The sequence below is a fragment of the Halonotius terrestris genome (genome assembly GCF_006861665.1).
GTDB lineage: Archaea > Halobacteriota > Halobacteria > Halobacteriales > Haloferacaceae > Halonotius > Halonotius terrestris.
The window spans coordinates 336,989-391,651 of record NZ_RKLU01000003.1; the positions used below are offsets into that span (position 1 = coordinate 336,989).

General features: G+C 63.8%; 67 protein-coding genes and 2 pseudogenes (2 of these 69 only partly in view). 41 read left to right on the top strand and 28 right to left on the bottom strand.

The genetic code is table 11. The annotated features are described in order from the left end of the window. The 13 genes from EGH24_RS08480 to EGH24_RS08540 form a co-directional block, all read left to right on the top strand. A protein-coding gene (locus tag EGH24_RS08480; RefSeq protein WP_142979719.1) for a 30S ribosomal protein S8 crosses the window boundary here: on the top strand, positions 1-318 show its 3' portion. The gene continues 75 nt to the left of window position 1, outside the view; only the last 318 of its 393 coding nucleotides appear in the window; its start codon lies beyond the left edge, outside the window; it ends in the stop codon at positions 316-318. A gap of 2 nt (positions 319-320) precedes the next feature. Further along, positions 321-860 (top strand): 50S ribosomal protein L6, encoded by a 540-nt coding sequence (locus EGH24_RS08485; RefSeq protein WP_142979720.1) that lies wholly within the window; start codon positions 321-323, stop codon positions 858-860. A 1-nt stretch (position 861) separates the two neighbouring features. Further along, complete coding sequence (locus tag EGH24_RS08490; RefSeq protein ID WP_142979721.1) at positions 862-1,581, top strand: 50S ribosomal protein L32e; 720 nt, start codon at positions 862-864, stop codon at positions 1,579-1,581. Beyond that, positions 1,574-2,032, top strand: coding sequence for a 50S ribosomal protein L19e (locus EGH24_RS08495; RefSeq protein ID WP_142979722.1), 459 nt, complete (start codon positions 1,574-1,576; stop codon positions 2,030-2,032). Before EGH24_RS08490 ends, EGH24_RS08495 begins: the two co-directional genes overlap by 8 nt. Continuing rightward, complete coding sequence (locus EGH24_RS08500) at positions 2,032-2,586, top strand: 50S ribosomal protein L18 (RefSeq protein ID WP_142979723.1); 555 nt, start codon at positions 2,032-2,034, stop codon at positions 2,584-2,586. The genes EGH24_RS08495 and EGH24_RS08500 overlap by 1 nt, the downstream gene beginning before the upstream one ends. Continuing rightward, on the top strand, positions 2,583-3,230 hold the full coding sequence (locus EGH24_RS08505) for a 30S ribosomal protein S5 (protein ID WP_142979724.1): 648 nt from the start codon (positions 2,583-2,585) through the stop codon (positions 3,228-3,230). The genes EGH24_RS08500 and EGH24_RS08505 overlap by 4 nt, the downstream gene beginning before the upstream one ends. Continuing rightward, entirely contained in the window at positions 3,230-3,694 is a 465-nt protein-coding gene (gene rpmD / locus EGH24_RS08510) for a 50S ribosomal protein L30 (RefSeq protein WP_142979725.1), read from the top strand. Before EGH24_RS08505 ends, rpmD begins: the two co-directional genes overlap by 1 nt. Further along, positions 3,694-4,191: an uL15m family ribosomal protein gene (locus EGH24_RS08515; RefSeq protein ID WP_142979726.1), complete on the top strand. Its 498-nt coding sequence runs from the start codon at positions 3,694-3,696 to the stop codon at positions 4,189-4,191. Before rpmD ends, EGH24_RS08515 begins: the two co-directional genes overlap by 1 nt. 3 nt (positions 4,192-4,194) lie before the next feature. Further along, entirely contained in the window at positions 4,195-5,673 is a 1,479-nt protein-coding gene (secY, locus tag EGH24_RS08520; protein ID WP_142979727.1) for a preprotein translocase subunit SecY, read from the top strand. A gap of 202 nt (positions 5,674-5,875) precedes the next feature. After that, complete coding sequence (locus tag EGH24_RS08525; RefSeq protein WP_142979728.1) at positions 5,876-6,166, top strand: AbrB/MazE/SpoVT family DNA-binding domain-containing protein; 291 nt, start codon at positions 5,876-5,878, stop codon at positions 6,164-6,166. Continuing rightward, positions 6,163-6,591, top strand: a complete 429-nt coding sequence (locus tag EGH24_RS08530; protein ID WP_142979729.1) for a PIN domain-containing protein — start codon at positions 6,163-6,165, stop codon at positions 6,589-6,591. Before EGH24_RS08525 ends, EGH24_RS08530 begins: the two co-directional genes overlap by 4 nt. A gap of 92 nt (positions 6,592-6,683) precedes the next feature. Then, positions 6,684-7,592 carry a pyridoxal 5'-phosphate synthase lyase subunit PdxS gene (pdxS, locus tag EGH24_RS08535; protein ID WP_142979730.1) on the top strand — a complete coding sequence of 303 codons (909 nt, stop codon included), beginning with the start codon at positions 6,684-6,686 and terminating at the stop codon, positions 7,590-7,592. Positions 7,593-7,733: 141 nt separating this feature from the next. Then, positions 7,734-8,324 (top strand): hypothetical protein, encoded by a 591-nt coding sequence (locus tag EGH24_RS08540; protein WP_142979731.1) that lies wholly within the window; start codon positions 7,734-7,736, stop codon positions 8,322-8,324. A gap of 18 nt (positions 8,325-8,342) precedes the next feature. On the opposite strand, the gene EGH24_RS08545 is transcribed toward EGH24_RS08540, so the two are convergent. From EGH24_RS08545 to EGH24_RS08560, 4 genes are all read right to left on the bottom strand, one after another. Then, positions 8,343-9,218, bottom strand: coding sequence for a homoserine kinase (locus EGH24_RS08545; RefSeq protein ID WP_142979732.1), 876 nt, complete (start codon positions 9,216-9,218; stop codon positions 8,343-8,345). An 86-nt stretch (positions 9,219-9,304) separates the two neighbouring features. Further along, complete coding sequence (locus EGH24_RS08550) at positions 9,305-9,556, bottom strand: hypothetical protein (RefSeq protein WP_142979733.1); 252 nt, start codon at positions 9,554-9,556, stop codon at positions 9,305-9,307. A 79-nt stretch (positions 9,557-9,635) separates the two neighbouring features. Then, the gene (locus tag EGH24_RS08555; protein WP_142979734.1) at positions 9,636-9,857 is read right to left on the bottom strand and encodes a hypothetical protein; all 222 of its coding nucleotides are present in this window, start codon (positions 9,855-9,857) and stop codon (positions 9,636-9,638) included. A gap of 45 nt (positions 9,858-9,902) precedes the next feature. Then, positions 9,903-10,295 carry a DUF5778 family protein gene (locus EGH24_RS08560; protein ID WP_142979735.1) on the bottom strand — a complete coding sequence of 131 codons (393 nt, stop codon included), beginning with the start codon at positions 10,293-10,295 and terminating at the stop codon, positions 9,903-9,905. 113 nt (positions 10,296-10,408) lie between these two features. On the opposite strand from EGH24_RS08560, the gene EGH24_RS08565 reads away from it, so the two are divergent. Continuing rightward, positions 10,409-11,098 carry a hypothetical protein gene (locus EGH24_RS08565; protein WP_142979736.1) on the top strand — a complete coding sequence of 230 codons (690 nt, stop codon included), beginning with the start codon at positions 10,409-10,411 and terminating at the stop codon, positions 11,096-11,098. Between the two features lie 97 nt (positions 11,099-11,195). On the opposite strand, the gene carA is transcribed toward EGH24_RS08565, so the two are convergent. Beyond that, the gene (gene carA / locus EGH24_RS08570) at positions 11,196-12,257 is read right to left on the bottom strand and encodes a glutamine-hydrolyzing carbamoyl-phosphate synthase small subunit (protein WP_142979737.1); all 1,062 of its coding nucleotides are present in this window, start codon (positions 12,255-12,257) and stop codon (positions 11,196-11,198) included. Positions 12,258-12,353: 96 nt separating this feature from the next. Here carA and EGH24_RS08575 point away from each other — a divergent pair, with 96 nt between their 5' ends. Continuing rightward, positions 12,354-12,767 (top strand): Lrp/AsnC family transcriptional regulator, encoded by a 414-nt coding sequence (locus EGH24_RS08575; protein ID WP_142979738.1) that lies wholly within the window; start codon positions 12,354-12,356, stop codon positions 12,765-12,767. A 219-nt stretch (positions 12,768-12,986) separates the two neighbouring features. Then, positions 12,987-13,550 carry an NUDIX hydrolase gene (locus EGH24_RS08580; RefSeq protein ID WP_142979739.1) on the top strand — a complete coding sequence of 188 codons (564 nt, stop codon included), beginning with the start codon at positions 12,987-12,989 and terminating at the stop codon, positions 13,548-13,550. A 33-nt stretch (positions 13,551-13,583) separates the two neighbouring features. On the opposite strand, the gene EGH24_RS08585 is transcribed toward EGH24_RS08580, so the two are convergent. Beyond that, positions 13,584-13,793, bottom strand: a complete 210-nt coding sequence (locus tag EGH24_RS08585) for a hypothetical protein (RefSeq protein ID WP_142979740.1) — start codon at positions 13,791-13,793, stop codon at positions 13,584-13,586. A 105-nt stretch (positions 13,794-13,898) separates the two neighbouring features. On the opposite strand from EGH24_RS08585, the gene EGH24_RS08590 reads away from it, so the two are divergent. Beyond that, entirely contained in the window at positions 13,899-14,333 is a 435-nt protein-coding gene (locus EGH24_RS08590; protein ID WP_142979741.1) for a GNAT family N-acetyltransferase, read from the top strand. A 30-nt stretch (positions 14,334-14,363) separates the two neighbouring features. Here EGH24_RS08590 and thpR read toward each other — a convergent pair whose 3' ends face one another. The 3 genes from thpR to radA form a co-directional block, all read right to left on the bottom strand. Further along, on the bottom strand, positions 14,364-14,918 hold the full coding sequence (thpR, locus tag EGH24_RS08595) for an RNA 2',3'-cyclic phosphodiesterase (protein ID WP_142979921.1): 555 nt from the start codon (positions 14,916-14,918) through the stop codon (positions 14,364-14,366). A 5-nt stretch (positions 14,919-14,923) separates the two neighbouring features. Continuing rightward, the gene (locus EGH24_RS08600; protein WP_142979742.1) at positions 14,924-16,795 is read right to left on the bottom strand and encodes a GAF domain-containing sensor histidine kinase; all 1,872 of its coding nucleotides are present in this window, start codon (positions 16,793-16,795) and stop codon (positions 14,924-14,926) included. Between the two features lie 100 nt (positions 16,796-16,895). Continuing rightward, positions 16,896-17,930, bottom strand: coding sequence for a DNA repair and recombination protein RadA (radA, locus tag EGH24_RS08605; RefSeq protein WP_142979743.1), 1,035 nt, complete (start codon positions 17,928-17,930; stop codon positions 16,896-16,898). Positions 17,931-18,019: 89 nt separating this feature from the next. On the opposite strand from radA, the gene uvsE reads away from it, so the two are divergent. The 5 genes and pseudogenes from uvsE to EGH24_RS08630 all read left to right on the top strand — a co-directional run bounded on the left by uvsE (position 18,020) and on the right by EGH24_RS08630 (position 22,049). After that, complete coding sequence (uvsE, locus tag EGH24_RS08610) at positions 18,020-18,907, top strand: UV DNA damage repair endonuclease UvsE (RefSeq protein ID WP_221886724.1); 888 nt, start codon at positions 18,020-18,022, stop codon at positions 18,905-18,907. A 186-nt stretch (positions 18,908-19,093) separates the two neighbouring features. Beyond that, entirely contained in the window at positions 19,094-19,513 is a 420-nt protein-coding gene (locus EGH24_RS08615; protein ID WP_142979744.1) for a universal stress protein, read from the top strand. A gap of 88 nt (positions 19,514-19,601) precedes the next feature. Beyond that, positions 19,602-20,339 (top strand): annotated as a pseudogene (locus EGH24_RS08620) (tetratricopeptide repeat protein); the annotation flags it as partial. A 6-nt stretch (positions 20,340-20,345) separates the two neighbouring features. Beyond that, positions 20,346-20,645: a DUF424 domain-containing protein gene (locus EGH24_RS08625; protein WP_142979746.1), complete on the top strand. Its 300-nt coding sequence runs from the start codon at positions 20,346-20,348 to the stop codon at positions 20,643-20,645. 126 nt (positions 20,646-20,771) lie between these two features. After that, a complete protein-coding gene (locus tag EGH24_RS08630) occupies positions 20,772-22,049 on the top strand; it encodes an aminotransferase class V-fold PLP-dependent enzyme (protein ID WP_142979747.1) in 1,278 nt (425 codons plus the stop codon). Positions 22,050-22,055: 6 nt separating this feature from the next. Here EGH24_RS08630 and lrp read toward each other — a convergent pair whose 3' ends face one another. Together lrp and EGH24_RS08640 are read right to left on the bottom strand one after the other, a co-directional pair. After that, positions 22,056-22,517, bottom strand: coding sequence for an HTH-type transcriptional regulator Lrp (lrp, locus tag EGH24_RS08635; protein ID WP_142979748.1), 462 nt, complete (start codon positions 22,515-22,517; stop codon positions 22,056-22,058). Positions 22,518-22,651: 134 nt separating this feature from the next. Then, positions 22,652-24,271, bottom strand: coding sequence for a sensor histidine kinase (locus tag EGH24_RS08640; protein WP_142979749.1), 1,620 nt, complete (start codon positions 24,269-24,271; stop codon positions 22,652-22,654). Between the two features lie 229 nt (positions 24,272-24,500). Between EGH24_RS08640 and sufU the strand changes: the two genes are divergently transcribed. Beyond that, a complete protein-coding gene (gene sufU / locus EGH24_RS08645) occupies positions 24,501-24,929 on the top strand; it encodes a Fe-S cluster assembly sulfur transfer protein SufU (RefSeq protein WP_142979750.1) in 429 nt (142 codons plus the stop codon). 72 nt (positions 24,930-25,001) lie between these two features. On the opposite strand, the gene EGH24_RS08650 is transcribed toward sufU, so the two are convergent. Next, positions 25,002-25,166: a DUF7576 family protein gene (locus EGH24_RS08650; protein WP_142979751.1), complete on the bottom strand. Its 165-nt coding sequence runs from the start codon at positions 25,164-25,166 to the stop codon at positions 25,002-25,004. Between the two features lie 191 nt (positions 25,167-25,357). On the opposite strand from EGH24_RS08650, the gene EGH24_RS15940 reads away from it, so the two are divergent. Then, the gene (locus EGH24_RS15940) at positions 25,358-25,534 is read left to right on the top strand and encodes a DUF7576 family protein (protein ID WP_449271759.1); all 177 of its coding nucleotides are present in this window, start codon (positions 25,358-25,360) and stop codon (positions 25,532-25,534) included. A gap of 51 nt (positions 25,535-25,585) precedes the next feature. On the opposite strand, the gene hemB is transcribed toward EGH24_RS15940, so the two are convergent. The 5 genes from hemB to EGH24_RS08670 form a co-directional block, all read right to left on the bottom strand. Beyond that, positions 25,586-26,572, bottom strand: coding sequence for a porphobilinogen synthase (gene hemB / locus EGH24_RS08655; RefSeq protein ID WP_142979752.1), 987 nt, complete (start codon positions 26,570-26,572; stop codon positions 25,586-25,588). A gap of 51 nt (positions 26,573-26,623) precedes the next feature. Continuing rightward, the gene (locus EGH24_RS15325; RefSeq protein WP_185903279.1) at positions 26,624-26,788 is read right to left on the bottom strand and encodes a DUF6757 family protein; all 165 of its coding nucleotides are present in this window, start codon (positions 26,786-26,788) and stop codon (positions 26,624-26,626) included. 25 nt (positions 26,789-26,813) lie between these two features. Continuing rightward, on the bottom strand, positions 26,814-27,605 hold the full coding sequence (locus tag EGH24_RS08660) for a PHP domain-containing protein (protein WP_142979753.1): 792 nt from the start codon (positions 27,603-27,605) through the stop codon (positions 26,814-26,816). Positions 27,606-27,645: 40 nt separating this feature from the next. Then, the gene (locus EGH24_RS08665) at positions 27,646-28,629 is read right to left on the bottom strand and encodes a succinylglutamate desuccinylase/aspartoacylase family protein (RefSeq protein ID WP_142979754.1); all 984 of its coding nucleotides are present in this window, start codon (positions 28,627-28,629) and stop codon (positions 27,646-27,648) included. A gap of 296 nt (positions 28,630-28,925) precedes the next feature. Continuing rightward, complete coding sequence (locus EGH24_RS08670) at positions 28,926-29,120, bottom strand: XapX domain-containing protein (protein ID WP_142979755.1); 195 nt, start codon at positions 29,118-29,120, stop codon at positions 28,926-28,928. Between the two features lie 102 nt (positions 29,121-29,222). Here EGH24_RS08670 and EGH24_RS08675 point away from each other — a divergent pair, with 102 nt between their 5' ends. The 4 genes from EGH24_RS08675 to EGH24_RS08690 all read left to right on the top strand — a co-directional run bounded on the left by EGH24_RS08675 (position 29,223) and on the right by EGH24_RS08690 (position 32,009). Beyond that, positions 29,223-29,741 (top strand): peptidylprolyl isomerase, encoded by a 519-nt coding sequence (locus EGH24_RS08675; RefSeq protein WP_142979756.1) that lies wholly within the window; start codon positions 29,223-29,225, stop codon positions 29,739-29,741. Positions 29,742-29,804: 63 nt separating this feature from the next. Next, positions 29,805-30,353 (top strand): hypothetical protein, encoded by a 549-nt coding sequence (locus tag EGH24_RS08680; RefSeq protein ID WP_142979757.1) that lies wholly within the window; start codon positions 29,805-29,807, stop codon positions 30,351-30,353. Positions 30,354-30,467: 114 nt separating this feature from the next. Then, the gene (locus EGH24_RS08685) at positions 30,468-30,812 is read left to right on the top strand and encodes a DUF5802 family protein (protein WP_142979922.1); all 345 of its coding nucleotides are present in this window, start codon (positions 30,468-30,470) and stop codon (positions 30,810-30,812) included. 285 nt (positions 30,813-31,097) lie between these two features. Continuing rightward, positions 31,098-32,009, top strand: a complete 912-nt coding sequence (locus EGH24_RS08690; protein ID WP_142979758.1) for a Vms1/Ankzf1 family peptidyl-tRNA hydrolase — start codon at positions 31,098-31,100, stop codon at positions 32,007-32,009. Positions 32,010-32,033: 24 nt separating this feature from the next. Here the strand turns inward: EGH24_RS08690 and EGH24_RS08695 are convergent, their stop codons facing one another. Together EGH24_RS08695 and EGH24_RS08700 are read right to left on the bottom strand one after the other, a co-directional pair. Then, positions 32,034-32,456 carry a universal stress protein gene (locus EGH24_RS08695; protein ID WP_142979759.1) on the bottom strand — a complete coding sequence of 141 codons (423 nt, stop codon included), beginning with the start codon at positions 32,454-32,456 and terminating at the stop codon, positions 32,034-32,036. 75 nt (positions 32,457-32,531) lie between these two features. Then, the gene (locus EGH24_RS08700) at positions 32,532-33,401 is read right to left on the bottom strand and encodes a PspA/IM30 family protein (protein WP_142979760.1); all 870 of its coding nucleotides are present in this window, start codon (positions 33,399-33,401) and stop codon (positions 32,532-32,534) included. 193 nt (positions 33,402-33,594) lie between these two features. Here EGH24_RS08700 and EGH24_RS08705 point away from each other — a divergent pair, with 193 nt between their 5' ends. The 9 genes from EGH24_RS08705 to EGH24_RS15330 all read left to right on the top strand — a co-directional run bounded on the left by EGH24_RS08705 (position 33,595) and on the right by EGH24_RS15330 (position 42,097). Then, the gene (locus tag EGH24_RS08705) at positions 33,595-34,332 is read left to right on the top strand and encodes an SIMPL domain-containing protein (RefSeq protein ID WP_185903280.1); all 738 of its coding nucleotides are present in this window, start codon (positions 33,595-33,597) and stop codon (positions 34,330-34,332) included. A gap of 79 nt (positions 34,333-34,411) precedes the next feature. Further along, positions 34,412-35,059, top strand: coding sequence for an ArsR/SmtB family transcription factor (locus tag EGH24_RS08710; RefSeq protein ID WP_142979762.1), 648 nt, complete (start codon positions 34,412-34,414; stop codon positions 35,057-35,059). A gap of 218 nt (positions 35,060-35,277) precedes the next feature. Continuing rightward, positions 35,278-36,765 (top strand): ATP-binding protein, encoded by a 1,488-nt coding sequence (locus tag EGH24_RS08715; RefSeq protein ID WP_185903281.1) that lies wholly within the window; start codon positions 35,278-35,280, stop codon positions 36,763-36,765. A gap of 67 nt (positions 36,766-36,832) precedes the next feature. After that, on the top strand, positions 36,833-37,591 hold the full coding sequence (locus EGH24_RS08720; RefSeq protein ID WP_142979764.1) for a DICT sensory domain-containing protein: 759 nt from the start codon (positions 36,833-36,835) through the stop codon (positions 37,589-37,591). A gap of 55 nt (positions 37,592-37,646) precedes the next feature. Continuing rightward, the gene (locus EGH24_RS08725) at positions 37,647-39,287 is read left to right on the top strand and encodes a bacterio-opsin activator domain-containing protein (protein ID WP_142979765.1); all 1,641 of its coding nucleotides are present in this window, start codon (positions 37,647-37,649) and stop codon (positions 39,285-39,287) included. 141 nt (positions 39,288-39,428) lie between these two features. Next, entirely contained in the window at positions 39,429-40,721 is a 1,293-nt protein-coding gene (locus EGH24_RS08730) for a methyl-accepting chemotaxis protein (protein ID WP_185903282.1), read from the top strand. Positions 40,722-40,730: 9 nt separating this feature from the next. Further along, the gene (locus tag EGH24_RS08735; protein ID WP_142979766.1) at positions 40,731-41,174 is read left to right on the top strand and encodes a chemotaxis protein CheW; all 444 of its coding nucleotides are present in this window, start codon (positions 40,731-40,733) and stop codon (positions 41,172-41,174) included. A gap of 64 nt (positions 41,175-41,238) precedes the next feature. Beyond that, complete coding sequence (locus tag EGH24_RS08740; protein WP_142979767.1) at positions 41,239-41,898, top strand: hypothetical protein; 660 nt, start codon at positions 41,239-41,241, stop codon at positions 41,896-41,898. A 61-nt stretch (positions 41,899-41,959) separates the two neighbouring features. After that, positions 41,960-42,097, top strand: a complete 138-nt coding sequence (locus tag EGH24_RS15330) for a hypothetical protein (RefSeq protein WP_185903283.1) — start codon at positions 41,960-41,962, stop codon at positions 42,095-42,097. Positions 42,098-42,223: 126 nt separating this feature from the next. Here EGH24_RS15330 and EGH24_RS08745 read toward each other — a convergent pair whose 3' ends face one another. The 8 genes from EGH24_RS08745 to EGH24_RS08780 all read right to left on the bottom strand — a co-directional run bounded on the left by EGH24_RS08745 (position 42,224) and on the right by EGH24_RS08780 (position 48,268). Beyond that, complete coding sequence (locus tag EGH24_RS08745) at positions 42,224-42,508, bottom strand: type II toxin-antitoxin system RelE family toxin (protein ID WP_142979768.1); 285 nt, start codon at positions 42,506-42,508, stop codon at positions 42,224-42,226. Beyond that, positions 42,498-42,794 carry a ribbon-helix-helix domain-containing protein gene (locus EGH24_RS08750; RefSeq protein ID WP_142979769.1) on the bottom strand — a complete coding sequence of 99 codons (297 nt, stop codon included), beginning with the start codon at positions 42,792-42,794 and terminating at the stop codon, positions 42,498-42,500. Before EGH24_RS08750 ends, EGH24_RS08745 begins: the two co-directional genes overlap by 11 nt. A 332-nt stretch (positions 42,795-43,126) precedes the next feature. After that, positions 43,127-43,351, bottom strand: a complete 225-nt coding sequence (locus EGH24_RS08755; RefSeq protein ID WP_142979770.1) for a hypothetical protein — start codon at positions 43,349-43,351, stop codon at positions 43,127-43,129. A 364-nt stretch (positions 43,352-43,715) separates the two neighbouring features. Then, positions 43,716-44,045: a transcription factor S gene (locus EGH24_RS08760; protein ID WP_142979771.1), complete on the bottom strand. Its 330-nt coding sequence runs from the start codon at positions 44,043-44,045 to the stop codon at positions 43,716-43,718. A 24-nt stretch (positions 44,046-44,069) separates the two neighbouring features. Then, positions 44,070-44,441, bottom strand: a complete 372-nt coding sequence (locus EGH24_RS08765; RefSeq protein ID WP_142979772.1) for a hypothetical protein — start codon at positions 44,439-44,441, stop codon at positions 44,070-44,072. 75 nt (positions 44,442-44,516) lie between these two features. Continuing rightward, positions 44,517-45,521, bottom strand: coding sequence for an RAD55 family ATPase (locus EGH24_RS08770; RefSeq protein WP_142979773.1), 1,005 nt, complete (start codon positions 45,519-45,521; stop codon positions 44,517-44,519). Between the two features lie 14 nt (positions 45,522-45,535). After that, a complete protein-coding gene (locus tag EGH24_RS08775) occupies positions 45,536-46,528 on the bottom strand; it encodes a beta-ribofuranosylaminobenzene 5'-phosphate synthase family protein (RefSeq protein WP_142979774.1) in 993 nt (330 codons plus the stop codon). Between the two features lie 84 nt (positions 46,529-46,612). Further along, positions 46,613-48,268, bottom strand: coding sequence for a potassium channel family protein (locus EGH24_RS08780; protein ID WP_142979775.1), 1,656 nt, complete (start codon positions 48,266-48,268; stop codon positions 46,613-46,615). A 118-nt stretch (positions 48,269-48,386) separates the two neighbouring features. Between EGH24_RS08780 and EGH24_RS08785 the strand changes: the two genes are divergently transcribed. From EGH24_RS08785 to EGH24_RS08800, 4 genes and pseudogenes are all read left to right on the top strand, one after another. Beyond that, the gene (locus tag EGH24_RS08785; RefSeq protein ID WP_142979776.1) at positions 48,387-50,072 is read left to right on the top strand and encodes a CTP synthase; all 1,686 of its coding nucleotides are present in this window, start codon (positions 48,387-48,389) and stop codon (positions 50,070-50,072) included. Then, a pseudogene (guaA, locus tag EGH24_RS08790) lies at positions 50,073-50,990 on the top strand (glutamine-hydrolyzing GMP synthase). Next, entirely contained in the window at positions 50,987-51,322 is a 336-nt protein-coding gene (locus EGH24_RS08795) for a DUF7126 family protein (RefSeq protein ID WP_142979777.1), read from the top strand. The pseudogene guaA and the gene EGH24_RS08795 overlap by 4 nt, the downstream one beginning before the upstream one ends. Before the next feature lie 134 nt (positions 51,323-51,456). Next, positions 51,457-52,452: a hypothetical protein gene (locus tag EGH24_RS08800; RefSeq protein ID WP_142979778.1), complete on the top strand. Its 996-nt coding sequence runs from the start codon at positions 51,457-51,459 to the stop codon at positions 52,450-52,452. Positions 52,453-52,777: 325 nt separating this feature from the next. Here the strand turns inward: EGH24_RS08800 and ppc are convergent, their stop codons facing one another. Next, a protein-coding gene (gene ppc, locus EGH24_RS08805; protein WP_142979779.1) for a phosphoenolpyruvate carboxylase crosses the window boundary here: on the bottom strand, positions 52,778-54,663 show its 3' portion. 808 nt of this gene lie beyond the right edge of the window; 1,886 of the gene's 2,694 nt are visible here — the last part of the coding sequence; its start codon lies beyond the right edge, outside the window — the gene reads right to left on this strand; its stop codon occupies positions 52,778-52,780.

A 54,663-nucleotide genomic window follows, 5' to 3' on the forward strand; every position in this document is an offset into this window, starting at 1 on the left:
ACGGTANNGCCCGCCTCGAACNNNATCGGCTCGATCCTCGAAGTCTTCTACGACCGAGGGTACATCGACGGCTTCGAGTTCGTCGAAAACGGCAAAGCCGGCGAGTTCGAGGTCGAACTGAAAGGNGCNATCAACGNNTGNGGCANNGTNAAGCCNCGNTACTCGGNNNNGGCNGACGNNTACGAGAAGTGGGAGAAGCGGTTCCTCCCCGCCCGCGACTACGGGGCGCTCGTCGTCACCACCAGCCACGGCGTGATGAGCCACTACGAGGCCCGNGAACAGGGCATCGGNGGNCANGTGATCGCATACGTCTACTAACAATGACCAGTACAACAATCGAACTTCCGGACGACGTCTCCGCGACGGTCGATCATCTCGACCTCACCGTCGAGGGCCCCGACGGCAGCGTTTCACGCCGCCTCTGGTACCCTGATATCGACGTGAGTGCCGAGGACGACGCAGTCGTCATTGCGACCGACGTTGAGGACGCCAAGACCACCGCGACGGTCGGCACTTTCGAGAGCCACGTTCGCAACATGGTCCACGGCGTCACTGACGGCTGGGAGTACAAGATGGAAGTCCACTACGCGCACTTCCCGATGCAGGTCGAGGTCGATGGCGACGAGGTCGTCATCGAGAACTTCCTCGGGGAACGCGCCGAGCGACGGACGCCGATCCGCGGCGACACCGAGGTACAGATCGACGGCGAGGAGATCACCCTGACCGGCTCCGACAAGGAGGCCGTCGGGCAGACCGCCGCCGACATCGAACAGCTGACGAAGGTCACTGACAAGGACAACCGCGTCTTCCAGGACGGGGTTTACATCGTCGAGAAGCCGGCGAAGGCAGGAGGTGCCTGAGATGGCTGACGACGCCCCCGAGGAACTCGAAGACATCAGCGGTGTCGGCCCCTCGAAGGCCGACGCGCTGCGGGAGGCCGGCTACGAGTCCATCGAGGACATCCAAGCCGCCAGTCAGGGCGAACTCAGCGAGGTCAACGGCGTTGGCAACGCGCTCGCCGCGCGGATCAAAGCCGGCGTCGGCGATCTCGAAGTCAGCGAGGAGACCGAGGCCGAAGTCGAAGACGACACCGAGGAGGAGGCCGACGAGGCCGAACCCGACGAGGATGTCGAAACCGAACTGCAGGCTCGCGGCCACGCTGACAAGACGCCCGACCTCGACGAGGAGACCGAATCGGCCCTACAGCAGAAACGACGCGAGGGCAAACCCGCCTTCAAGCGACAGGACTACCACATGAAAAAGCGCACGCCGGAGTCGTGGCGCGCGCCCCGTGGTGGGCTGTCGAAACAGCGACGCGGCTACAAGAGCCGCGGCCCGAAGGTCGCCCCCGGATTCAAGTCGCCGAAAGCCGCCCGCGGGCTCCACCCCAGCGGCTTCGAGGAAGTCCGTGTGCACAACACCGACGACCTCGACGACGTCGACGGCGATACCCAAGCAGTGCGGATCGCCAGCAAAGTCGGCGATCGGAAGCGCGAACGGATCGAAGAAGTCTGCGAAGACGAGGAGATCCGCGTGCTCAATCCGACCTACATCGAAGTGGAGGTAGACTCAGATGACTGATCTCGGTTCCCAGAAACGGCTGGCCGCTGACATCCTCGATGTCGGTGAAGGCCGCGTCTGGCTCGACCCCGGCGAACAGGAGGAGATCGCGGAAGCGATCACCCGCGAGGATATCCGTGATCTCGTCGATCAGGGAATCATCCAAGCGAAAGACGCCAAGACGAACTCCCGTGGCCGTGCCCGCGAGCGTGCGGAGAAACGCTCCTACGGCCACCAGAAGGGCCAAGGCTCCCGCAAAGGGAAATCCGGGGCCCGTGAGGCGCGCAAAGACGACTGGGTCGAACGGATTCGCGCCCAGCGATCCCGTCTCAAGGAGCTTCGTGACGACGGAACGATCGACCGAACGCAGTACCGCGAGCTGTACAACAAAGCCAGCGGTGGCGAGTTCGACAGCGTCGACCGGCTGGAAGCGTACATTCGAACCAACTACGACATCGAGGTGACCGCATAATGGCAACTGGACCACGACACAGTGTGCCGATGCGCCGCCGCCGCGAGGTCCGAACTGANTACCACCAGAGGTTGCGCCTGNTGAAATCCGGCAAGCCCCGTCTGGTTGCCCGGACGAGCAACAAACACGTCAGGGCGCAGCTGATCACCCTCGGACCCGACGGCGATATCACCCACGTTGCCGCAACGAGCGAGGAGCTCGACGACTACGGCTGGGAGGCCCCCACGGGCAACGTTCCCAGTGCGTATCTGACAGGCTTCCTCCTCGGCAGCCGCGCTGTTGCGGAGGGCCACAGCGAGGCCGTCCTCGACATCGGGCTGAACACGGCAACGCCCGGGAACAAGGTGTTTTCGGTGCAGGAAGGAGCTATCGACGCTGGCCTTGAGATCCCCCACAACGAGAGCGTGCTGGCCGACTGGTCGCGTAACCGCGGCGAACACATCGCCGAGTACGCCGAGCAGCTCGACGAGCCGCTCTACAGCGGGGAGTTCGACGCCACTGAACTACCGGAGCACTTCGACGACGTGCTCGAAACACTGCAGGAGGACGTATGAGCGAAAGTAACAACGACGGCTGGGAACCGCGCACGCGGCTCGGCCGCAAAGTACAGGACGGCGAAATCACGACGATGGACCAAGCACTCAACTCGGGACTCCCGCTGAAGGAGCCCGAACTCGTCGACCAGCTCCTGCCGGNNNTGGANGACGANGTGCTNGANATCAACATGGTCCAGCGGATGACCGACTCNGGNCGCCGNGTNAAGTTCCGNTGTGTCNNNGNCNTNGGNAACCNCGACGGCTNNNTCGGCTACGCCNAGGCCCGCGACGAGCAGGTCGGCGGCGCGATCGAGAAAGCCATCGACGTTGCCAAGCTCAACATCATCAAAGTCGACCGCGGCTCGGGCTCCTGGGAGGACAGTGCCGGCGGTGTCAACTCCCTCGTCCGAACCGCCGAAGGCAAGGCCGGCTCGGTAACCGTCACGATCGAACCCGCCCCGCAGGGGCTGGGCCTGGCGGCCGCCGAAACCGTCCGGAAGATCCTCGAACTCGCCGGCGTGCAGGACGCCTGGACGAAATCCCACGGCAACACCCGCACGACGGTCAACCTCGCCAAAGCGACGTTCAACGCACTGGAGAACGCCGCCCAGTCGCGGACGCCGCAGCGAGCGAAAGCCGTCCGGAAGGAGGCGAATCAATAATGCAGGCGATCGTCCAACTCCGCGGCAACGTCAACATGTCCCAGGACGTGCGTGACACCCTGGAGATGCTGAATCTCCACAACAGCAACCACGTCACGTTCGTCCCCGACACCGACGCCTACCGCGGCATGATCACGAAGGTCAACGACTACGTTGCCTTCGGCGAACCGAGCGCGGAGACGGTCGCAACGCTCATCGAGCGACGCGGCGAGCCCGCGGANGGCGACGCCGANNTCGACGACGANTGGGTCGCCGANNACACCGACTACGACGATATCGACGCGCTGGCGGNNGCNCTCGTCGNCGAGGAGACGACNCTCNNNGANNANGGCCTCGCNCCGGNNNTCCGACTGCACCCGCCACGCGGCGGACACGACGGCATCAAACACCCCGTCAAAGAGGGCGGCCAGCTGGGTCGCCACGAGACCGAGGATATCGATTCGCTCCTGGAGGCGATGCGATAATGGGATCGAAAAAACGGAGACAGCGCGGCTCCCGCACGCACAGCGGCGGCACCCACAAGAACCGGCGCGGCGCCGGCCACCGTGGCGGCCGCGGTGCCGCGGGCCGTGACAAACACGAGTTCCACAACTACGAACCGCTCGGCAAACACGGCTTCACGCGCGCCGACTCCCTGATCGACGAGGTCGAGGAAGTCAGCGTCCAGAAGCTCGACGAGGACATCGCGCTCTACGAAGCCGACGGCCTCGCGGAAACCGACGGCGACGCCTACGTCATCGACGCCCGCGATGTCGTCGATACCGGCCACGACGTTGACGTGGTGAAAGTGCTCGGCGACGGCCAAGTCCGCAACGAGTTGGTCATCACCGCCGACGCCTTCACCGCGAGCGCGGTCGGCCAGATCGAGGCGGCCGGCGGCGACGCCGTCCTCTCGGAGCGTGCCGAGGAAGCCGACGACGAGGAAGCGGAAGACGTAAACAACGAGTCCAACGAGGAATAATATATGGGTTGGAAGGAGGCCGCAGAACCGGTACTCACCCGAATGCCGACAGTCGCGCGACCGGAAGGTCACGTGCCGTTCAAACGGAAGCTCCTGTGGACCGCGAGCGTCCTCATGGTGTACTTCTTCCTGACGAACATCCAGCTGTTCGGCCTCGGGACGGGTGGCAGTGACATTTTCGGACAGTTCCGCTCGATCATTGCCGGCGGGCAGGGCTCGGTCCTGCAGGTCGGGATCGGCCCGATCGTCACCGCCTCGATCGTCCTCCAACTGCTCGGTGGAGCGAACCTGCTTGGGTTGGATACGGAAAACGACCCACGCGATCAGGTGCTCTATCAGGGCCTCCAGAAGTTCCTCGTCGTCGTTATGACGGCACTCACCGGCGCGCCGATGGTGTTCTCGGGGTCGTTCCTGCCCGCCAGTAGCGCGGTCGGCAACGCCCTCGGGATCGGCACGTTCGGCGTCCAGATGGTGATCTTTACACAGGTGTTCATCGGCGGGATCCTCATCCTGTTCATGGACGAGATCGTCAGCAAGTGGGGCGTCGGCTCCGGTGTCGGCCTCTTCATTATCGCCGGCGTGAGCCAGCGACTCGTCGGCGGGCTGTTCAGTTGGGAAACGCTCGGTACCTCCGGGTTTGTCGCCAGCTGGTACGGCATCCTCTTCGGTGAGGCCACGCTCGGTCCGACGTTCACCGGCGAGTGGGCGTTGAACATCCTGTTCGACCCCGGTAACATCCTGGCGTTGATTACGACCCTGCTCATCTTCGTGGTCGTCGTCTACGCCGAGTCCGTCCGNGTCGAAATCCCNCTNNNNCACNCCCGNGTNCNCGGNGCNCGNGGTCGNTTCCCCGTGAAGCTNATCTACGCGNNCGTCCTGCCGATGATCCTCGTTCGCGCNCTGCAGGCGAACATCCAGTTCGTCGGCCAGATCCTCTACAGCCAGATGGGCGACGGGCTGCCCGCGCTGCTCGGTACCTACAACGCCGACGCCCAGCCGATCAGCGGGCTGTTCTACTATTTGGCTCCGATCCAGTCGCGGGCTGATTGGATGTGGTTCCTCGGGCTGACGCCCGGCGGGATCGATCCGTGGCAGATCGCCATCCGCGTCGGCGTCGACCTGACGTTCATGATCGTCGGCGGCGCGATCTTCGCGGTCTTCTGGGTCGAAACCACCGGGATGGGCCCGGAGGCGACGGCCAAACAGATCCAAAACTCCGGGATGCAGATNCCNGGCTTCCGCCGGANCCCGNNNGTCNTCGAGAAGGTNNTNGANCGNTACATCCCGCANGTGACNGTCATCGGCGGCGCGCTCGTCGGNNNGCTCGCCGTGATGGCGAACCTGCTCGGCACCATCGGCCAGGTCTCCGGAACGGGGCTGCTGCTGACGGTCTCCATCACGTACAANCTGTACGAGGAGATCGCCGANGAGCAGNTNATGGAGATGCANCCGATGATGCGCCAGATGTTCGGCAACGAGTAGCCGACAGCCACCCAACACCGGTTTTCTGCGGTTCGGTCGTAAGACGGCCGAACTCCGTTCTTACAGAGATCGGTCCGTACTACGAGTCGATCTTGTTACGAGTCGATCCGCCAGCGTCGTCAGCGGGAGGTCGCTCCGTCCCGACGACAGTCGTTCGTAACGATAGTTTTAGTATAATGGACTGTCGTGGGTATGAGAACACATGTTGAGTACTACTGCTATGCCCGAAGTAGTACGGGTATCCCAGAAAGGCCAAGCGACGATCCCGAAGGCACTCCGCGAGAAGTTCGACATCGAGACGCCGGGGGAAGTGTTCATCTACGAGGCTGACGACCGCATCATCATCGAGCCGGTGCCGTCGGCCGACGACCTCCACGGAATGCACGCCGATGGCCGCGAGGAGGGCGAGGTACTGGAGAAGATGCACCAACTCAAAGACGACGAGGCCGCCGACGCCGGCTTCGAGCAGATCAACCCGGCTAAAGAGTCATGACCGAGTTCGTCTTCGATACCGAGGCGATCCTCGCGTATCTCTACAAAGAACCCGGCCACCAGGCCGTCGCCGACCGACTCACCGAGGTGTTCACCGACGACACCGCCGGCTGGCTGACCGAAACCAACGCCAGCGAGGTCTTCTATTTCGTGGCGCGGTTCGAAGGCGACAGCGACACGCCGACGCCCGACTCGCTGCGCGCGGCCGACCGCGATATCCGGACGCTATCCCGAAAGGGGATCCAGATCGAACAGGCAGACTGGCGACACGTCGCCGAAGTCAAAGCCGACAGCGAGCTGTCGTTGGCCGACGCCTACGCCGTCGCGCTGGCCCACGATCAGGAAGCGACGCTGGTCGCCGGTGAGGCCGCCGATGTCTCCGAACTCCCGGTCGATATCACCGTCGAACGGTTCTGCGAACGCTGAGCCGGATTTTTCAATCGTCGTGAGGCCTTGGCTGCAGCCGGGGAATTCCTGAAAAAAGCACGGGTTAAGTGCGTTCGTACCCAATAACGGGTATGTCTGACCCAACCGATCTCGGGGAGTTGCGACGGGGGACCTCACTGGTCAAACGCGGCTTCGCACAGATGCAGAANGGCGGCGTCATCATGGACGTCGTNACNCGNGAACAGGCCCGNNTCGCCGAGGACGCCGGCGCGGTCGCGGTGATGCATCTCGAATCCGTCCCCGCGGACATCCGCAAACGCGGCGGCGTCGCCCGCATGGCCGACCCCGGCGCGCTCGAAGAGGTCGCTGAGGAGGTCTCGATCCCGGTGATGGGGAAATGCCGGATCGGTCACACTGCCGAAGCCCAAATTCTCGAAGCCGCAGGCGCGGACATGATCGACGAAAGCGAGGTGCTCACGCAGGCTGACGATCGGTACCACATCGACAAAAACGAGTTCACCGCACCGTTCGTCTGCGGCGCGCGCAACCTCCCGGAAGCCCTCCGTCGGATCGACGAGGGTGCGGCGATGATCCGCACNAAGGGNGAGGCCGGNACNGGCGACGTGAACCANGCNGTCACCCACCAGCGCAACATCCAGCGNTCCATCNGNAAACTNANNGGGATGNCCTACGAGGAGCGCGACGAGTGGGCCCGCGANNACGNNGCNCCNCGNGANNTNNNCCACGAGACNGCCGANATGGGNCGGCTCCCNGTNGTCAACTTCGCNGCCGGNGGNATCGCNACNCCCGCNGACGCCGCNNTGATGATGCAGCTCGGCTGTGACGGCATCTTCGTCGGNTCCGGCATCTTCGGCGCNGAGAACCCGCNGGCGATGGGCGANNCNNTCGTCNNNGCNGTNANCAACTACGACGACCCCGAGACGCTCAAAGAGATCGCCAAAGACCCCGGCAAGGGCATGCGCGGGCAGGCGAACGTCGATCTCGACGACGACGAGAAACTGCAGGGTCGCGGCGTCTGATCGGAGCGTTCGTTTCGATGCTGGACGAGCACTACGCAGTCCGGTGATACTGTGACCAGTTGGCGTCCAAGCGGTACCGCTTCGATACAGCCGTTCGGCTTTTATGTGAAAAAACTGAATAGTTCCACTGGAGCACGCACGGTGAGTTACCAACTGCTCGATCGGTTCGTCGACATCTACGAACAGATTCCTTGGAATCGACTGCCACTGGCCGATCGGCGTGACGTGGCAGGGGGATACGCAATGGCAACGGCGACAGTACTCGCTGCCGTGATACTGGTCATTGGTGGACAGATCCCCCGTCTTGCTGCGGCGACCACTGTCGGCCCGTTTTGGTTCGGGTATGTTGGAATCCCCACAGGCGGGTATGCCGTGACCGTGAGTGCGACCGCGATCCTCGTCATCACCCCCTTGGCGTTCGGCTCCGGCGTCGTTGTGTGGCGCGTATTCCCCTCGAATCGCTCTCGGTTCGGAGCCATCGCTGGAGTACTTGCGACAGGGCTGGCGTACCTGTTCGGGGTGCTTGGCAGCGGTGTTGTGTTGATTGTGACAGGGCTACTCGAGGATCCATCTTCGCTACCGACAGTATCTGAGTTACTGTTCGGGATCGTCTATTTGGGCGTCTTCGTTTTCGGAATAACCTTCATTGCCCTGTTTTGTATATCGATTCCAGTTGGCGCGCTCGTTGGGCATATTCACGAACAAGCACAAACAGCACCGAAATCACCTTGAGACAGTCATCTCGACTCGCTACAGAATCGTCGCGCCGTCGCTGATCTGCGTCTGGTAGGCGCGGGCTTCGACATCGTGGGCCGCGAACGCATCTAACATCGCCGTCGCCACATCACGTCGATCCGGCCCGCGACAGACCGCCAGCATCGACGGGCCGGCACCGCTGACGGTGACGCCGGTCGCGCCGGCGTCGAGGGCGGCCTCTCGAACCGCGTCGTAGCCGGTGATGAGCTCGGCGCGGGCCGGCGTGACCAGCGGGTCGGCCATCCCGCGGCCGACGAGGTCGGGATCGGCCTGACACATCCCGACCGACAGCGTCGCCGCGTTGCCGACGGTCTCGACGAGGTCCTCCATGCTCGCCGTTTCGGGGACGACACGGCGGGCGTCCCGCGTCGAGACGGCGATTTCGGGCAGGCAGGCGACCAGCGGGATTTCGGTATCGACGCTTTCGACGCCGTCAGCAGTGGCGATCGTAAACCCGCCGAGAATGGAGGGGGCGACGTTGTCGGCGTGGGCCGTTCCCGAGACGACCGCTTCGCCTTCGGCGGCGATGGGGACGAGATCAGTTCGGGAGAGCCCGCGGTCGTAGAGTTCGTTGAGCGCGACGGCCGCGCCAGCGGCGGAGGCGGCCGAGGAGCCAAGCCCCGAGGCCGGTCGGACGCCTTTGTCGATCTCGATGCGGGCCGGCGCGTCGAGGGCGTCGACGACCGCGCCAACGGTGTTCTTCTCGGGATCGGTCGGGATGTACTGGCTGCCGACACCCGTGATCTCGATGGTCGTCCGCTCGGCGCGTTCGACCCGGATGATGTCGGCCGGCCGGTCGAGCGCGACGCCGAAGACGTCGAACCCGCTGCCGAGGTTCGCGCTGGTCGCCGGCGCCCGAACCGTAATCATGCGTCGGGGTTATGCGAGTTGCCTCAAAAAGGTAGCGAAGCCCGAACGGGAGCGGCTGCCGTGGTATCGACTCGATCCGTGTGGAACTATTCGCGGGCGGTAACGTAGACGATCGGGCCGATGACGACGAGCGTGAGCCCGAGGAAGAGATACGCCGACGGCATCAGCGACACCGGCGTCAGGAGGAAGATCACGCCGAAGAGGATGGTGTTCAGCCCGATCAGCTGCTGGGATTTCAGCGGCAGGGCGCCGACCGTGGTGAGGACGAACCCGAGCAGCAGGATCTGCCCGATGTTGTAGTTGATCAGGATCGAGTCGATGAGCTGTAACGGCAGCATGCGTACTAGTGGGTGACGCTGAAACGCGCATTAAAGTTCCGTTCTCCTGCCGGCGTCGGGGTCGACACCGCCAGTCGACTCAGTCCGGCCCAGTAATGTCCAGCGGCCGGATCCAGCCGTACCAGACGGTAAAGACCATGCCGGCGTACCCCAGCACGTAGATCAGATCGCCGAGCGTCGTGAGGCCGACTTGGCCGAGGCCCCAGCGGGCGACGCCCGAACCCACGATACCGACGAAGAGGACGACGACCAACAGCAGCGTATCCGAGCCGAGGGCCGCCCGGAGACTCATCTCGCTCATACCCGTCGTTGGATCGCCACGGGTGTCAATGGCTCGGTTCCGGAATCAGGGGACCGGCGTCACCGACAGCCCGTGGGCTTCGAGCGACTCGATGATTCCCTCGTGGTCCGCCGTCGCCTCGTAGTAGAAGACGAGGTGGAACGTCCCGTCCCGCAGCAGTTGCTGGCACTCCCAGACGAACTCGTCGTCATCGAGCGTCCGGCCGTGGAACTGATTCGAGGCGAAATCAGGGTCGTCGTTGCCGGCGTAGATGTAGGTCTCGCCCTTGTCGGTATGATCGGCGATGATCTCGTTGCAATCGACGGTCAACTCGTGCATTTCGAGATCCTCGTCGCTGCCGAACTCGGTGTGGATGATCAGCCCGACGAGTTCGATCTCACCGGGTTCGAGCAGTGCCTTCGTCCGCTCGTAGAGGTCGTCTTTGAGAACCTCGCTCATGTTACCCCTACTCAACGAGCAACAACTAAACGAATACCGGTTCGGCGACGACAAAACGAATACCGTTCGGAAACGACACACAAACTTATGCGCTTGCCGTGCCAACGATACACATGGGCACCCCGATCCGCCGGGTTCTCATTGGCGACGACACAGCCCTGACAGTGCGGATTCTCCGCATCGCCGCCCTGTTAAGCCTCGCGGCTGTCGGGCCCGTCGTCGGACCGGAACTCTGGGCGTGGGCCGATCTCGCTGGCGGCGAGACGGTCCGGTTCGTCGCCGCCGGCGGCTTCCTGTTGGCGGTGTTGGCCGCGAGCTACGCCCTCGCCGATGCGGGCGATCTCCAGCCGACGCTGCCGATCGCGGCGGTCGGCGTGGTGCTGGCCGGCTCGTGGGTGACCGGCCGCGTCACCGAGGCCGAACTCGTCTTTCTGCTGGGGCCGGCACTCATGCTCGGCGTCGTCGCCGCGCTGGCAGCCTACGCGAACAACGGCGCGATCCCCGCGCTGTCGCTGGTGTTCGTCCCGGTGTTCGCGTACGTCATCAACGCACCGGGCGGCCTGCCGGCTGGCCTCCCGTTCGGGACGCGCCTCCGGCTCTCGCTGCTGTTCGGCCTGCTGTTTACGTTTTCAATCGGGAGTGCCGGCTTCCTCGTCGGTTCGTGGGTCCGCTGGCTGCTCGCGTACGCGGAACTACAGGAGGAGGGCCTGCTCGACCCGATCGATGACCTCGGTGGACTGGTCGAGTCAGTCGATAGCATCGAGGACCTAGAAGATATTGACGACCTCGACGACATCAAGTGAGCGCGTCGGAAGCGACGCTGCCGATCCCAGTCGCTCGAACGTCGGCGCGAAATGCGAAACATAAAACGAAAAACAGACAGTCGCGTCGATCGGGGCGTTAGTCGGCGGTGACGGGCGACTGCTTGTCGACCATCGCCAACACGTCGTCGAAGAAGCCAAGCGAGTCATGCGGGCCGGGGTTGGCTTCGGGGTGGTACTGGCGGGTGATGATACCGAGCTCCTCGTCGGCCAGCCCCTCGGCGGTGTCGTCGTTGACGTTGCGCTGGGTGACGTCGAGGTCGCCCGGATCGGAGACGGTGTAGCCGTGGTTTTGGGTCGTCATGACAACCTGATTCGAGTCGAGATCGATCACGGGTTGGTTGACGCCGCGGTGGCCGAAGGCCATCTTCTCGGTGTCGCCGCCGAAGGCACGGGCGACGATCTGCTGGCCGAGACAGATGCCGGCGATCGGGAGTTCGCCGGCGAACTCCTCGACGAGCGACTGCGTATTTTGGAAGTTCGCGGGGTCGCCCGGCCCGTTCGAGATGAACAGCACGTCGGGATCGAGGTCGCGGATGTCCTCGGCCGACGTTTGACACGACAGGACGTGCACGTCCGCGCCGCGGTCGGTCAGCGAGCTAATGATCGAGCCTTTCGCGCCGCAGTCGATGAGGGCCACGTCGGCCTCGCCGCCGCCGCGGCGGACGGTCGTTTCGGGCGTGGTGACCTGCTGGCCGATCTCGGTGTGTTCGCTCATTTCCTTGCACTGTTCGAGTTCGGCCTTCGCGTCCTCGGGTGTCACGTCCTCGCCGGCAGCGATGCCGCATTTCATCGCGCCCTCCTCGCGGATGGAGGTGACGAGGTCGCGGGTTTCGATGTGGTCGATCGCGGGGACGCCTTCGGATTCGAGCCACGTCGCCACGTCGTCGGTGAACTCACGGGCGACGGCGGCACGCGGGTGGACCCGGCTGGACTCGAAGCGGTCCGCGCGGACCCCGTAGTTGCCGATCAGCGTGTAGGAGAAGGTCAGGACCTGCTCCTCGTAGGAGGGATCGGTGAGGCTTTCTTCGTAGCCTGTATAGGCGGTCGTGAACACGAGTTCGCCGCGGGTGCGGCCCGGCGCGCGACAACGCGCTTCGAGGACGCGACCGTCGGCCAACGCGATGTAGGCGTCTGACATTACGAGTTACGTATCGTTGTTTGCTAATAAGTGCGTCGTTCGAAGCCGAGTTACGAAATTCGTAATCCGTAAGAGGGTGGGCCCGTTCGGTTAGGTATGGACGACATCGACCGGCAGATCCTCTCGATCCTCCGCCGGGACGCCCGGACGCCCTACACCGAGATCGCCGACGAGATCGGCACCTCGGAGGGGACCGTCCGCAACCGGGTCGATCGGCTGACGGGCGAGGGCGTCATCGAACGCTTTACCGTGACGACGCGGACGGGCAACGTCAAAGCAATGATCGAGGTCTCGGTGGATATGAACGTCACCACCAGCGACGTCTCCGAACAGATGGCCGACTGGGAGGAAGTCGACTTCGTCTGGCAGGTCTCCGGCGAGGAAGACATCGTTCTCGTCGTCGACTGTGTCGACACGCAAGCCGTTAACGACCTCATCAGCCAAGCCCGCGAACTGGAGGAGGTCAAAGGGACGAAAACCCGGCTCATTCTGGACGAACGGCTCGGGTAGGGCCGTGGATCGAACGAACGCGAAAGCGTTTTGTCATGTTTCGCACTCGTGATCGTATGGCCGACGAGGAGGAGGAAGACACCGACGACGAGTCTCGTCCGTGGTATGTGTGGGTGCTCGATGGCATCGCCGAACTGGTGAGTCTGTACTGACCACGTGGCGACTCCCGAGCGACGCGGTATCGAACCCTTATTGACCCCACTGTGTGCATACCAACCTATGAGTGCTGACGACGCGGACGCGGACCGCCACGCGAACGCCGGACAGGACGTCATCGCCGTCGACGCCGACGACACCGAACAGGAGTTAGTCAACCGNCTCNACGCCCACACCGGCGACGGNNTCCGCCACCGGGCGTTNACCTGTCTCGTCTTNGANGGNGACGGGCGNATTCTGCTGGCCCAGCGTAGCCCCGAGAAACGCCTCTGGGATACCCACTGGGACGGGACGGTTGCCTCCCACCCAGTTGAGGGACAGAGCCAAGAAGACGCCACGATCCAGCGACTCGAAGAGGAACTCGGCGTCACCCCCGATCAGTACGACGACGTCGAACTCACCGACCGCTTCGAGTACAAACGCTACTACGAGAACGCCGGCGTCGAGTGGGAGGTCTGTGCCGTCCTGCAGGTCACTCTCGAAGACACGACGCTCGACCCCGACGAAGAGGAGATCGCCGGCCTGCTGTGGGCCGACTACGAACACCTCCATGAGAACCCACAGTGGTACCGCCAACTCCGGCTCTGTCCGTGGTTCGAGATCGCTATGCGCCGGGATTTCGAGTAGGCGTCGCTGCGGCGGCAGATGGTACTGCCGGTGCTAGGACCGCGTGATCTGTGTCCCGGCTCGTTTCCCTTTCACTTCGACGGCGAAGACACGCTCCCGCGGAATGTAGGCGTGGATTTCCCGGCCGTTACGTTCGTCAGTTTTGACCTTCCAGTGGTGTCTCGATCCATCGTAGGAGATCTCACTGGGTGGCACCTCGATTTCGGCGAGACCGTCGGGCGTTTCGTACGTGATGACAGCCATATCGGCGAAGGCCGCCGAACGGTCTTAGTTGTGGCTGCCGGCGTGAGCGGTCGCAGTCGGAGCGGAGCCTGAACCTATTACTATCGATGCACCATTGGGCGGGCTATGAGCGAGATCGAGATCCGGGAGCTGGAGACCCAATTCGAGTGGGCCGACGCGTTCTTCGTGATCGAACAACTCCGCCCGCGGGTGAACGCCGAGGAATACTTCGAGTACCTCGAACAAATGACAACCACGGGCTACCGACTGTTCGGGCTGTTCGTCGACGACGAACTCGCGGCCGTCGCCGGCGTGAACATCGGCGTGAACATGTACTACGGGCGGCATCTGTGGATCGACGAACTCGTCACCGACAGCAAACACCGCTCGGAAGGGTACGGTGCCCAACTCATGGCGTATCTCGAAGACTGGGCGTCCGAACGCGGCTGCAACAAGGTGGCGTTGTCATCCGGACTCCAGCGCGAGGAGGCCCACCGATTCTACGAGGAGAAAGTCGGGATGGAAAAGGCGAGCTACGTGTTTACGAAAGAACTGGGCTGAGATGGCCGAATTGACGCCGCTGGCCCCCGCTTACAACTCGATCTCCGAAACCGTCTCGTACGCTGGTCCATCGTCGGTGAGCGTACTTTCGGTCAGTCGGATCGCGTCGACGTGAAACGTGCCGACCGTCGGATCGGTGCCAGCGACGAGATCCTGCACCGTCGATTTGCCCCGTGTGTCATCCATCCGCGCCAGCGTGACATGCGGCGTGAACTCGTGGTCTTCGGACTCGAAACCGATGTCGGTCAGTTCGGCTTCGACGGCGTCGGCGACGGCGGTGAGTGCGGCGTCACCGTCGCGGACGCCGACCCAGACGACGCTGATGTACTCCAAGGAGGGAAAGACGCCCAATCCGCCGACCGTGCAGTCGAAGGGATCGATTCCAGCGTCAGCAACGGCGGTTTCGAGGGCGGCCTCGATCTCGGCGACGCGGTCGGGATCGGTGTCACCGAGAAATTTGAGCGTGAAATGTGCTTGCGTCGGGTGGGTCAGGCGGAGCCCCGCACAATCCGCAAGGGGAGCCTGCACGTCAGCAACCGCATCCGCGAGCGACGGCGGAAGGTCGACGCTGACGAAGAGCCGCACCCACCTCACACCCCCGTACACTCGAAGCGCGCGCCGCCGTCGGTGCCCTCGGTCACCGTCAACTCCCAGCCGTGGGCGTCGGCGACCTCGCTGACGATCGCCAATCCGAATCCGGTCCCGTCGGTCACCGTCGAGTAACCGCTCTCGAAGACNTCGTCGCGNTCNNCNTCGGGGATGCCGGGGCCGTCGTCCTCGACGTAGAANCCGNCNNNNAGNNNNCCGACNGTGACCGTNACGTCGTCGCCGCCGTGTTCGATCGCGTTNCGGAANAGGTTCTCGAAGAGNTGCTGGAGCCGAGTCGAGTCGGCCTCGACGACGCGGTCGGTTTCGACAGCGATGGTTGCCTCAGGCGTATCGACGGTTTCCCACGCCGTGGTTGCGACCGCGTCGATAGCGGCCGGTTCGCGGTCGTCGATCACGGCCCCGGCCCGTGCGAGCGTCAGGATGTCGTCGATGAGGGCGTACATCCGGTCGATCGCGTTGAAACAGCGGTCGAAGGCATCCGCATCGCCCGTCTCTTCGGCAGCCTCAAGCCAGCCGTCGAGGACTTCGAGTGGGTTTCGGAGGTCGTGAGAAACGATCTCGGCGAACCCCTCCAGTTGCTCGTTTTTCGCTTCCAGCTGTTCGGTCTTGGCCGCGAGCTGTTCGGTTTTCGCCTCCAACTGTTCGGTCACGCGCTGGCGTTGGAGTTCGTAGCTCACCCAGCGGCTCATGAGTTCGACGAGGGTTTGCTCCCAGCCGGAGAACTCCCCGTCCCGTGGCGTGGTGCCGTAGAAGCAGAACGTCCCGTAGACGTCGTCATCGACGAAGACGGGCGCGCCGATGTAGCAGGCGATCCCCCACTCGGTGAAGCCGGCGCGGTCGGTCTGTTCGGGCGCGTCGCGGGCGACATCGCCGAGGACGACCGCCTGCTCACTGCTGGCGACGAGTTCGCAGTTCGTCGCCGAGAGGTCACCGACATCGCCGGACTGTACGCCGTCGTCCTCGCCGGCGACGATCTCGAAGTGATATGCCTGGCCGTCGATCCGCGAGAGCGTGCCGTACTGTGTGTCGAGTTCGGTCCGGCCGAGTTCCAACAGGGCTTCGACCTGATCCTCGAAGGCCCGATCGCGGTCGGCGATGATCTCGTACATCTCCCGAAGAACGCGCTCGCGGCGTTCGGCCGCCTCCCGCTGGCGGTAGCGGTCGGTAATATCGTAGAAGTACACCGAGAGGCCGGTCTCGGAGGGGTAGGCCCGGACGTCGAGCCAGACATCCAGCGGTTCGTAATACTCCTCGAAGGTCACCGGCTCCTGCGAGTCGAGGGCCTCGTGGTACTTCTCGTAGAAGACGGTATCGACAGCCTCGGGGATCTCTTCCCAGAAGTGGAGTCCTTCGATCTCGTCGGGTGTCAGGTCCCGATCCATCGCGTTGGCGAGGATCTCGGTGCCGAACTCGTTGGCGTAGGTGATCCGCCAGTCGGTATCGACCGCGAAGACGCCGTCGGACATCCGGTCGAAGATCGCTTCGCGTTCCCGTTCGGCGCGTTTGCGCTCGGTGATGTCGCGGCCGATCGCCCCGTAGGCGGGATCGCCGTCGTCGTCGGTGAGCCGCCGGAGCGTGAACTCGTAGTGGCGTCGCTCGCCGCCAGCGGTCAGCACGACGGTCTCGACGGTGGTGCGCTCGGCGTCATCGAGGTCGTCGATGGCGGCCTGCATGGTCGCAGCCTCGTCGTCGGCGACGAGATCGGAAGGCGACATCGTCGTCAACGCCGCGGGGTCAGCGGCTGTCCGCTCGACGACCGTTTCGTTCCAGTCACAGAGGGTACCGGTCTCATCGAAAACGAGAAACAGCCCATCGCTCACAGCCAGCAAGGAGTCGACGGTGGGGTCACTCATCGGAGGGACGTTATCGTACTAACACATACCGCGAACTTAGGTGTGGTTATCGATGAAGTAGTACTTCCGGGTGCTACCACCACGTCGTTCGCGTGTTCGGCTATTCCGGCTTCAGGCCGCCACCTTCGACGCGCAGTACCGCCTCGCCATCGGCGAGGTTCGGCGCGTCGACCAGCCGGACGACGCGTTTGGTGCCTTTCGAGTTCTTGAGGTAGATCCGAACCGTCGAGGCGTGGCCGAGGATGTTGCCGCCGACGGGTTTGGTGGGATCGCCGAAGTAGGAGTCGGGGTTGCTCTGGACTTGGTTCATCACAAGGATCGCGGCGTTGTGCAGGCTCCCGAGCCGCAGCAGGTCGTGGATATGCCGATTGAGTTTCTGTTGCCGCGGGGCGAGTTCACCGCGACCGACGTACTCCGCCCGAAAGTGCGCCGTGAGCGAGTCGTAGATGACGAGTCGCACCGGGCGGTCGTCGTCCGCGTACTCGGTGGCGAGATCAGCGGCCGTTTGGGCCAACAGCATCTGGTGGTCGGAGTTGAACGCGCGGGCGACGTGGATATACTGGAGGAAATCGGCGACGAGGGCGTCCATCGCTGCCGCATCGTCGGGCGAGCCGTCGATCCCGCGGCGGTCGAGTTCGGCGGCGATGATCTCGCGGTCGAGGCCGCGGACCATGTCGTCGATGCGTTCGGGTCGGAACGCGTCCTCGGTGTCAACGAGGACGGCTCGCCCAGCGAGACCGCCGTGTTTCTGCTCCAACTGCACCAACACGGCCAACTGGTGGCTGAACTGGGATTTGCCGACGCCGAAGCCGCCGTAGATCTCGGTCATCGACTGCGTTTCGATTCCGCCGCCGAGCATGTCGTCGACCGCAGGGACGCCGGTCGAGAGCTTACCGATCTCGTTGCGGTGGTCGAGGATCGCCGACCCGCTCTCGAAGCCACCGACATCGGCGGCCTCCCGGGCGGCGGCGATGATGTCGCCGGCGGTGCCTTGGCCGACATCAGTCGCGTTGGCGAGTTCCCGCGGGCTTGCGACCGCCAGCCCGTTGTATGAATCGTAGCCCGCGTCAGTGAGTTTGTCGGCAGTTGCGGGGCCAACGCCGGCCAACCCCTCGATATCGGCTTCTGTGACCATTGCTCGGCCTACTCGTCGTGAGGAGATAAAGCATCGCTCGCGGGGCGAGCGGAACGGCTACACGGCTGGCTCCCCTAGTGAGGCTATCCGTGTCGCCCGACAGGACACCGAGAACGACTGACCGCCGCCCCGCGCCGCAGTTCGGCTACGCCGCGCTGAACCGCACCCTCCGCGAGGCGGACGTACGGACGAATCGCGGCATGCAGCAGGCAACCTTCGAGGACCGCGGCCTCCCGTATGCGGGCGAACTCGCCGAGGGGAACATCCGCGGCGTCCGGCGGATCATCGAGTGGAACATCGACCACGACATCTACTTCTACCGCATCACCTCCGATCTCATCCCGTGGTACAGCCAGTACGAACTCGACGAATTGCCGAACAGCGAAACGATCTTTGAGCTCCTCGGCGAAATCGGCGACCTCGCCGACACCCACGGCGTTCGACTGACGTTCCACCCCAGCCATTTTGTCAAACTCGCCAGTCCGACCGAGTCGGTCGTCGACAACGCGATCACCGACCTCGAATGTCACGGCTCGCTGATGGACGCGATCGGCCTGCCGCGGTCGCCGCACAGCTCGATCAACATCCACATCGGCGCGCACTACAGCGACAAAGAAGCGACGGCCGAACGGTTCTGCGACGCCGTCGACCGCCTGTCGCCGTCGGTTCGCTCCCGACTCACGGTCGAAAACGACGACAAGGAGTCGCTGTGGAGCGTGCCCGAACTCGTGGACTCCGTCCACGACGAAATCGGGATCCCCGTCGTCTACGACGCACTCCACCACCAGTTCACTGATCGCGGCTACACCGGCCAGGAGGCGATGGCGATGGCCGTCGAGACGTGGGACGACGCCCGCCCGATCATCCCTACAGCGAGTCCCGTCGGCTCCACGAGGGCGATTCCAGTATCGCGCCGCAGAACCATTCCGACTACGTTGACGGCCCGATCGACACCGACGGCCACGCGGTCGACGTGATGATCGAAGCCAAAATGAAGGAACAGGCCGTGTTGCGATATCGGGAGCGACACGCGGACTGACTACCGTGAGCGGCTGTCGAGGTGCTGTTTCGACGTGAGTGGCTAGTGAGGGTACTGTTTCGGGTGGAGATTGTGATTCGCTACCAACACACACGCTTATCCGCGGGTGGGCTGTCTAGTGACCATGGTTGCCCGTGTCCTCGTCCCGATGGACGACTCGGCGATGGCCGCCGCCGCGCTCGAATTCGCGCTTGAAACGTTCCCGGCGGCGGAGGTGACCGTCCTCCACGTCGCCGGCGCGCCGACCTCGTTCATGGGCGGAGCGATGAGCCTCGCCATGTCCGACGACATCGACAGCGCGGTCGCCGAGCGCGCCGAACCCGTCTTCGATCGCGCCCAAGAGATCGCCGACGACCACGGCGTCGAAATCGTCACCGATGTCGCCCTCGGCTCGCCCGCGAAGACCATCATCGACCACGCCGAGGGGTTTGATCTCATTGTCATCGGTAGCCACAGCAGCAGCCTCGCCTCGCGGCTGCTGCTGGGCAACGTCGCCGAAACCGTCACCCAGAACGCGCCGATTCCAGTGACGGTCGTTCGGTAGCGACGCCGACACAGGCGAAACGCAGGCCGGTGGGACGCCGAATCACGCTGACGCAACCCTTACCCGATTTGGCATCGAACCAGTAGGTATGACTGACGACTCCGAGGACAAACCGCACGCCTTCTCCGAAGGGCAGGGCGTCGACGACGATTACGAGGAGTTCACGCTCGACCCGACGGAGTTGGGTGTCGATCCCACACAGGTCGATCCGGTCGACTCCCGGGTGTTGACCGACATACTCGACGAACACAACGTCTCGGCCGACCAGGTCGATGTGGGGGAACTCATCGAGGTCGGACTCTCCTACATGGAGATCAACCGCTTCGAGGAGGCGACGGCGGCCTTCGAGCGCGCGGCCCGCTTCGCCGAGGAAGACTCGCTGGAGGCCCAGGAGGCATGGGTGAACAAGGGCGTCGCCCACGGCCAGCTGGAGGAGTACGACGAGGCCATCGGTGCCTACGAGGAAGCCCTCCGCATCGACGACGAGTCCGAACACGCCGCNNNCGCGGAGACGAACCTNGCGTACGCGCTGTGGGAGTNNGGCNNCACNGAGNAGGCNCTCGAACACGCCGAGNNNGCCGTCGAGATCGACNCGCGNNNCCCGCANGCNTGGTACAACCGNGGCTTCTTCCTCCGCGAACGCGGGCTGACCGAGGACGCGCTCAACGCCTTCGACAACGCGATCCGCCTCGGGATGCGGAACGCCGAAGTTTTAGAGGAGAAGGCTCGCGCGCTTGAAGAACTGGGTCGCAACGAGGAGGCCGAGGAAGTCATCGATCAAGCCGAGGAGTTGCGGGCCGACGCCGAAGAAGAGTTGACCGAGGAGTTCTGAATGCTGCTGCGCGAACGCGAGACCCCGGAGGGGTTGTTGGTCTCGATCTGCGATAGCGACTGTCTCGGCGAGACCTACGAGGACGGCGATATCAACCTCGAAGTCACGACGGAGTTCTACGGCGGCGAGGAAGCGACCGAAGCCGACGCTGATGCCGTCGTCGATGCCCTCCAGCGAGCGGATGTCGCCAACCTCGTCGGCAGCGAGTCGGTCGAGGTCGCTATCGAAGCCGGGCTGATCGACGGCGAGCGCGTGCTGGAGGTCGCCGAGACGAAACACGCGCAGTTGATGTGGCTATAAATTCGCTGTCTCGACGGCGAATGTAGCGCGAACCGGGTACGTTTCCCACGGGCTGAAATCGGATCTCGTTTCGTCACCGGTGACGGACCGAAGACGTGTTACCCCCGGGGCTCCTACGAAACCCCAATGAGTACGCAGGAACCGTATCCCATCGATGTCGAGGCGATCAGGGCGGATTTCCCGGTCCTCGACCGCCACGTCGGCGGCGACGTGAGCACGCCCGGCGAGGGCGACGGCGACACCGAACCGCTCGTCTATCTCGACAACGGCGCGACCAGCCAGACGCCGAAACCCGTCGTCGACAGCATCGTCGACTACTACTACAACTACAACGCNAACGTNCACCGNGGNATCCACNANCTNAGNCAGGAGGCNNNCNTCGCCTACGAGGAGGCNCACGACANNGTCGNCGANTTCATCGGNNCCGANNNNCGCGAGGAGATCGTCTTCACGAAGAACACGACNGANGCGATGAACNNCGTCGCNTACGCGTGGGGNCTNNNCGANCTCGGCCCGGNCGANNNNGTCGTCNNNACGNAGATGGAACACCACGCCTCGCTGGTGACGTGGCAGCAGATCTGCAAGCGCACCGGCGCGGAACTCCGCTTTATCGAGATCGACGACGAGGGCTATCTCGATATGGACCACGCCGCCGAGTTGATCGACGACTCCATCGAGATGGTCTCGCTCGTCCACGTCTCGAACACGCTCGGCACGATCAATCCCGTCGAAGAGATCACCGAGATGGCCCACGACGTCGGGGCCTACTCCTTCGTCGACGGCGCGCAGGCGGTCCCGACCCGGCCGGTCGACGTTGACGCTATCGATGCCGATTTCTACGCCTTCTCCGGCCACAAAATGCTCGGCCCGACGGGGATCGGCGTGCTGTANGGGAANGAACACNTCCTCGANNCGATGNAGCCGTANCTCTACGGCGGCGANATGATNCNGAAGGTCACCTNCGAGGANTCGNNGTGGNANGANCTGCCGTGGAAGTTCGAGGCCGGCACGCCCTCGATCGCGCAGGCGATCGCCCTCGACGCCGCCATCGACTATCTTGAGGACATCGGCATGGAAAACGTCGAAGCCCACGAGGACCTGCTGGCCGAATACGCCTACGACCAACTCAGTTCGTACGACGACGTNNNGNTNTACGGCCCGCCGGNCGACGACCGNGGCNCGCTCGTCGCGTTCAACGTCGACGGCGTCCACGCGCACGACCTCTCCTCCATCGTCAACGACTACGGCGTCGCCATCCGGGCCGGCGACCACTGTACCCAGCCGCTNCACGACNNNCTCGGGACNNCGGCGNCNGCNCGCGCCTCGTTCTACGTCTACAACACGAAAGAAGAAATCGACAAGCTGGTTGAGGCAATCGACGACGCGCGGCAGCTGTTCGCCTAAGCGACCCTACTCGTCGTCGACGTCGAGGGTGAACTGCTCGTTTTCCTTGACCGCGTTGAGGACGACGCTCGTGTTCGATTCGGTGATATCGACATCCGACAGCAGCTTCTTGATCTGGTCGTTCATCCCGTCGGTGTCTTTGAATTTGCCGATGGCGATGATGTCGTAGTCGCCGGTCGTCTCGTAGACGCTGATCATCTGTTTTTCCTCCCGAAGCCGCTCGGTGAGCTCCGGCAGCGCGCTGCCCTCGACTTTGAGGTGGATGACCGTCGTCACGTCGTAGCCGAGGTTGCCGTAATCGACGACCGGCGTGTAGCCGTTGATGATGCCGTCGCTTTTGAGATCTTCAAGCCGGTTGGAGACCGTCGTCACCGAGACACCGAGGTCGTCGCCGAGGCTCCGCAGGCTCGCACGGCCGTCACCGAGGAGGGCGTTGATCAGCTTCTCATCGAGGTTTTCGTATGCCATACCGGATATCACTATGATAGTGTGTTAAAATAATACCGAAACCCACACAAACACCAGTTCATTTGGGCGGATTAGTTTGAATCGCCGCGTTGCTCGAAACAGCAGCGTCCAGTGACCCCGTCGCAACCGACCGATTACTGATCGGAAGCCGACGCCGGCGTGGTCGGGAGCCGGATCACGACCGTCGTCCCGTCGTTCGTTTCGGGGATCGACAGCTCGCCGTCGTGCTGTTCGACGACCCAGTTTGCGAGCCACAGCCCGAAGCCGCTGCTGTGAGTCAGCGGCGTGACCTCCTGTTCGCCGTTGACGACGGCAGCCTCGCCGGGCGGCAACCCCGGCCCGTCGTCGGCGACCCGGATATCGACGGCGTCGCCGTCGGCGGCCAGCGTGACGCTGAGCCGGACGGTCGGGGACTCGCCACCGTGGACCGCGACGTTGGTGATCAGTTCCCGCACCGCTACCGACAGCGTCTCGGCGGCCGGCACCGACACCGACTCCGGTGTTGTGAGTTCGACGCTGAGATCCGGGTACTCGTCGGTCACGGTCTCGATCTCGTCGGTGAGAATAGCCACCAGCTCCCGCGGCTCGCGCTCATCGCGGTTCGGATCGAGCAGTTGGTCGGTGAACCGCGCCCGCTCGGCCGTCGAGAGAACGCTCTCGGCGGCGGCGGTGATCCGCTCGACCTGCTGTTCGGCATCGGGGTCGGAAACCTCCTCTTTGAGTTCGGTCGCGTAGCCGGTGACGACGTTGAGTTCGTTCCGGAGGTTATGTCGGAGGAAGCGGTTGAACACCACCAGCATCTGCTCGCGGTTAGCCAGCGTCGTCGACAGCCGGTCTAAGGCCGCACCGATCTCCCGCCACTCGGTCGGGCCGCTGAACTCGATGTCGTCGTCGTAGGTGCGGTCCTCGACGTTCTCGATCCGGCGGGAGAGCCGCTCGGCGTGTCTGATCTCCGAGTAATGAACGAAGAGACCGAACCCGGTGATCGTGCCGATGATACCGACCGACACGAGCAGTTGGACGATCGCAAGATCCCAAAACGCCCGTTCGACCGCAGCGGAGTCGTAGTGTGTCGTGACCGTCCAGTCAGTCGTCGTCAACGACTGGCTGTGTGTCATCGACTCGTCGAACGTCGCCGTCGAGTACAGCGATCGGCCGTTGTCGGTGACAGCCAATCCGATCGCATCGTCGCCCTCATCGAGCGGTGCGAACAGCGTGGTATCAGTGAGGTGGTACGCCGCGTTGAGGCTGCCGACGATCGTGCCGTTGTCGGCCCGGATCGGCGTGCTGATGACGACGATCTCGTTGCCGGAGTCGGCCATGAACGGCTCGCTGATCGTCGTCTCGTTGGCCAACGCCCGCTGGACGTACGGCCGGTCGGCGAATGACTCCCCGAGCAACGACGCCTGTTCAGTCTCGTTGACGCCGGTGATGGCGACCATCATCCCGTTGGCGTCGACGACTGAGGCCCCTTGGAACGCCGAGCGATCGACGAACGCCCGGAGTGCGGCCTGCTGGGCGGCTGTTCCGTGGGCCTGAAGCGCGGAGTCGGTCGCAGCGACTCGCGTTGTCTGTCGTTGGCTGGCGAGTCGGCTATCGAGGAACGTCACGACATCCGCAGTGTGGTCGTCGATCCTGTCGTCGACGGAGGCCTCTAGTTCGGATTGGTAATACTCGAATGAGACGAACAAGAGGCCGCCCGTGATGGCCGCGACGAGAACGAACGCCACTAAGAACCGATACTTGATTCTCACGTCGCAGTACCTGCGTGGTTTACCGTCACCGACGTATAAAAACTGGTCGCCGTAAGTTTCCGTTCTGATAATTTGGATTCGCGTTCAGCAACGTTGGATTCGGATAATAGTGTAAAAAGTAAAACAAAAATGAGTGAAAGGTCTGCGCAGCCAAACCGACAGTACCGCAATCGGCCTCGTGGCACCGCCCCGGAACCCTTTTGCAGCCGACACTCCTACGCAGCCGCATATGGGAACAGGCTCGGACATGTATCGGCAGCAGATCCTCGATCACTACAAGAGCCCCCGAAACTACGGGGAACTCGAGGATCCGACCTTTAGCCATACCGGCGAAAACCCCTCCTGTGGCGATACGATCCAGATGGACGTGAAACTCGACGAAAGCGAGGAAGAAATCGAGTACGTCAGCTTCACTGGCGACGGCTGTGCGATCTCGCAGGCCTCCGCAAGCATGCTCTCGGAACGACTCGTCGGCATGACGCTGGAAGAGTTGGAGGAGTTGGAAACCGAGGACATCACCGAGATGCTGGGCGTGACGATCTCACCGATGCGGATTCCGTGTGCGGTGTTAGGCAATCAGGTCGCCAAGGACGGCGCGAAGCTCTATCAGGGCGAACTCGATCCCGACGACTACGGCGCGACGATTACCGAGGACTAACGGCAGGCAGCACGGAACGGCGCAGGCTGTACTCGACGTTTTGCTACAAAAAAGCGAGTCTGTGGTCAGGCCTTAGGTGTGGTAAGACGACTCACAGCTGGCTGAACAGAAGTGTTTGTACTCGACTTTATCGTCGTTCGTCGTTGCGATGACGCGACTGGTCGGCAGGTCGGTGATGTTTTCGCTACACACGGCACACTGCGGCGCGTTGGCCTCGGAAATTGTCGATTCGCTCATACAAGAAGGACTACACCGGATATATAAATAGGTCTACTGTAGTTGTGCAATCATCGTGCACAGCGGTGCCGGAAAGCCAGTGCCACGTGACAGAGAATCCGAGCGAAACGAGAGGGTACAGCCGATGAGCGTGCCCGGGCAGGCACACCATGCAGGAATCTTATACCTGTACTCGCCGTTCTAATTTAGACATGTCTGAACATACCATAGCGAAAGAAAAGGCTCCGAAGTGTTCCGTGTGCAGTAAACGAATTACAGATCTGCCATCCAACCGCGTTATCGCGCATGCGGAGAATGGAGAGGTCACGTATACCCACTTCTGTTCCGCTAGCTGCGAATCGAAATACCTGTCCAAGGAAAAAGAATAGCTGCCGTCGTCGTTTTGTTTTCACACACCGCCGATTTCGGATCCCGATCAGCTACAGCCGATCAGCCAGATCCTCGGCGAAATAGGTCAAAATCAGATCCGCGCCNGCNCGCTTGATGNNNANCAGCGACTCGNNGGCNNNNGCNTCGAGNTCGAGCCAGCCCTTCTCGGCGGCCGCGTGGAGCATCGCGTACTCGCCGGAGACGTTGTACGCCGCGACCGGGTGGTCGNNCNNNTCNCGNACNTCNCGGACGANNTCGAGGTACGGTAGGGCGGGTTTGACCATCAGCNCGTCNGCNCCCTNCTCGNCGTCGNGGNNGACNTCCCGNNNNGCNTCCCGACGGTTCGCCGGGTCCATCTGATAGTGACGGCGGTCGCCGAAGGCGGGTGCGCCGTCCGCGGCGTCGCGGAACGGCCCGTAGAACGCCGACTCGTANTTCGCGGCGTANNNCATGATCGGAACGTGCTCGAAACCGGCCTCGTCAAGAGCTTCGCGGATCGCGCCGACCATCCCGTCGGTCATGCTGGAGGGCGCGACCATGTCCGCGCCGGCTTCGGCCTGTGAGACGGCGGTCTCAGCGAGGATATCGAGCGTCTCGTCGTTTTTGACCGTCAGCGTCGGGTCCTCGTGAGCGTGTGGTTCGAGGACGCCACAGTGGCCGTGATCGGTGTACTCACAGAGACAGACGTCGCCGATGACGTAGGCGTCGGTGTTGTCAGTGATCTCGCGGATCCCGCGCTGGACGACGCCGTCCTCGGCGTAGGCTTCGCTGCCGACCTCGTCTTTGGTGTCCGGCACGCCGAAGACGATGACGGCCTCGACGCCCGTCTCCCGTATTTCTTCGACACGGGCGGCGGCCTCGTCGACGGGGACGCGCTCGTGGCCCGGCATCGAGCTGATCGGCACGCGCTCGTCGGTGGTCTCATCGACGAAGACGGGCGCAATGAGGTCCTGTGCGTCCAGCGTCGTCTCACGCACGAGCGGCCGAATCCCGTCAGTGCGGAGGCGACGCGGCCGGTCTGTCGGCGTGAATGGCATAGCCGGCGGTTCGAGTGGGTCGCTGAAAGACGTATCGCTCTGGAAAAGGGACTACTCGGTGCGGTCGACGTCGATCTTGTCTTCGAGTTCGGAGAGCTCGGCGGAGTCGGTCAGCTCCTCCATCCGCTCGCGGAAGTGGTCCGTACAGAGGCCGACCTTCAGCCCATCTTTTTCGGCGGCAAACGCCGCCTCCTCGTCACAATAATGGCAGCGCATACCACGGCTTGGCGATCCAGCCCCTTTACCGCACCGCTTTCCGCAAACGTTCCCGGACTGCCGCGAAGGCCGATTCCGGCGGACCGGCCCGCCCAAGCGTTCGATCGTGGGCGTCGCTGCCGCCGGTCGCCAGCAGGTCGTGGCGGTCGATAGCGTCGTCGACAACCCCGGAATCGACTTCGCGGTCGTAGGGATAATAGCGTTCGACGGCGTCGAGATCAGCGGCGCGTTCGAGAGCTGTGGCTGGGTCGGTGTACCGAAGCGGATGCGCGAGAGCGACGATCGGACAGGCGTCGGTAAGCAGGTCGATCCCGCGGTCGATCGGGGTGATCTCGCGGGCGACGTAGCATGGCGCGCCATCGGCGATGAGGTCGTCGAAGGTCTCCTGATAGTCGTAGGGCGCGCTGCTGGCTTCGACCGCGCGGGCAATATGGGGCCGACCGATTCCCGGCTGTGGGTCGAGAGCGAGATCGACGCCGAGGCGTGTCTCGACGCAATCGATGATCTCTCGGGCGCGTTTGACACGGTCCTGTTGGAGGCGATCGAGTTCCGCGGTGAGCGCGTCAGTTCGTTTGACGCCGTAGCCGAGCAGGTCGAGCCGCTGGCTGTCGGTTTTGACTTTGAGTTCGATCCCGCGGACGATCCGAACGCCGCCGTGCGTGGTTATCGGCGCGTCGAGATCGGGATGGATGCGGTCGTGGTCGGTGACGGCGATCCAATCGAGGTCGGCTTCGGCGGCTGCGGGCAACTCGGCGAGGGTCAGCGTGCCGTCGGAGGCCGTCGTATGAACGTGAAGATCCGCCGCCGGCTGGTCCATACTGACGCGACTGGCTCCAGCCAAAAGACGCTATCGAGGCCTACTCATCCAGTCGCTCGGCGATCCCGACGAGCGTCTGGCCCGCCGTCACCGTTGCCTCGCGGGCGATCGAGTAGACGACGCCGTCGCGGTCGGCAGTGACTGTCTGCAGAGGTTCGTAGGTGGCTGGATCGTAGACGGTCCCGAACGTCTCGCCAGCGGCGGCTTCGGCTCCAAGTTCGGCGTCAGCGTCGGGAACGAACAGGCCCGAGTCGGCTGCCCGGACGCGACCGAGGTGGTTGTGCGCGCGAACGCCGTCCCACGGTTCGGGGTCGCCAGCAAGGAGGCCGAGCTGGCGGAACACGCCGAGCAGGCCGTCGAGGCCAGTCTGAATCGCGTCGCTGTCGAGCTGTTTGTTCGAGCCGAGTTCGGGCGTGATCGACGGAATCCCCTCGCGGGTCGCTGCGACGCGGAGTTTGCCGCCGAAGTTGCGCTCGTCCCACTCGGTGTCGGCGTCGTCGCCGGCGGCTTCGGCCAACAGGAGGTCGGTGCCGAAGGCCTCGGCGAGTCGACGGGAGCCGTCGTCACCGCGGAGATAGACCGTGTGTGTCTGCATTTCGGGACTGCCGGTGTGGAGATCGACGATGGCGTCGGCATCGCTCGCCTCGGCCCACAGCCGGGCAGCCATCCGCTCGTGGATCGTGCCCTCGCTGTCGCCGGGCCAACAGCGGTTCATGTTGGGGGCCGCCGAATCGAGGGGTTCCGGCGTCGTGTAGGAGACGCGGTCGAACGTCAGCGGGTCGGCGACGGGAACGACGATCAGCGTGCCGTCGAGATCAGCCGCCAGTGGGTCGTTAGCAGCGGCACCGGCGGTCAGTCGCTCGTGCAGTCGCCGGCAACACTCGGTCCCGTTGATTTCACGGCCGTGTTGGGCCGCCTGCACGTAGCAAGTGGGGCCGTCGCCGGAGCCATAGCGGTGGACCGTCGTCTCGACGGGGACACCGGAGGGTAGCCGCGCGAGCGTGACCCGGTCGGCGGTGTGCATGTCGGCCGCTATGGGCCGGGTGCTTGTAGAATATCGGGTCGAACGAGAAGGAACGGACGAACGAGCGGTTGAGTGGGATGTAGGTATAGAAAGCCCTCGACGCTCTCGACTCCCGGGCCTCGCTGCGCGCTTCGTTCGCTTCGCTCACTGCAGTGCTTGCGTCGGCCGGGTTCGTCGAGTGGGCGGCCGGCGTTGCCGGCCGCCGCAAACGTGGCGGCGCAGCCGCCACGCGCGTCTCGCCCTTTCAGTCCGCCAGGATGCGGTTGGTTGGTCGGTCGATGAATCCGCTTGCCTGCTCAGACGCCAAGCATCTCAAGGAGGTCGATGCCGACGCCGAGCCACTGAATTAGCTTGTAGCCGCCGAAGAGGCCGACGATCCCCATGACGCCGGCCAACTCCGGCGGTGCGGGAATCGGGATGTTGAGAAACGCGAAAATCGCGCCGGCGACGAGACCGGTCACCAAGGCGAGTGTAGGCAGCAGCCAACTCATGCCACCGGCTTCGACGGGGGACCGCAAAGACCTCCCGGTCAGCGATGCGGCTATAGCAGGCCAAGACAGCACTGTTTTCAGCCAGCCGCCCGACCACCCACTATGGCGAATCCAACCGCGACCCTGCACACGAACCACGGCGACATCACCGTCGAACTCTTTGAGGAGCGCGCGCCCAACACCGTCGGCAACTTCATCGGGCTGGCGACCGGCTCCAAGGAGTGGACCGACCCCGAAACCGGCGACACAGTCACAAACGAACCGCTGTACGACGACGTGCTCTTCCACCGCGTCATCGANGNNTTCATGATNCANGGCGGCGACCCGACCGGNACCGGNCGCGGCGGCCCCGGCTACGAGTTCGCCGACGAGTTCCACGATGACCTCACCCACGACGGGCCAGGCATCCTGAGCATGGCGAACTCCGGGCCGAACACGAACGGCTCGCAGTTCTTCATCACNCTCGACGCNACGCCNCANCTCGACGGNAAACACNCNGTCTTCGGCGANGTCACCGACGGGATGGATGTCGTCGAGGAGATCGGCTCGGTGCCGACGGATCGCAACGACGAACCCCGCGAAGAGGTCGTCCTCGAATCGGTCGACGTCGAGTGGTCGTAAGCCGTACGTCCTCCCCTCCGAGAGCCTGTAGCCCTCCTCGTCGAAGCGGATACGGCGACACAAATGCCCCTAACCGACACCACATGGACTGAGATCGCCGACAGGGATCCGCCCCTGTTGGTGGCTCTTTTGGCTGGAGCAGTAACGGCGGTGGCCGGCGTTGTCGGCTACATTCCGATTGCCATCGTCACCAACGACTACGTCGACGGCTTTCAGGTACTGAGTGCGATGGACGTGAGCTATGGGATTCTCGAGTACTTTTTCACGCAGTCGCTTACCTATCATGCCGCAGTGCTGTTGCTCCCGCCGCTTGTGACGACTGCTGCAGGAATCAGCCTCGCCCGTCGGTGGGGATTCACTAGCTGGAAAACGGAACTCAAAATCGCGCTCGGTGCCGTCACCGGGCCCATCGTGGCCATCGCGATCGCAGGGGGTGTCGGCCTGCTCGTCATTGCTGCGATCGATTCGATAGCCATCGCCCTGCTCGGTATTCCGTTTTCGATGGGCATCGTCATCGCCATGGCAATACTTGTCAGTGCCGTCGAAACGGTTGGCGTGGCCTGCGGGCTCCTGCTGATACGCGGTCTCGATTCGATCACCGCGGCCCCCTGAAACAGCCTCGATTTGATTGCGCGGTGACAACCACCGAACTGCCTGATTGCGGTTAGAAATAAAAGCTTGCGGCAAAGCTTATGCCGTGGTACGACATACCATGACATGAATCGAATGTTCGAACCATTTTCCGACGGCTACTACCTCGGAGAACTGTACGTCGAACCGCACGACGGTGATCGGGCCGTCATCCAGCAGGCCGACCACGAGGCCGTCAACAAACAGCTGTATGCCGACGGCGAGGGAGTCGAACGGCTCGACGCGCCGCTCGTGATGAAGCTCGATACCGCCCATTTCCCGGTCGACGGCGACGAAGGCATCCCCTCGGGCACGCTGGCGGTCCCAGCGGAGTTACTCGACGAATCCCGCGCAAGCCCACGAGAGGTCTTCCTCGCCGACAGCGAGCGCGCGATGGAGCTCCTACGGTATTCCGGCTGGGAGCCCGCGACCGGTACCTGACGGTTCGACAACATAGCGACGGTTCGACGGTGGATTCAGATACGAGCGTGCAAGCAGGTGGTCAGCCGGCCGACCAGCCGCTATCCTGGTGGACTGAAAGGGCGAGGCTCTCTCGGCGAACCCCGGCGACGTAAGCACCGCAACGAGCGGTGCGAGTGAGGAGCGCAGCGAGCCGCGGGAGCCGAGAGAGCCGAGGGCTTTCTATGCCTATTTTGCTTACTCATATCAAGATATCACTCACTCGACGACCCCACGTTTCAAGTCCGCTGGCCGCGGCCATCCGGCATGCTCGATAAACTGCTCGGACGCGCCGAACTCAAGGCCCGTATCGAGGAGTTGGAGGACGAAACCCACCACTTGGAGCGACAGCTCAAGGCCGAATCCGACCGCCGGGCCGACGCCGTCAGCGACAAACAGGCCGCCGAGGAGGAGGTCAACCGACTGGAAGACCGGATCGCCGAACTCGAAGACCGCGTCGAGCGCAGCCAAGAAAGCGAGGACGCCGACCGCGAGCCGCGCCGCGCCGAATCACTCCGTGGAGACCGTCTCGAGAGCGTTCTCGACCGCCTCGAATCAGTCACGACAGGCCCGGAAGGCGCGCTCAGCGCGGCGATTACCGACGACAACACACTCCCCGACGCGGTCGCGGCGGCGGCCGGCGATGACTGCATTGGCGTCGTCCGGCGAGCCGCTCCAACCCTCTATTACACCGACGATGCCGGTCTCGTCTCGGTCGCGCTCCGACCGCCGATTATGCCTGATTCCTTCACCGAATGGGACGATACGTTCGAAATCGACCGCGAGTGGTTCCAGCCGGTCGACCGGCTGGTGTTCGCGGTCGTCCGCGCGGATGTGTGCGCTGTCGGCGTCTACGAGGACGGCGACCGCACGGACTTCGATGGCTTCGAAAGCTCGATCAAATCCGACCACTCGAAAGGCGGCTTCTCACAGAGCCGCTTCGAGCGCATCCGCGACGAACAGATCGAGGAGCATCTCGAAGAAGCAACTGACTTGATCGAGTCGATGGTCGAGGACGCCGAGCCCGACCGAGTCGTGCTCACCGGCGAACAGGCCATCGTCGGCGAGCTTGCGGAACTGGCCGATCACACCGCCAGCACCGACGCCGGCGGGAAGCCAGCCGACGCGCTCGAACACGCCTTCGCCGACTTCTGGACGACGCGGTTGGTCGCGGTCTGAGCGGACAGGGTGAGAGACAGCGCGCTACCGAACGACCGTCACCGGCACCGGCGACCGCCGCACGACCGTTTCGGAGACACTGCCGAGCAGTAGGCGGGCAGCCCCATCGCGGCCGTGGCTCCCCATGATGATCCCGTCGATATTCTGTTCTTCCGCACAGCGGACGATCTCGGTCGCAGGGCGGCCGGCCAGCAGTTCGCGCTCGACTGTTCGATCCTCGCCGGCGGTCGCTTCCGCCTCATCGAACAGTTCCTCGGCGCGTTCGCGTTGGTCGTCAACGACACCGGCCGGATCGCCGAGCAGCCCGTCGGCACTGACACCACTGTCGGCGGGTGTCAGCACGTGGACGAGAACAATAGTTGCGTCCGGGAAGGTATCCAGCGCGTAGCGCAATGCTTCCTGCGACGGCGGCGACCCGTCAAGCGGCACGAGAAGTCGGCGAGCCATAGTAGAACGTCTCGCCGACAGGGCTAAAGTGTCATGGCCGCCGGAGTCGGTTCGGGTCGGCGAGTGAAAGCGGCGTTAGGATTCGTCGTCGCGGATCTCGTCTAACTCGGCTTCGATCTCGCTGTCGTCGACCTCCGTTTCGAGGTCGTCGAGATCGACATCCTCGTCGGCAGCACTCTTGCTGGCCTTGGCCTCCTCGTCGATATCGGCTTCGTCGGCGTCGCTCGCGTCGGCCGTGCTGGTGTCGCTCTTGCCGAGTTCGGCTTTCAGCGTGTCGAGTTCGGAGTCAACGGCTTTGTCCGTCGAGAGCGACTCCAGTTCGCGGTCGATCTCGTCGTTGTCCGACAGCGCGTCGTCGAAGGCTCCGGTCTCCTCCAGTTCGTTCATCGCCTCGGCGCGGGCCTCCATCTCCTCAGTGCGCTCCTCGGCGCGCTCGATCGAGCGGGCCACGTCGCCCATCTCGTCGCCGACGCCGCTGAGAGCTTCCGAGACTTTTGATGAGGCTTCCGCCGCCTCGTATTTCGCCTTCATCGTCTCCTTTTTCGTGCGGAACTCCTCGATGCGGCCCTGCAGTTTGTCTTTCTTGTCGACGAGGTCGTCCTGTGTCGCCTGCAGGTCGGCGATCTGGTCGTTGAGCTCCTCGATCTGTGTCATTTTCGACTTCTTCTTTTCGAGCGCTTTCCGAGCGAGATCGTCCCGATCCTGCCGGACGGCCTCACGGGCCTGCTCGTTGTGTTTGTCGACGTTTTCCTCCAGCCGGCGTTTCTGGATCTCCAGTCGCTTCTTTTGGGTCGTCAGGTCGGCGATGCCCTGTTTGACGTCCTGCAGTTCGTCCTGCATCTTCTCGTAGGAGTAATCCAGCGTCTCGGTGGGGTCTTCCGTCCGGTTGAGGAGGGCGTTGAGCTTCGACCGGATGACGTAGGAGGTGCGCGAGAGGATTCCCATACGCCCCGTTGGGCCACGGCGTGCTTAAAACCTGAGATGCGGCCCCTCGGGGCTCTCGGCGGCCGTCGCCGCTGCACGCGGGATCAGTTGTTTCGAGAAGCGAGAGGCGGACCCGGCGACGACAGCCGACGGTCAAACCGCCGTTGTAGTCGATAGAAGGCCCATTATGCCATCCATCGAACCCCAAACCGTCATGAACCGACGAACGGCACTCGCAGTCATCGGCGGCGGTACCGTCGCCGCGCTTGCGAGCCCGCTTTCGACGGCCAGCGCGTCACCGCCGCCCGCTGATAGGGAATCGACAGCGACACAGAACCGCGGCACCGTCCGCGTCACCGGTACCGGCAGCGTCGACACCGATCCCGACAAAGCCGTCATCTCGGTAGGTATCGAGGCAACCGACAGCGAGGACGCGTCGGCCGTCGTGAGCGAGTTGGCAACCGAGGCCGAAAACCTCCGGCAGGCCCTGCGAAACTACGGCATCCCGGAGGACAACATCACGACCGAACGGTACGGGCTGCGCCATGACGAACACGACAACCGGTACGAGGGCCAGCATCGGTATTCCGTCGAGATCGATGACCCCGACGCAGTAGGCGAGGTCATCGACCGCTGTGTCGCGGCCGGCGCAGACACCATCGGCCGCATCGAGTTCACGATCAGCGAGGCCCGCCGGGAGCAGCTGTACGACGAGGCGGTCGATGCCGCCGTCGACGACGCCCACCGAGAGGCCCAGTTGTACACTGACGCCACCGAACAACAACTCGGCGAGCCAATTTCAATCGAAACGACAGGCACCAACCACGTTCCAATCAGACGGGACCTCGATGTCGCCGTCGAGCGGGACCTCGCGGAGTCGGCAGCGACGCGGATCGAGGGAGGCGAGGTGACTGTCACCGCCGAGGTGGGTATCGAGTACGCGTTTCAGTAGCAGTCGGCCAACTTCGAGACGGTAAAACGACGATTGTAGCGGTATCAACGTTATTGTCGGTTGCCAAGAGACGCCCGGTATGAGCAGTCTCTTCCCGCTCCGCTCGGAGGAGCCACCCGAACCCGCTGACGACACCCGGATCGTCGACATCGCTGAGGAAGCCGCCGACCCCATCGTCGACGCACTGGCCGCGGAGACGACTCGGGAGATCCTCGCCGCGCTCTACGAGGAGCCCGCCCCCGCCAGCGAGATCGCCGAGCGGGTCGACACCTCCCTGCAGAACACGAACTACCATCTCGAAAAGCTCCAAGAAGTTGGGCTCATTGAGGTCGGCGACACGTGGTACGCCGACGGCGGCAATGAGATGAACGTCTACGTGCCGACGGCGGCCTCGCTCGTGTTGCTCGCCGGGACCGACGCCACGAAGCGAACCGTCAGAGAAACGCTCGGCCAACTCGCGGGCACGGTCGGGATGCTCGGCATCGGCGGCCTGCTCGTCGACCGCCTCGTCGCGGTGCCCGAACTCGCTTCGGCGGCGACGACGCGATCAAGCGGCGAGGAGATGATGGCCGAAACGGCCGAGGCTGCGGAGTCGGCCGCCGATCCGTCGCTGTTGCCGGTCGCGGAGCTCGGTGGGGTGCTGACGCCGGGCGTCCTCTTCGCGCTCGGCGGCCTGTTCGCGCTGCTGGTCGTGGTGACGTTCGCTGCAGTCCGCCGGTACCGATAGCGAATCGAACCGCAGTACTGCAGCCACATTTCCTATACTGATAGGGGAGTTAGCGGCGTGAACCCCTATCTACATAGCGCGCATCACTACACCGGATGTGGACGTACGTCGAATTAAGATGTGAACCAAACACATAATTATAAACAATCCGAACCTAGAACCTATCTAACAGGATCGGTTGACGAGGACGCCGGCAGTGCGGAACGGGGAACACCATGATGAACGAAACACGGGATCGAGACCGCGAAACCGCGCTGTTCGAGGCCGCCCAAGAGCTCGCCTCCGTCGGCGGCTGGGAGTACGATATCCGGGCGGAAACGCTGTACTGCACCGACGAGGTCGACCGGATCTACGGGCGGGAAACCAAAACCGACGTGACGCTGTCGGCGACGATCGAGCGGTTTCACCCCTCGGATCGGCCGGCAGTCCGCGCTGCTCTCGACGATGCCATCGAGGCCGGCGAGGCCTTCGAAGGCGAGTGGCGACTCCGCCCACAGAACGGCGACCAGCGGTGGGTGCGGGTCTACGGCGAGCCCGAACGCGACGGCGACGCAGTCGTTCGCATCCGCGGGGCGATCGAGGACATCACGGCCGAGAAACGACACAAAGAGCGATTGAACCGGCTCTTCGAGACGAACCGCGAACTCCTCGAACAGGAGACGGCCGACGCTGTCGCCACCGTCGCCGTCGAAGCCGCCCGCGAGGTTCTCGGGCTGTCGATCAACGGCATCCACCTCCACGACGCGGATGACAACGTTCTCGTTCCCACCGCTACCACCGACGCCACCGTCGACCTACTCGGCGAGCCGCCGACGTTCGAGCAGGGCGAAGGAATCGCGTGGACGGTCTTCGAGACCGGCGACCCCCGCATCTACGACGACGTGCGGACGGCCGACGGGATCTACAATCCTGAGACCGGCGTTCGCAGCGAACTCAACCTCCCGTTGGGCGATCACGGCGTCTTCATCGCCGGCTCGCCACAGCCGAACGCCTTCGACGACCGCACCGTTTCGCTGGCGAAGATCCTCGCGGCCAACGTCGAGACCGCCCTCGACCAACTCGACCGCGAACAGCGGCTCCGCCGGCAGAACGACCGCTTGGAGGAGTTTGCCAGCATCGTCTCCCACGACCTGCGAAACCCGCTGTCGGTAGCGAAAGCCGGCATCGAAGTCGCCAGAACCGAACGCGGCGACGGCGACAGCCTCGACCGCGTCGACCGTGCCCACGACCGGATGGCGGCGTTGATCGAGGACCTCCTGTCGCTGGCACGCAACGGACAGGACATCGAAGCCGGCGATATGGAGACGGTGAAGCTATCGGTGTTGGCCAGCCACGCGTGGCAGTCGGTCGAGACGAGTGATGCCACCCTCGAAACCGAAAACAACGGGGAAGTCGTCGCCGACCCCTCCCGGCTCCAGCAACTGCTCGAAAACCTCTTTCGGAATAGTATCGAGCACAGCTCCAATCCTGTCACGATCCGCGTCGGAACGCATTCCGATGGGTTCTACGTCGAAGACGACGGTCCCGGGATTCCGTCGGAAAAGCGCGAGGAAGTCTTCGAGGCAGGCTACACAACACAGGACGACGGCACCGGGTTGGGCCTCCGGATCGTCCGCACCGTCGCCGACGCCCATGACTGGGATGTAACCGTTACCCATTCCGAGATGGATGGTGCGCGTTTCGAAATCACCGGGGTCGAATCGTAACACGTCAATACTGGTGTACGTCGGCAACGAACAATTAAGCCAGTTCCGTTCCTACTGCCAATAACCCATGGAACGGTTGTTCGAGACATTGCCGGAGACAACCGTGACGATCCGGGTCGATCCCGAGGCCTCGGTCGCGCCGATCCGGGAGGCACTCGCCCGGATCTTCGACACCGGCCGGGTGTCAGTCATCGAGGGGTCGCCGACACAGCCCGACGAAGTCGTCGCCGTTCGCATCGACGAGGTGGTTGCCGCGTCGACGGCGGAGTCGCTGCTGCAGTCACTGCTGCTCGTCAACTCAGATATCTACATCACCGGGAGCCGCGAGCTCGACGAGGCGGCCCTTCCCGATGTCCTACAGGCGCTCCACGATATCCCGTTTCAGCTGCGTGGGTATCCCGAGTCGGACTCCGAAAAGCTGCTGTTGATCGCCGTCTCGCGGGCGATCGAGCGGCGCGCCGCCGACGCTGCAGCGGGCACCCTCCGAGTCGGCTTCCAACAACTCTCCCGACTCGTCGAGGAGCCCGGGACGTATCGCGTCTACGAGCGGCTCGCCGAGACCGACCTCGCGGTCCACGCCTACGGCGTCGGCGACACGACGCCGCCGGCTGACCTCGACGTGACGACCCACACCGGGACCAGCCAGCTCCACCGGAAAGGGTGGTTCGTTGTTTTCGAGCCGCCCACGCCCGCTGTCGAGCCCGCCGGGCTGTACGCGATCGAACGCGGCGACAACGAGTGGGAGGGCTTCTTTTCCTTCGAGCCGAGCCGTATCGACGCGATGCAGGCGGTTATCACGGAGTTGGCGACGACACAGCCGCAGTGAGCCGGGGGAATGGTTTTATGCAACCGCAGGACGGCGTTCGTAACGAGACAGAACCGTGAGCGACGAGACGCCGCCGACCGCCGTGCCGGCAACCGCGCCGAGCGAGTCCGACGAGGAGATCCGGGTGCTGTTGGTCGACGACGACGAGGACTTCGTGACGCTGGCGGCGACGCTGTTGGAGGCCGAAAGCGACCGGATCGCAACGACGACCGAAACCGACCCGCAGGTCGCCCTCGACGCGACGGCGTTCACCGCCATCGACTGCGTCGTCTCCGATTACCGGATGCCGGAGATGGACGGCATCGAGTTCCTCGAAACCGTGCGGGCCGAGTATCCGCAACTCCCCTTTATCCTCTTTACCGGCAAGGGCGACGAGGAGGTGGCCAAACGCGCCATCGCCGCGGACGTGAGCGACTACATCGTCAAGGACGGCTCGGCCGAACAGTACGCCATCTCGGCCAACCGGATCGAGAACCTCGTCAGCCAGTACCGCACCCGGCAGGCCGCGCGGCACAAACAGGCCCTCGATACGCTCGGGCAGGCCGTCCTCCAAACGGTGCTGGAGGGGCCGACCCGCGAAGCCATCGAAACGGGCGTCTGTGACCGCCTCGTCGAATCCGATCTCTACGACCTCGCGTGGATCGGCGAGCGCGACGCCCACAGCGGCGAGATAACCGTGCGGGCGCAGGCCGGCGACGGCGACCTCGTCGACGGCGTCGAGTTTCGAACCGACCACGAGCCACGGACAGTCGAAGAACACGCCCTCGCCGATGCCGAGCCACGGATCGAAACCGGGCTGTCGACCGCCGGCGACGACGAGGGCTGGACCGGCGTCGCCAGCGAGGCAGGGTTCGACGCCGCGATCGGCGTCCCCATCGTCCACGAGGAGGTCCCCTACGGCGTGCTCGGTATCTACACCGCCCGGCGCGGGGAAATATCGGCTGCCGAGCGGGAGACGCTGACCGACCTCGCGGACCTCACCGCCTTTGCCATCGGGGCCAGCGAGCGACGCCGCGGCGACACCAGCCAGCAGGTCGTCGAAATAGAGTTCGATGTGACGCACACCGAGTTCCCGTTCGTCACACTCGCCGACCGGCTGGGCTGTGGCGTCGAACTCGCCCAGACGACCTACCGAACCGACGGAACGGCCCTGACGCTGTACCGCCTCGCTGGCGACCCGCCCGATGACATCGACGGACTGGCGGCGTCACTCGATGCCGAGTCGGTCGAGGTAGTGGAGGGCGATAGCGAACTGTCGGTCGTCTCGGCGACCCCCTGGTGGGACGACCTCACCGGGCTCTACGGCGCGAACATCGCCGCGGCGACGGCCGGTGACGGCGGCGCGACGCTGCGGCTCGAACTCCCGCCGAGCGCGGAGGTACGGTCGGTCGTCGACCACATCGAAGCGCGGTATCCCGGCCTCGAGCTGGTCGCCCGACAGAAACACGACCGCGCCGAGCGGTCCATCGATGACCTGCGCGGGCTGCTGGACGACGCCCTGACCGACCGCCAGCGTGAGGTTATCGAAACGGCCTATCACGCCGGCTACTACGAGTGGCCCCACGAGGCCTCAAGCGAGGATGTCGCCAATCTGCTGGGGATCGCCCAGCCGACGTTCGCCGAACACTTCTGGACGGCCCAACGGCGGATCGCCGACCAGCTGTTCGACGACGACTCACGCCACGGCGACGAGTGAGACCCCGCGTCGAATCCGGGTATGAGCCGTTCGCACGGTGTAACTCCCTGATACCCTATACTGAAAGGTGTCCCCGAGAGTCGAATGCGCCTATTCACCTAGTCCGTACCACTACTGGGTATACACCCGTTGATACAGGTGATGATCGAAACGATCACCGGGCTGCTATCGACCGAAGGGGACGAACCGACCGACACCGCCGAAACAGACACCGAGACGGCCGATACTGACGGCTCGGCCGCTGGCGACGGCGAAGCAGACGCGGACGATGCAGGCATTGAAATCGAGTCAGCCGACGCCGCGAAGACAGCGGCCGACCGCGATGGAAGCGATGGGTCGACCGACGATAATTCACTCATTATGAACGAGCAGAGCGACGCCACCGAACAGCGAGCGAACGCGAGCGCAAACGAGTCGAAACAGATGGCCGCCGACGGTGGGACCCAAACCCAGCCAGTACCCCAGCAGTCCAACGGGCAGGGCACGGCAACGACACAGCAGGCCAGCGGCACGATGGTCGCCGAAAACAACGCCGAGAAGGTCGTCATCGAGCGCGACCGCCTCGAAGAGATGCAGGGTTCGATGCAGGAACTCGCGTCGGCAGCCACCCAGATTTCCGAAAGCGTCGATGAGGTCAACGGCGTCGCCGCCGAGCAGGCCGAAAACATGGCCCAAGTGTCGAACGAAGCCTCCGATCTCTCGGCGACGATCGAGGAGATCGCCTCCAGCGCGGATCAGGTGCGGGCCGAAAGCCGGAAAGCCCGCGAGCTGGCCGACGAGAGCCAAGACGCCGCCAAGGACGCCATCGACGCGATGGACACCGTCGACGACGCCGCCGGCGAAGTCGCCGACGACATCTCCGCGCTCCGCGACCGCGTCGAGAACATCGACGATATCGTCACCGTGATTCAGGATATCGCCGAGCAGACGAACCTCCTCGCGCTCAACGCCTCAATCGAGGCCGCTCGCGCGGGCGATGACGGTGATGGCTTCGCGGTCGTCGCCGACGAGATCAAAACGCTCGCCGAGGAGACCCAAGACCAGGCCGTCGACATCGAGGAGATGGCCAACCGGATCAAGGACAACACCGACGAGACCGTCGACAGCATCGAGAAAGCCAACGAGCGCATCGACGACGGCCTCGGCAAGGTTGACACCGCCATCGACAGTCTCAACGACATCGGCGACGCAGTCGGCGAGATCAACGACGGCATCGAGGAGGTCGCCGACGCGACCGACGAGCAGGCCGCAAGCACCGAGGAGATCGCGGCGATGACCGAGGACGCCAACGACAACGCCCGCATGCTGGCCGACGAGATCGACGAACTCGCGGCGGCCAACCAAGAGCAGACCAGCATGGTCACCGAGGTCGCCGACCTCGTCGAGACCTTCAGCGAGGACTACGACGTGGAGTTCGAGGCCAGCCGGAACTAAGGAGGAAGTATGAGCGACACTACACAGGTACTCACGTTTACACTGGGCGATGAGGAGTACTGCGTGCCGATCGACTACGTCGCCGAGATCGTCGGCGGCGATACGGTCCGATCGGTGCCGAACACCGAATCCCACGTCCAAGGCGTCACCGACCTCCGCGGGGAGACGACGACCATCGTCGATCCGAGCGAGCTGCTGGAGGTCGATACGGCCCAACTGCTGACCGACGGCGGCGAGGCGACCGAGCGGATCATCGTCCTCGATGCCGAGGAGTTGGGGACGGACTCGCCGGTCGGGTGGCTCGTCGAGGAGGTCCGGGAAGTCAGCGAAGTCGCTGGCGACGCCGTCGACTCCAGCAGCGTCACCGACAGCCCGTTCCTGCGTGGCTTCCTGAAAGACGACGCCGACGACAGCTTCACACTGTGGCTCGATCCACACGAACTGACCGCCTGACGGCGCGGTTCCCCTAACGACACTGCTCCCGCCTGTCACCACACTCCCCTTTCCATTCATACCGATGAACGCGACCACGAGTCAGCCGACCGAGAACTGGGCCGGCGATCCGGCCACGACCGACGACACAGCACAGACGCCCGACACACCGGATTCGCTCGCCGCCTCGCTGGCGACCGCCGAGCGAGCAAGCAACACCGACGCAACGACCGAGACAGCGACGGAGACGACAACCGAATCGGCGACCGAAACAACATCGTCAATCGAGACGACCGGGACAGCGACGACGACGACAGAGACGGCCGAGACGACCGAGACGACAACACACGATGGATCGTCAGCGTCGGCACCGACCGACGAGGTGTCGATCCCGACGCGGCTCCCGGATCCGGAGACGACGATCTATCGGGATACGACGACCGTGATCCGGCTGTTGCAGACCGAGACGATGGACGAGACGGTCGAGATCAGGCTGTACCGCAGCGACGACGAGGCAGTCGATCACATCGAACCGGACGACGGGACCGCGACCGACGGCGGCCGCAGCGGTGACAGCGGCATTGCCGCGCTGCCAGAGCCGACCCGCCAGCGATTCAAAACCGCCGTCGACGCCGCCGCCGAGCGGTTCGACCTCACACGGCAAGAGACGGGCCGCTGCCGGGAGCGACGGCCGCACGGAGCGAAAGGCGTCCTCGAATTCGCCGCCAGGCTCACCGACCGCTGAGAAATTAACTCGATTTGTACTCGCAGTAAATTTATACTCATCCCACCGCAATGTGCTGGTGATGCCCCAGATAACAGTCTCCGACGATCTGTACCGACAGCTCGAAGCCGAATCGTCCGAGAAGGATGTCACTGACACGCTCTGGAAGATGGTCGGATCCTACCGACGATCGAACAATCCTGAATCCGATACAGCCTAATCGGTAGCGACATCGCTGTCGCACTCCTGCGTATCGCCCTCCAACCCCCGTTTTGTAGCGGCTGAGAACGTGACACCCCTATCTGTGGATAGGCCGGCGTGATGGATCGAAGCGACCAGTTCCGACTCAGTCGTCGTCAGCAGTGTAGGCCCCGCTGCGGTGTTCGATTCGGTGGACCTCTAACACCGAGTCGCTGTGGTCGAGCGTGCAGGCGAGTCGGTAGTTCCCGATGCGGAGTTTCGAAAACGGACCGCCGGTCAGCGGTTCAAGGAACTCCTCGGGATCACGCCATTCTGACTCGACGACTTCGTCGAGTTTCGTGACGATCCGGTCCTGTACGTGCGGATCGAGTCCGTCGAACTGGTCCAGTGCTCGCGGCGTGAACTTCCACTGCCACCCGTTAGCGGTCATTGTCGTCGCGGTCCATCAGTTCGATGACTTCCTCGCGGGAGACGAGTTCGGCGTCGTCGGAACGGAGTTCGTGTTCGCTCGCCGCGATCTGTTTCCACCCCTCCCGCGAGAATGCAGGGTGTTTCACCGCATCGCGGGCGGCATACCGGAGGAACTCGCTTCTGGAGTTGAAACCCTCCTCTTTCCATGTCGTGTCAATGTCGTCGAGAAACGCCTTACTGAGCCGGAGATTGATCTGTACGGTTTCCGGCTCGTCGGCTCCGTCTGCGGAATCCGTTCCTGACATATACGTATGCTTTACATGGCTATATGCCTAAAACTTGGCACCGGGCTATTCAATCAAGAAAGAATCATTCGCTATCGACGCCGAATCCTTCGACAACGACAGCGGCAACACGCTCTGGAAAATGTTGGTTTCTACCGACGCGCGAACAACCCAGAGTCCGATATGGATTGATCAGTTACCGAGCGGCTGTTTGATGTGATACCATCTCGTAGATAGCCGACTTTGGCCGTTGGACGATGACGGAGTCGTGTTTGTGATGAGTTAACGGGTGAGTCGTGTACTGATATTGACCAGACTAATGATTGGAATTTTATTTACTCATGCCAGCGTGGTCAGACGCGAGAGAGTCGAGGAATAGCTCTGATTCCAAGGACGACCAATAGGAATAGTCCTCCGAAGAACACAACTGATCCAAAGTCACTGGCCAGAGAGGCCGGAATCCCTATGCCTGCGAGGAATTGAGCCATACTGTTTGCTAATCCTTTCACTAACGATACAATTAGTGCCAAGGCCAGCATTCCTGCAAGCAGGATGCCGGCCAATTTCTGGTTTGGCATCGTTTTTACATTTGTGGCAGGCAATATAAATCTTCGGTAAAAAATTTCTATTGTTGCAGAAATAGGGGCTTTTGCAACACTGATTACCGAAAAATGAGGAAATAGGCAAAGGAATGATTACATAAATGTCGCTACTTGTTTACACCCTAATTTAGAATGCCAATCGCGTCTTAGAAAGGCTAGAACGTGGGAATTATCGATTTGAACCGCCTCATTGTTGTCTGTGATTCGTACAGGGTTCTATTCGTGATTGAAGCATCGATATAATCTACCTCAAAAAGTAGGTTTATTAGAATCTCACCGATTCAATCCCTCAAGCCATTCAAAACGTGTAAATGAACCAATTAATGGTCACACGTCAGTCTTAGTTGTAATCCCGCCAGCGATAGCCGCACTCCTTGCATTTGAAGAAGCGCGTCGGCGGTTCATCGGCCGCGCCGGTCTGTTTGATCGTGTACCACGCTTCGCCGTGGCCGCACTCCTCGCAGGTCACGTCGTCGGCGGTCGGTTTCCCCTCGAACTGATCGTTTTCCGCGGTTTCGATAAGTTCGTCGCCGCTCTGAGACTCCGTCGAGACGAACTCGTCGGCCCGCTCGTCGTCGCGGTCGGCGGTCGCGCCGCAGTCGTCGTTGGTGCAGGCCATCTCGCCGTTCTCGGCGACCATCATGGTGCCGCACTCGTCGCAGAACTGCATACCCGCGGTACTGGCCGGGACGGTTTAGTCTCGTTGCACGCGCTCGAAGTCGGGGCCCTCGGAAGTCACAGCCGGGCAGTTCGTCACGTGAAACCGCCCGTCGTGCAGCGTTTCGATGATCTCGGTCTCGTCGTTAGTGCACTCTCCCGCCGACTCGTCGAACTGCGGACACTGCGTGCAGTAGACGGCCGGCTCGATGAACGCCGTCGTGCCGGCGATCACCTCCGTCGGCTTGGCCCGCGACGGCGGCGGAATGTCGAGCCCGCTTTCCTCGGCGTCGTCGAAATCCGTCCACGGGACCTCGCTGTCAGCCGCCGAATCGGCGTCGCTGCCACCGCCGTCAGCTCCATCCGGGGCGTCAGCCGCCGGATCAGTCGCTGGATTGTGGTCTGCCATGTGAAACCGAAACACACCCCTAGTAGTTAGTATTTCGCACATACTAGAACACTGATAAATTGCCGCGAGCGACCCTCAACGGATCTTTTTGACGTTGCTGAGATCGTAGCCGCGGTCGTGCATCTCGGCTTCGAACTGGACGATGTCCTCGCGTTCAAGCCGCGAGAGCGCGCCCCGAAGCTCCCGGACGTTCATCACCCGGGCGCGTTTCGAGCCACCGGTTTCCCACCCGAACTGGAGGGTTCCGGTGGCCGCCGCCGACAGCGCGCCCAACTCCGGCGGCGTCACCGCCTCCGCGTCGGCCAACACGAGGACGACGCCGCCCCAGTCGGTGACCGCTCGCGTCAGCCCCCGGAGCAGCCGCGTCACCTCATCCCACGCGACCTCGTCGTCGGGCAGCGTCCCGAGATCGGTGATCGCGTCGATCACGACGAGGTTGCCGGCGGCGTGCTCGATCAGGTACTCGCGGAGGGCTGGCAGGATCGACGCCGGCGTTGTCGACGACTCGGCCTCACCGACCGAACCGTCGCTGTCACCGTCCGGGTCGTCGTCGACAGCTGTGTCGCCGTCAGCGGACTCACCCGAATACTCGAAGGGATCGCCCTCGGCGGCGACGCCATCAGCTTCATCGCTATCGGCCGCGTCGCTGTCGGCCGCATCCTCCTCGGGCAGCGGCGATGGTGTCGAATCCGAGCCGCCGAGATACCACTCGGGCGGGACGGGACTCGATCCGAAGTAGGTCGGCGAGAAATCGCGGTAATGGATCGCGTCAGCAGCACTGGCAGCGACCTCGTCGGCGACGGTTTCGCCCAGGATCGTCTCCAGCGAGTCGGCCGTCGCCGCCAGCGAGCAGTAGTGGACTGCCGGCGGCGCGATGACGTCGTCGCCTTCGAGATCGCCGTAGTAGAACTCGAAGCGTTCGTTGTCCGTCGTCGCCAGCGCGTTCATCGCCGCGCTGGTGCGGAGGAACTGCCGGCCCCCGGCTCCGGGCTCGGTAGCGAGGACGACCACGCTCCCCGTCGGCACCCCGCCGCCGAGCAGCGAGTCCAGCCGCGAGACGCCGAACGGCATATCGACCATAGAAGGGGATTCGGCTACGGCCGCTTAGCCGTTACGTCGAGGGTGTCGCCGTCGACGCGTGCCCCGTGGTTCCGACCCGCCACGAGATCGACCGTGCCGTCGATCCCGGCCGCATCAAGGGCCTCGCGGCCGGCCTCGCGGGCGGCATCGGCGTGGTCGGCATCGGTCACACCGTAGACGGTCGGCCCCCACGAGGACTGGCCGGCCCCGTATATCGCCGGCGCGCCCGACAGCGACGCNACGAGNNCGCCGNCCGGNGGCCGATAGACGCCNCCCTGNNCGTCGGCGTACCACGCGCCGTTGAGNCGGCCGANCTCGGCGACGGCCTCCCCGAATCGGTCGGCATCGCCGGCGGCGATCGCGGGCAACACTCGCCGCGTGATCAGCCCTGAGATGCGGTCGGCGATCTCCGGCTCGGCCCGCTCGATGGCCGCTCGGATGCTGTCGTCTTCCACGTCGCCGCTGCGGCCCGGCTCGCTGTCGGGAACAACGAGTAAAAACCGCCAGTCGTCGGGAATCGGGTGGCGAGCGGCGACCGGCGGCACCGTCCACGCGCCGTCCTGCGGTCGGTCGGTGGTAAAGCGCGTAGTCGGGTGGCCGCCGTCGAGGACGAAGCCGCCGGCCTCGAACGTCGCCACGCCGACACCTGACCGCCCGCCGCGGCCGAGGGTGGGCGCGATCTCCCGGACTGAAATCCCCTTGTCGTACGCGCCGGCGACCGCCGTGGCGACGGCGAGTGCCTGCTGGGTGCCGCTGCCGAGACCGACATGGGGCGGCAGGCTGGCGTCGATCTCCAGCGAGACGCCGTCGACGCCGAGGCGATCACAGACGGTCTCGGTGAGCGATTCGATCGCCGGCGGTGCGTCGATGGCGTCGGCCGGCGTCGCCGACAGCGACACCGTCGGCTCCGCGAGGGCGACCCCGAGCGCGCCGTACAGTCGGCTGTGGGACAGCGAGAGATTGCTGAACCCGAAATGCAGCCGCGCGCCGACGGCGACCTGCGTCATATTCGCCTTTCGGACCCCTGTTGTATTCGGGTTTCGGCAGCGGCAGCGACCGGGGGTAGCGGTGGGAGCGCGGCGACGGGCAACTCAGCAGTACCGTTCGAGGAACGTGTTGACGCCGCTGTCGCTGCCGGCGATAACGAGGCGGTCGCCGGCTTCGATCCGGAAGTCAGCATCGAGGTCGGTCAGCGTCGCGTCGTCGCGCTCGACGGCAACGACGGTACAGCCGGTGCGCTCCCGGATTCGGGCCCCGTTCAGCGTCTCGCCGGCCAGCCCCGGCGCGGTCGTCTTGATAATCTCGACGTTGGTCTCAATACCCAGAATTTCCTCGTCGTCGATGACCAGCGAGGCGATCGAGCGGCCGCTGACCGTCGCCAGCGAGAGCACGTAGTCCGCGCCCGCCCGATAGGTCTTCGAGACGGCCTCGTTGGTCTCCGCGCGGGCGATGATCTCCGTCTCGGGGTCGATATCCCGGACGATGAGCGTAGCGAACTCCACGTCGGTTTCGTCCGGGAGGGCGATAACGACCGACTGGGCCTCGGTGATCCCGGCGTTCCGAAACGTCTCGGCGACGGTCGCGTCGCCGACGACATCGACGCCGTCTTTCGCTTCGCTGTCGATCACCGTCTGTGAGATATCGGCCTCGGCGAGTAACTCAGAGACCGTCTGGCCGACTTGACCGTAGCCGACGACGATGGTCTCGCCGCGGCCGAACTGCCGGATGCGGGAGCCGGTCGCCCGGCGAAGCCGCCGCAACGCGTCCGTCTCGCCGGTCACGAGCAGCGTGGTGCCGCGCTCCAGCGGCATCGACAGCGGCGGCGGCGTCTCGAACTCGCCGTTGGCCCACGCGCCGACGACGTTGACGCCGTACCGCTCGCGGACCTCGCTGTCGCCGAGCGTCCGGCCCGCGAGTTCGCTCTCGGCACGGATCGAGATCTCGGCGATCTCGAAATCCGATCCGAGTTGCAGCGAGTCGCCGAGATCCGTCTCGACTTCGGTCGTCACCTTACTGGCCAGCCCTTCGCCGAGCAGGCGGCGCGGCGTCACGACGTGATCGGCCCCGGCGAGTTCGTGGTAGCTGACGAGCTCAGGGTCCTCGACGACGCTGACGACGGGGACGTCCTCGGCGGCCTCCTTCGCGGTGAGGACGATACTCGCATCGACGCGGTCGGAGACATCGGCGACCAAGGCGCGCGCTTCGGGGAGGTTGGCGGCTTCGAGTGCCTCGACCGATTGGGGGTCGGCGTCGACGACGCTGTAGCCGTCCTCATAGAGGTCGACCGCGCGATCGCGGTCCGGTTCCAGCAGGACGTACTCGATATCGTTGGACGTGAGTTCATCGATCAGGGCGTCGACCCGGTTCGTGTAGCTACAGATCACGATGTGATCGCGGCAGTCGTCATCGACCGCCGTCGGCACCGTCGTCGACAGCGCGTCCCGAAACACCGGCAGCAGGACCGCCGGCAACGCCAGGAAGAATAGCCCGACGCCGGTGAGATCCAGCAGGATAATGAGCGTGTTCATCTCGGGGCTCGTCCACGGCGCGTCCGAGCCGTAGCCGGTGGCGGTGATCGTCTCGACGACGACCTGCATCGAGTGCAGCAGCGAGATCTCGGTGCCCGGCGGCGGGTACGGCCCGGGCTCGAAGGCCCGCATCCCGAAGTCGTAGCCGATGGAGACCGTAATGACGAGGGCGGCGGTAAACAGGAGGAAGTAGGCGACGCGCTTGCGTAGACTCCGCATACCCGAGAATGCGGACGGGTGTACAAAACGCTCCTGTCTGGCAGTGACAATGTGGGAACATCAAGCACGTCACCAGCCCCATCGAAACCGTTTTGATGAAACCTCGCTCACAGTCAGTATGCCGACCGAACCCACAACGGGATACGACCCCACGCTGGGGAAGAAGTTCATTTTCGTAACGGGAGGNGTAATGTCCGGNCTNGGNAANGGGATCACNGCNGCNAGCACNGGCCGGCTGCTCGCCAACGCCGGCTTCGACGTCACCGCCGTCAAGATCGACCCGTATCTCAACGTGGACGCGGGGACGATGAACCCCTACCAGCACGGCGAGGTNTACGTNCTNAAGGACGGCGGCGANGTCGACCTCGANNTGGGNAACTACGANCGCTTCCTCGNNATCGANATGACNTNCGACCACAACGTNACNACGGGGAANACNTANNANNNCGTCATCGAGNNGGAGCGCGCCGGCGACTACCTCGGGAAGACCGTCCAGATCATCCCACACATCACCGACGACATCAAACGTCGGATCCGGGAGGCTGCNGAGGGNNNNGANGTCTGTATCGTCGANNTCGGNGGNACCGTCGGNGACATCGAGTCGATGCCCTTCCTCGAATCCCTCCGACAGTTCGCCAGCGAGGAAAGCGACGACGACCTGCTCTTCATGCACGTGACCTTGGTCCCCAACTCGATGAACGGCGAGCAGAAGACCAAACCCACCCAACACAGCGTCAAAGAACTCCGATCTATCGGGCTCCAACCCGACATCCTCGTGGGACGCAACGAGGAGCGACTCAACGAGAAGACGAAGACGAAGATCGCCCGCTTCTGTGATGTCTCGACGGACGCGGTGTTCTCGAATCCCGATGTCGACGACATCTACAAAGTGCCGCTAATGGTCGAAGACGAAGGCCTCGACGAGTACGTGATGGACCGGCTCGGCATCGCCGACGACGCCGTCCCGAAGGCCGACCGCTCCCAACGATGGCGGGAGCTGGTCACCCGCGAGCGCAGCGGAACCGTCGAGGTCGCCCTCGTCGGCAAATACGGCCTCGAAGACGCCTATATGTCGATTCACGAGGCCCTGAAACACGCGGGGATCGAACGCGAAACCGACGTGGACGTGCTGTGGGTCAACGCCGACGAAATGGAGGAGAAACACGCCGAGCGCATGGAGTCGGCCGACGGGATCATCGTCCCCGGCGGCTTCGGCNCCCGCGGCNCNGAAGGNAAGATNGANGCNGTNCNNTACGCCCGCGANNACGNNGTNCCGTTCCTCGGNCTCTGTCTCGGCTTCCAGATGGCCGTCATCGAGCAAGCCCGCAACGTTCTCGGCTTGGAGGGCGCACACTCCGCCGAAATCGACGAGGAGACGCCCCATCCCGTCATCGACATCCTCCCCGAACAGAAGGAGATCGACGATATGGGCGGGACGATGCGTCTCGGCGCGCACGAAACGCAGATCGAACCCGACACGCTGGCCGCCGAGATCTATAACGCTGACTCCTGTACCGAACGACACCGCCACCGCTACGAGGTCAACCCCGAGTACATCGACGAACTGGAATCGGAGAACATGGTCTTCTCCGGCGTCTCGGGGCGACGGATGGAGATTCTCGAACTCGACGATCACCCGTTCTTCCTCGGGACGCAGTTCCACCCCGAGTTCCGCTCGCGGCCGGATCGGGCCAGCCCACCGTTCGTGAGTTTCCTCGATGCGGTGATGGAGCAGAGCGAGTCGAACAGCGACACACCGAACAACGCAACCGACGACGACACCGAAACTGAGGCGACCATTTAGATGGTTAATCCTACCGAGTTCATCGACGAGGCAGTCGAATCGATCAGCGAGCAGATCGGCGACGACAACGCGATTATCGCACTCTCCGGCGGCGTTGACTCCTCCGTGGCGGCGACGCTGGCATACCGCGCCNTNGGCGANCANCTNACGNCCGTCTACGTCGACACCGGCCTNATGCGNAAGGGCGANACCGAGNNGATCCGCGAGACCTTCNCGTTCATGGACNGCCTNNAGATCGTCGANGCNCNNGANCGNTTCCTCGACGCNCTNGANGGCGTGACCGANCCCGANGAGAAGCGCNANGTCATCGGCGAGCAGTTCATCCGCGAGTTCGANCGCGANGCANNGGAANCCGACGCCNNNNANCTNGTNCAGGGNACNATNTACCCCGACCGCATCGAGTCTGAAGGCAACATCAAATCCCACCACAACGTCGGCGGGCTGCCCGACGTGGTCGACTTCGAGGGGATCGTCGAACCNGTNCGNGACCTCTACAAGGACGANGTNCGCGAGGTNGCNCGNGAACTCGACCTCGANNCNNTNATCTCCGANCGNATGCCGTTCCCCGGCCCCGGNCTNGCNGTNCGNATNNTCGGCGAAGTAACGCCCGAGAAGGTCGAAGTCGCCCGCGAGTCCTGCCACGTCGTCGAAGAAGAGCTTGCGGAGTACGAGCCGTGGCAGGCNTTNGCCGCCGTNATCGGNAAGGCNACNGGCGTNAANGGCGACAACCGCGTNCACGGCTGGGTCGTCGCCGTCCGCTCCGTCGAGAGCCGCGACGGGATGACCGCACGCGCACAGGAGCTCGACTGGGAGACGCTCCAGCGTATNCAGNNNCGCATCACCGGNGNGNNCGACAACGTCNCNCGNGTCGTNTACGACGTGACCCACAAACCGCCGGCGACCATCGAGTACGAATGAGCGAGACCGCAATCGTCGCCGGTCCCGACCCCGACGGACTCGGCGATGCCCTCGCCAGCGAGGGCTTCAGCATCACCCGAATCAAGGACGTGGTGTCGTCGTCGACGCTGGAGGCCGCCGGAATCGACGACGCGGAAATGTTGGTGCTGACCGACGTGGGCGAAGCCAGCGGGATTCCCGTCGCCAAGGAACTGAACCCCGCGGTGCGCGTGGTCGTCTACAGCGAGCAGTCGCTGCCGGAAGTCGCAACGCGGCAGACGGACTTGGCTGTTGACCCCGCGCTGTTGGACGTGAGCGTTGTCGCCGAGGAGTTGGCTGGCAGCGATCAGTAACCCATATAAAATTCTTTTGACGCTTACGCCGAGTTGTAATCCGACGAAAATCGGCGCAACTGTGGCTAAAACGCGGTAATTCGAGGCTACTGCTATCCGGCTTGAAGTAGGTACCGCCAGTATGCCCAATCGCAATGAACCGAACCACGATCATGGCTGTGATCATGGCAGTCTGCCTGCTGGCCGTCCCGATCGCCTCGGGTGCGGTCGCAGCCCAGACCACCGACGACACGACCAATGAAACGGAAACGAATGAGACGGCGGACAGCGACGACACGTCCGATGACGACGCGTCAGTTGACGACGGGTCCGAGGATGATGCGGACGCTAACGAAACCGATGACGGCGAGAACGAAACCGACGACGGGAACGAAACCGACGACGGGAACGAAACCGAGGTCGCGTTCGCGTACAACGCGACACTCGACAACGAGACCGTGACGGTGACGGTCACGTCGAACGGATCGGCCGTCGAGAACGCGAGCGTCGCGGTCAACGGCACTGACGTCGGGACGACCGACGAGAACGGCACCGTTGCCTTCGATCTCGGTAACCGCTCGGCCATCGAGGTCGCAGTGACCGTCGACGACACGACCGAGACGACCGTCTACGCGGTCGAAGACGGCACGCTCGTGGCCCAGTCCGAAGAGGACGTCGAGGAGATTCCCGAGGCAGCCCCCGAAAAGGTCTCCACGATCCAGCGGCTGATCGACGCCTTCCGGAACGGCGAGTTCGAGAAACTCGGACCCGTCATCTCCGACGCCGTGAGCAATGCCGGCGGTAACAGCGACCGCGCGGCTAACGGCTCGGGCCCGCCGGAGCAAGCAGGCGGCCCCGGTAACGACAGCGGGCCGGGCAACGCACCCGCCGATGCCGGGCGACCTGACGACGCCGGGAACGCCGACCGCGGCAACGCCCCTGAGAACGCGGGCAACGCGGATCGCGGTAACGGACAAGGCAACGGACAGGACGCTGCGGGCAACAGCGACCGCTCCGGCGATGCCGACGGTGACGACGCTGACGATGCGGACGACAGCGATGAAGCTGACAGCGACGATGACGACGACACCGATGCAGGCAGCAACAACGGCAACGGTCGATCCGGCGGTAACGGCAACGGCCCGCCGTAGCGACCGACTGATCACCACGCTCCACCCGATGCAGTCCCCGGGCACTCCCCACACGCCATCTGAGGCACCCCACGGCGTGTGGTTCGTTTGAACGCCCTCACCTGAGGGCGGTCCCCGCTGACGATTCCCCACCCCTCCACCGCAGCTTTCGACTCCCCACCCGCTGACAGTTCGGCCCTCCACCACGCCCTGCAGCGGTGATCGTTTTTCCAGCAACCAACCCCCGTAGCGACGCCGTAAGTCGGTCAGCCGAGCGGGTAGCGAGGCTACGCACACCAGCCAGCAGCGCGAAAAAGTAGCGATTAGCGAAAACAGCGAGTCGGCGTTATCCGGTGTTTTTCATCCCGGCAGCGATCCCGTTGACCGTCAGCCGGAGGGTTCGCTCCTCGGATTCAGTCAGGTGGGTCTGGCTCAACAGGTGCGTCTGCAGTAGGTTCAGCGGGTCGACGTAGGGGTTGCGCCGTTCGAGACTCTCGTCGAACCAGTCACGCCGCAGCAGCGAGTCACGGCCTGTGATCTCCAGCATGTACTCGACCGTCTGCTCGTACTCGGCTTCCAGCCACGGCTGGAACGTCTCCCGGAGATCGCTGTCGGCGAGCGCGGCGTACTCGTCGGCGATTTCGAGATCCGTCTGGGCAAGTGCAATCGTCGCACGGTCGAACGTCGTCCGGAAGAACGGCCACTCCTCGTACATCTCCGCGAGCGTCTCGATGTCGCCGCCGTCATCGAGATAGGCGTCGATCCCGGAGGCAATCGAGAACCAGCCCGGCAGGATACACCGCGACTGCGTCCACGAGAAGACCCACGGAATGGCACGGAGGTCNNCGACNGNNCGNTCNTCCGANCGNGAGGCNGGCCGNGANCCGAGNTTNAGNTNCTCGATGACNGTGATCGGCGTCGCCTGCTCGAANNAGGANACGAAGCCGTCNGTCTCCAGCAGATCGCGGTACTCCGAGCGGGCGGCGTCGGCCATCGTGTTCATCGCGTCGCTCCACTCGTCGGGCACCTGCTCGACCGGCTCTTCCATTGCGTTGTGCCGGGCGCGGATCTGGGCGTCGAGCATCTGTTCGAGGTTGCGCTCGGCGATCCGCGGCAAGCCGTATTTCTCGGCGATGACCTCGCCCTGCTCGGTGAACTTCACCTGTCCGGTGACGGTCTCGTTGGGGAGGGCGAGCAGCGCGCGGTTCATCGGGCCGCCGCCGCGGGAGATCGAGCCGCCGCGGCCGTGGAACATCCGCACCGTCACGCCGTAGTTGTCGGTGATCTCCGCGAGACGTCGCTGGTTGTTGTAGAGGTCCCAGTTGGCCGCCATGAAGCCGTTTTCCTTGTTTGAGTCGGAGTAGCCCAGCAGGATCTCTTGGGTGTTGCCGCGGATATCGAGGGCCTGCCCGTAGGCCTCGTTTTCGAACAGCGTCCCCATGATCCGGTCGGCCCCGTTGAGCGCGTACTCGGTTTCCAGCAGCGGGACGATGTCGATACCGACGTGATCCGGCAGCGACACCACGTCGACCTGATCGGCGAGGAACAGCACTTCCAGCACGTGGCTCGGCTCCTCGGCCATCGAGATGCAGTAGGTGTCGATGGCCTCTATCCCGTACTCCTTCTGCCAATCACCCAGCGCGAGGAAGCGATCGATGACCTTCTGTGACTCCTCGCTGAGATCGCCCGGAGACTCCATATCGAGGAGCTGCTCGTCCTGCAGGATGGCGTCAGTCAGGAGTTCAACACGTTCGTCCTCGTCAAGATCGCGGTAGTCGATCCCCTCGTTGGCGAGGGCCTCGTCGAGGGCCTTGGTGTGCTGGATGCGGTGGTCCCGGAGGTCGAGGCTGGCCAGCGAGAAGCCGAAGGTGTCGACCTGCCGGATCAGCGGTTGGATGAACGTGTCGGCGATGTCGACGCCGCCGTAGGCCCGCAGGCTGGCGTCGACGGTTTCGAGATCCGCCAGCAACTCCTCGCTGTCCTCATAGCCACCGGGCCGAACGTCGCCAACGCGGTCGAGTCGCTCCCGCATCAGGCCGAACTTCTGACGGTAGGGCTCCTCGGGGTACCGTTCCTCGGCGACCTCGGAGACGGAGGGGAACCGCTCGATGTCGGCGTCGAGCGAGGATTTGAACGCGCCGGTGGTCGCATACCGGTCGCCGTCCTGACTCAACACGGCCGAAAGCCGCTTGAGCTGGGTCTGGTACCGATCGAGGACGATGTTCCGCTGGG

Bases quoted from the DNA above. Each gene is read 5' to 3' on its own strand.
- EGH24_RS08485 (WP_142979720.1), top strand. From the start codon at position 321: ATGACCAGTACAACAATCGAACTTCCGGACGACGTCTCCGCGACGGTC.
- EGH24_RS08490 (WP_142979721.1), top strand. From the start codon at position 862: ATGGCTGACGACGCCCCCGAGGAACTCGAAGACATCAGCGGTGTCGGC.
- EGH24_RS08495 (WP_142979722.1), top strand. From the start codon at position 1,574: ATGACTGATCTCGGTTCCCAGAAACGGCTGGCCGCTGACATCCTCGAT.
- EGH24_RS08515 (WP_142979726.1), top strand. From the start codon at position 3,694: ATGGGATCGAAAAAACGGAGACAGCGCGGCTCCCGCACGCACAGCGGC.
- EGH24_RS08525 (WP_142979728.1), top strand. From the start codon at position 5,876: ATGTTGAGTACTACTGCTATGCCCGAAGTAGTACGGGTATCCCAGAAA.
- EGH24_RS08530 (WP_142979729.1), top strand. From the start codon at position 6,163: ATGACCGAGTTCGTCTTCGATACCGAGGCGATCCTCGCGTATCTCTAC.
- EGH24_RS08545 (WP_142979732.1), bottom strand. From the start codon at position 9,218: ATGATTACGGTTCGGGCGCCGGCGACCAGCGCGAACCTCGGCAGCGGG.
- EGH24_RS08550 (WP_142979733.1), bottom strand. From the start codon at position 9,556: ATGCTGCCGTTACAGCTCATCGACTCGATCCTGATCAACTACAACATC.
- EGH24_RS08555 (WP_142979734.1), bottom strand. From the start codon at position 9,857: ATGAGCGAGATGAGTCTCCGGGCGGCCCTCGGCTCGGATACGCTGCTG.
- EGH24_RS08560 (WP_142979735.1), bottom strand. From the start codon at position 10,295: ATGAGCGAGGTTCTCAAAGACGACCTCTACGAGCGGACGAAGGCACTG.
- EGH24_RS08565 (WP_142979736.1), top strand. From the start codon at position 10,409: ATGGGCACCCCGATCCGCCGGGTTCTCATTGGCGACGACACAGCCCTG.
- carA (WP_142979737.1), bottom strand. From the start codon at position 12,257: ATGTCAGACGCCTACATCGCGTTGGCCGACGGTCGCGTCCTCGAAGCG.
- EGH24_RS08575 (WP_142979738.1), top strand. From the start codon at position 12,354: ATGGACGACATCGACCGGCAGATCCTCTCGATCCTCCGCCGGGACGCC.
- EGH24_RS08585 (WP_142979740.1), bottom strand. From the start codon at position 13,793: ATGGCTGTCATCACGTACGAAACGCCCGACGGTCTCGCCGAAATCGAG.
- EGH24_RS08590 (WP_142979741.1), top strand. From the start codon at position 13,899: ATGAGCGAGATCGAGATCCGGGAGCTGGAGACCCAATTCGAGTGGGCC.
- radA (WP_142979743.1), bottom strand. From the start codon at position 17,930: ATGGTCACAGAAGCCGATATCGAGGGGTTGGCCGGCGTTGGCCCCGCA.
- EGH24_RS08615 (WP_142979744.1), top strand. From the start codon at position 19,094: ATGGTTGCCCGTGTCCTCGTCCCGATGGACGACTCGGCGATGGCCGCC.
- EGH24_RS08625 (WP_142979746.1), top strand. From the start codon at position 20,346: ATGCTGCTGCGCGAACGCGAGACCCCGGAGGGGTTGTTGGTCTCGATC.
- lrp (WP_142979748.1), bottom strand. From the start codon at position 22,517: ATGGCATACGAAAACCTCGATGAGAAGCTGATCAACGCCCTCCTCGGT.
- sufU (WP_142979750.1), top strand. From the start codon at position 24,501: ATGGGAACAGGCTCGGACATGTATCGGCAGCAGATCCTCGATCACTAC.
- EGH24_RS08650 (WP_142979751.1), bottom strand. From the start codon at position 25,166: ATGAGCGAATCGACAATTTCCGAGGCCAACGCGCCGCAGTGTGCCGTG.
- EGH24_RS15940 (WP_449271759.1), top strand. From the start codon at position 25,358: ATGTCTGAACATACCATAGCGAAAGAAAAGGCTCCGAAGTGTTCCGTG.
- EGH24_RS15325 (WP_185903279.1), bottom strand. From the start codon at position 26,788: ATGCGCTGCCATTATTGTGACGAGGAGGCGGCGTTTGCCGCCGAAAAA.
- EGH24_RS08660 (WP_142979753.1), bottom strand. From the start codon at position 27,605: ATGGACCAGCCGGCGGCGGATCTTCACGTTCATACGACGGCCTCCGAC.
- EGH24_RS08665 (WP_142979754.1), bottom strand. From the start codon at position 28,629: ATGCACACCGCCGACCGGGTCACGCTCGCGCGGCTACCCTCCGGTGTC.
- EGH24_RS08670 (WP_142979755.1), bottom strand. From the start codon at position 29,120: ATGAGTTGGCTGCTGCCTACACTCGCCTTGGTGACCGGTCTCGTCGCC.
- EGH24_RS08680 (WP_142979757.1), top strand. From the start codon at position 29,805: ATGCCCCTAACCGACACCACATGGACTGAGATCGCCGACAGGGATCCG.
- EGH24_RS08685 (WP_142979922.1), top strand. From the start codon at position 30,468: ATGTTCGAACCATTTTCCGACGGCTACTACCTCGGAGAACTGTACGTC.
- EGH24_RS08690 (WP_142979758.1), top strand. From the start codon at position 31,098: ATGCTCGATAAACTGCTCGGACGCGCCGAACTCAAGGCCCGTATCGAG.
- EGH24_RS08695 (WP_142979759.1), bottom strand. From the start codon at position 32,456: ATGGCTCGCCGACTTCTCGTGCCGCTTGACGGGTCGCCGCCGTCGCAG.
- EGH24_RS08700 (WP_142979760.1), bottom strand. From the start codon at position 33,401: ATGGGAATCCTCTCGCGCACCTCCTACGTCATCCGGTCGAAGCTCAAC.
- EGH24_RS08705 (WP_185903280.1), top strand. From the start codon at position 33,595: ATGAACCGACGAACGGCACTCGCAGTCATCGGCGGCGGTACCGTCGCC.
- EGH24_RS08710 (WP_142979762.1), top strand. From the start codon at position 34,412: ATGAGCAGTCTCTTCCCGCTCCGCTCGGAGGAGCCACCCGAACCCGCT.
- EGH24_RS08715 (WP_185903281.1), top strand. From the start codon at position 35,278: ATGAACGAAACACGGGATCGAGACCGCGAAACCGCGCTGTTCGAGGCC.
- EGH24_RS08720 (WP_142979764.1), top strand. From the start codon at position 36,833: ATGGAACGGTTGTTCGAGACATTGCCGGAGACAACCGTGACGATCCGG.
- EGH24_RS08730 (WP_185903282.1), top strand. From the start codon at position 39,429: ATGATCGAAACGATCACCGGGCTGCTATCGACCGAAGGGGACGAACCG.
- EGH24_RS08735 (WP_142979766.1), top strand. From the start codon at position 40,731: ATGAGCGACACTACACAGGTACTCACGTTTACACTGGGCGATGAGGAG.
- EGH24_RS08740 (WP_142979767.1), top strand. From the start codon at position 41,239: ATGAACGCGACCACGAGTCAGCCGACCGAGAACTGGGCCGGCGATCCG.
- EGH24_RS15330 (WP_185903283.1), top strand. From the start codon at position 41,960: ATGCCCCAGATAACAGTCTCCGACGATCTGTACCGACAGCTCGAAGCC.
- EGH24_RS08745 (WP_142979768.1), bottom strand. From the start codon at position 42,508: ATGACCGCTAACGGGTGGCAGTGGAAGTTCACGCCGCGAGCACTGGAC.
- EGH24_RS08750 (WP_142979769.1), bottom strand. From the start codon at position 42,794: ATGTCAGGAACGGATTCCGCAGACGGAGCCGACGAGCCGGAAACCGTA.
- EGH24_RS08755 (WP_142979770.1), bottom strand. From the start codon at position 43,351: ATGCCAAACCAGAAATTGGCCGGCATCCTGCTTGCAGGAATGCTGGCC.
- EGH24_RS08760 (WP_142979771.1), bottom strand. From the start codon at position 44,045: ATGCAGTTCTGCGACGAGTGCGGCACCATGATGGTCGCCGAGAACGGC.
- EGH24_RS08765 (WP_142979772.1), bottom strand. From the start codon at position 44,441: ATGGCAGACCACAATCCAGCGACTGATCCGGCGGCTGACGCCCCGGAT.
- EGH24_RS08770 (WP_142979773.1), bottom strand. From the start codon at position 45,521: ATGGTCGATATGCCGTTCGGCGTCTCGCGGCTGGACTCGCTGCTCGGC.
- EGH24_RS08780 (WP_142979775.1), bottom strand. From the start codon at position 48,268: ATGCGGAGTCTACGCAAGCGCGTCGCCTACTTCCTCCTGTTTACCGCC.
- EGH24_RS08795 (WP_142979777.1), top strand. From the start codon at position 50,987: ATGAGCGAGACCGCAATCGTCGCCGGTCCCGACCCCGACGGACTCGGC.
- EGH24_RS08800 (WP_142979778.1), top strand. From the start codon at position 51,457: ATGAACCGAACCACGATCATGGCTGTGATCATGGCAGTCTGCCTGCTG.